49 protein-coding genes (2 of these 49 cut by a window edge) are annotated in these 57325 nt (G+C 67.4%); 29 read left to right on the top strand and 20 right to left on the bottom strand.

The genetic code is table 11. From position 1 onward, the window contains the following. The 12 genes from U4Y88_RS17690 to U4Y88_RS17635 form a co-directional block, all read left to right on the top strand. Positions 1-1505, top strand: the 3' portion of a protein-coding gene (locus U4Y88_RS17690; protein WP_321785397.1) for an AMP-binding protein. Its footprint begins 322 nt before the window's first position; the window shows 1505 of its 1827 coding nt (coding positions 323-1827); its start codon lies off the left edge, out of view; the stop codon is at positions 1503-1505. Positions 1506-1678: 173 nt separating this feature from the next. After that, complete coding sequence (locus tag U4Y88_RS17685; protein ID WP_224009804.1) at positions 1679-2692, top strand: acyl-CoA synthetase; 1014 nt, start codon at positions 1679-1681, stop codon at positions 2690-2692. Further along, entirely contained in the window at positions 2689-3432 is a 744-nt protein-coding gene (locus tag U4Y88_RS17680) for an outer membrane lipoprotein carrier protein LolA (RefSeq protein WP_321785395.1), read from the top strand. The genes U4Y88_RS17685 and U4Y88_RS17680 overlap by 4 nt, the downstream gene beginning before the upstream one ends. A gap of 57 nt (positions 3433-3489) precedes the next feature. Next, entirely contained in the window at positions 3490-6063 is a 2574-nt protein-coding gene (locus U4Y88_RS17675) for an MMPL family transporter (RefSeq protein ID WP_321785393.1), read from the top strand. Further along, entirely contained in the window at positions 6060-7028 is a 969-nt protein-coding gene (locus U4Y88_RS17670; protein ID WP_321785391.1) for a polysaccharide deacetylase family protein, read from the top strand. Before U4Y88_RS17675 ends, U4Y88_RS17670 begins: the two co-directional genes overlap by 4 nt. Before the next feature lie 40 nt (positions 7029-7068). Continuing rightward, on the top strand, positions 7069-8337 hold the full coding sequence (locus U4Y88_RS17665; protein WP_321785389.1) for a beta-ketoacyl-[acyl-carrier-protein] synthase family protein: 1269 nt from the start codon (positions 7069-7071) through the stop codon (positions 8335-8337). Then, entirely contained in the window at positions 8334-9278 is a 945-nt protein-coding gene (locus U4Y88_RS17660; RefSeq protein WP_321785387.1) for a beta-ketoacyl synthase chain length factor, read from the top strand. The genes U4Y88_RS17665 and U4Y88_RS17660 overlap by 4 nt, the downstream gene beginning before the upstream one ends. Further along, entirely contained in the window at positions 9275-9814 is a 540-nt protein-coding gene (locus U4Y88_RS17655) for a hotdog family protein (RefSeq protein ID WP_321785385.1), read from the top strand. The genes U4Y88_RS17660 and U4Y88_RS17655 overlap by 4 nt, the downstream gene beginning before the upstream one ends. A gap of 13 nt (positions 9815-9827) precedes the next feature. Continuing rightward, on the top strand, positions 9828-10142 hold the full coding sequence (locus U4Y88_RS17650; protein WP_224011348.1) for a hypothetical protein: 315 nt from the start codon (positions 9828-9830) through the stop codon (positions 10140-10142). Positions 10143-10577: 435 nt separating this feature from the next. Further along, positions 10578-11189, top strand: coding sequence for a DUF2760 domain-containing protein (locus U4Y88_RS17645; protein WP_321785383.1), 612 nt, complete (start codon positions 10578-10580; stop codon positions 11187-11189). Next, the gene (locus U4Y88_RS17640) at positions 11186-13054 is read left to right on the top strand and encodes an Hsp70 family protein (protein ID WP_321785381.1); all 1869 of its coding nucleotides are present in this window, start codon (positions 11186-11188) and stop codon (positions 13052-13054) included. Before U4Y88_RS17645 ends, U4Y88_RS17640 begins: the two co-directional genes overlap by 4 nt. Positions 13055-13089: 35 nt before the next feature. After that, complete coding sequence (locus U4Y88_RS17635; protein ID WP_321785379.1) at positions 13090-15966, top strand: Hsp70 family protein; 2877 nt, start codon at positions 13090-13092, stop codon at positions 15964-15966. A gap of 109 nt (positions 15967-16075) precedes the next feature. Here the strand turns inward: U4Y88_RS17635 and U4Y88_RS17630 are convergent, their stop codons facing one another. The 6 genes from U4Y88_RS17630 to U4Y88_RS17605 all read right to left on the bottom strand — a co-directional run bounded on the left by U4Y88_RS17630 (position 16076) and on the right by U4Y88_RS17605 (position 23299). Then, on the bottom strand, positions 16076-17470 hold the full coding sequence (locus tag U4Y88_RS17630; protein ID WP_310631739.1) for an MFS transporter: 1395 nt from the start codon (positions 17468-17470) through the stop codon (positions 16076-16078). 24 nt (positions 17471-17494) lie between these two features. Continuing rightward, entirely contained in the window at positions 17495-18271 is a 777-nt protein-coding gene (locus U4Y88_RS17625) for a type IV pili methyl-accepting chemotaxis transducer N-terminal domain-containing protein (RefSeq protein ID WP_321785377.1), read from the bottom strand. A gap of 454 nt (positions 18272-18725) precedes the next feature. Beyond that, positions 18726-19865: a porin gene (locus tag U4Y88_RS17620; protein WP_310631737.1), complete on the bottom strand. Its 1140-nt coding sequence runs from the start codon at positions 19863-19865 to the stop codon at positions 18726-18728. 166 nt (positions 19866-20031) lie between these two features. Beyond that, a complete protein-coding gene (locus U4Y88_RS17615) occupies positions 20032-20862 on the bottom strand; it encodes an ABC transporter ATP-binding protein (protein ID WP_224011354.1) in 831 nt (276 codons plus the stop codon). Then, entirely contained in the window at positions 20859-21983 is a 1125-nt protein-coding gene (locus U4Y88_RS17610) for an iron ABC transporter permease (protein ID WP_321785375.1), read from the bottom strand. Before U4Y88_RS17610 ends, U4Y88_RS17615 begins: the two co-directional genes overlap by 4 nt. After that, positions 21980-23299, bottom strand: coding sequence for an ABC transporter substrate-binding protein (locus U4Y88_RS17605; RefSeq protein WP_321785373.1), 1320 nt, complete (start codon positions 23297-23299; stop codon positions 21980-21982). Before U4Y88_RS17605 ends, U4Y88_RS17610 begins: the two co-directional genes overlap by 4 nt. 124 nt (positions 23300-23423) lie before the next feature. Here U4Y88_RS17605 and U4Y88_RS17600 point away from each other — a divergent pair, with 124 nt between their 5' ends. Both U4Y88_RS17600 and U4Y88_RS17595 read left to right on the top strand, forming a co-directional pair. Next, positions 23424-24170, top strand: coding sequence for a response regulator (locus U4Y88_RS17600; RefSeq protein WP_224011357.1), 747 nt, complete (start codon positions 23424-23426; stop codon positions 24168-24170). 44 nt (positions 24171-24214) lie between these two features. After that, positions 24215-25666: an ATP-binding protein gene (locus tag U4Y88_RS17595; RefSeq protein ID WP_321785371.1), complete on the top strand. Its 1452-nt coding sequence runs from the start codon at positions 24215-24217 to the stop codon at positions 25664-25666. Between the two features lie 19 nt (positions 25667-25685). On the opposite strand, the gene U4Y88_RS17590 is transcribed toward U4Y88_RS17595, so the two are convergent. Continuing rightward, complete coding sequence (locus U4Y88_RS17590) at positions 25686-26480, bottom strand: NAD(P)H-dependent oxidoreductase (protein WP_321785370.1); 795 nt, start codon at positions 26478-26480, stop codon at positions 25686-25688. Positions 26481-26567: 87 nt separating this feature from the next. On the opposite strand from U4Y88_RS17590, the gene U4Y88_RS17585 reads away from it, so the two are divergent. The 7 genes from U4Y88_RS17585 (at position 26568) to U4Y88_RS17555 (ending at position 35130) form a co-directional block, all read left to right on the top strand. Continuing rightward, complete coding sequence (locus U4Y88_RS17585) at positions 26568-27461, top strand: LysR family transcriptional regulator (RefSeq protein ID WP_405045047.1); 894 nt, start codon at positions 26568-26570, stop codon at positions 27459-27461. Positions 27462-27890: 429 nt separating this feature from the next. Then, positions 27891-29525, top strand: a complete 1635-nt coding sequence (locus U4Y88_RS17580) for a peptide ABC transporter substrate-binding protein (protein ID WP_321785368.1) — start codon at positions 27891-27893, stop codon at positions 29523-29525. A gap of 13 nt (positions 29526-29538) precedes the next feature. Beyond that, positions 29539-30477: an ABC transporter permease subunit gene (locus U4Y88_RS17575; RefSeq protein WP_224011362.1), complete on the top strand. Its 939-nt coding sequence runs from the start codon at positions 29539-29541 to the stop codon at positions 30475-30477. A gap of 25 nt (positions 30478-30502) precedes the next feature. Next, on the top strand, positions 30503-31387 hold the full coding sequence (locus tag U4Y88_RS17570; protein ID WP_321785365.1) for an ABC transporter permease: 885 nt from the start codon (positions 30503-30505) through the stop codon (positions 31385-31387). A gap of 1 nt (position 31388) precedes the next feature. After that, on the top strand, positions 31389-32372 hold the full coding sequence (locus tag U4Y88_RS17565; protein ID WP_321785363.1) for an ABC transporter ATP-binding protein: 984 nt from the start codon (positions 31389-31391) through the stop codon (positions 32370-32372). After that, positions 32369-33421 (top strand): oligopeptide/dipeptide ABC transporter ATP-binding protein, encoded by a 1053-nt coding sequence (locus U4Y88_RS17560; RefSeq protein WP_321785361.1) that lies wholly within the window; start codon positions 32369-32371, stop codon positions 33419-33421. Before U4Y88_RS17565 ends, U4Y88_RS17560 begins: the two co-directional genes overlap by 4 nt. A 95-nt stretch (positions 33422-33516) precedes the next feature. Next, positions 33517-35130: an OprD family outer membrane porin gene (locus U4Y88_RS17555; protein ID WP_321785359.1), complete on the top strand. Its 1614-nt coding sequence runs from the start codon at positions 33517-33519 to the stop codon at positions 35128-35130. 40 nt (positions 35131-35170) lie between these two features. Here U4Y88_RS17555 and U4Y88_RS17550 read toward each other — a convergent pair whose 3' ends face one another. The 3 genes from U4Y88_RS17550 to U4Y88_RS17540 all read right to left on the bottom strand — a co-directional run bounded on the left by U4Y88_RS17550 (position 35171) and on the right by U4Y88_RS17540 (position 37038). Beyond that, the gene (locus tag U4Y88_RS17550) at positions 35171-35557 is read right to left on the bottom strand and encodes a carboxymuconolactone decarboxylase family protein (protein ID WP_321785357.1); all 387 of its coding nucleotides are present in this window, start codon (positions 35555-35557) and stop codon (positions 35171-35173) included. Then, positions 35541-36047 (bottom strand): MerR family transcriptional regulator, encoded by a 507-nt coding sequence (locus U4Y88_RS17545; RefSeq protein ID WP_321785355.1) that lies wholly within the window; start codon positions 36045-36047, stop codon positions 35541-35543. The genes U4Y88_RS17550 and U4Y88_RS17545 overlap by 17 nt, the downstream gene beginning before the upstream one ends. A gap of 103 nt (positions 36048-36150) precedes the next feature. Continuing rightward, positions 36151-37038, bottom strand: coding sequence for a LysR family transcriptional regulator (locus U4Y88_RS17540; protein ID WP_321785353.1), 888 nt, complete (start codon positions 37036-37038; stop codon positions 36151-36153). Positions 37039-37142: 104 nt separating this feature from the next. On the opposite strand from U4Y88_RS17540, the gene U4Y88_RS17535 reads away from it, so the two are divergent. Further along, positions 37143-37742, top strand: coding sequence for a short chain dehydrogenase (locus U4Y88_RS17535; RefSeq protein ID WP_224011369.1), 600 nt, complete (start codon positions 37143-37145; stop codon positions 37740-37742). Positions 37743-37906: 164 nt separating this feature from the next. Beyond that, entirely contained in the window at positions 37907-39652 is a 1746-nt protein-coding gene (locus U4Y88_RS17530) for a tetratricopeptide repeat-containing glycosyltransferase family protein (protein ID WP_321785351.1), read from the top strand. 78 nt (positions 39653-39730) lie between these two features. Here U4Y88_RS17530 and U4Y88_RS17525 read toward each other — a convergent pair whose 3' ends face one another. Continuing rightward, entirely contained in the window at positions 39731-41251 is a 1521-nt protein-coding gene (locus U4Y88_RS17525; protein ID WP_321785350.1) for a SulP family inorganic anion transporter, read from the bottom strand. 413 nt (positions 41252-41664) lie between these two features. Here U4Y88_RS17525 and U4Y88_RS17520 point away from each other — a divergent pair, with 413 nt between their 5' ends. Further along, positions 41665-42102 (top strand): carboxymuconolactone decarboxylase family protein, encoded by a 438-nt coding sequence (locus U4Y88_RS17520; RefSeq protein WP_224011372.1) that lies wholly within the window; start codon positions 41665-41667, stop codon positions 42100-42102. A gap of 8 nt (positions 42103-42110) precedes the next feature. Beyond that, the gene (locus U4Y88_RS17515; protein WP_321785348.1) at positions 42111-42530 is read left to right on the top strand and encodes a cupin domain-containing protein; all 420 of its coding nucleotides are present in this window, start codon (positions 42111-42113) and stop codon (positions 42528-42530) included. Between the two features lie 31 nt (positions 42531-42561). Here U4Y88_RS17515 and U4Y88_RS17510 read toward each other — a convergent pair whose 3' ends face one another. Both U4Y88_RS17510 and sfnG read right to left on the bottom strand, forming a co-directional pair. Next, entirely contained in the window at positions 42562-44478 is a 1917-nt protein-coding gene (locus tag U4Y88_RS17510) for a hypothetical protein (RefSeq protein WP_224011373.1), read from the bottom strand. Between the two features lie 710 nt (positions 44479-45188). Then, positions 45189-46292, bottom strand: a complete 1104-nt coding sequence (sfnG, locus tag U4Y88_RS17505; protein WP_310632034.1) for a dimethylsulfone monooxygenase SfnG — start codon at positions 46290-46292, stop codon at positions 45189-45191. A gap of 620 nt (positions 46293-46912) precedes the next feature. Between sfnG and U4Y88_RS17500 the strand changes: the two genes are divergently transcribed. Beyond that, positions 46913-48055 carry a porin gene (locus tag U4Y88_RS17500; protein WP_224011375.1) on the top strand — a complete coding sequence of 381 codons (1143 nt, stop codon included), beginning with the start codon at positions 46913-46915 and terminating at the stop codon, positions 48053-48055. 262 nt (positions 48056-48317) lie between these two features. Here U4Y88_RS17500 and U4Y88_RS17495 read toward each other — a convergent pair whose 3' ends face one another. Further along, entirely contained in the window at positions 48318-48968 is a 651-nt protein-coding gene (locus U4Y88_RS17495; RefSeq protein ID WP_321785346.1) for a histidine phosphatase family protein, read from the bottom strand. A 171-nt stretch (positions 48969-49139) separates the two neighbouring features. On the opposite strand from U4Y88_RS17495, the gene U4Y88_RS17490 reads away from it, so the two are divergent. After that, positions 49140-49469, top strand: a complete 330-nt coding sequence (locus U4Y88_RS17490) for a hypothetical protein (protein WP_321785344.1) — start codon at positions 49140-49142, stop codon at positions 49467-49469. 129 nt (positions 49470-49598) lie between these two features. Here U4Y88_RS17490 and U4Y88_RS17485 read toward each other — a convergent pair whose 3' ends face one another. From U4Y88_RS17485 to U4Y88_RS17465, 5 genes are read right to left on the bottom strand one after another with little or no spacing between them, the layout of a single operon-like run. Beyond that, positions 49599-50456, bottom strand: coding sequence for a sugar phosphate isomerase/epimerase (locus U4Y88_RS17485; RefSeq protein ID WP_321785342.1), 858 nt, complete (start codon positions 50454-50456; stop codon positions 49599-49601). Beyond that, positions 50453-51703 carry an NAD(P)/FAD-dependent oxidoreductase gene (locus U4Y88_RS17480; RefSeq protein ID WP_321785340.1) on the bottom strand — a complete coding sequence of 417 codons (1251 nt, stop codon included), beginning with the start codon at positions 51701-51703 and terminating at the stop codon, positions 50453-50455. Before U4Y88_RS17480 ends, U4Y88_RS17485 begins: the two co-directional genes overlap by 4 nt. A gap of 15 nt (positions 51704-51718) precedes the next feature. Continuing rightward, entirely contained in the window at positions 51719-52768 is a 1050-nt protein-coding gene (locus U4Y88_RS17475; RefSeq protein WP_415774453.1) for a sugar ABC transporter substrate-binding protein, read from the bottom strand. A 58-nt stretch (positions 52769-52826) separates the two neighbouring features. Next, positions 52827-53150, bottom strand: coding sequence for a non-heme iron oxygenase ferredoxin subunit (locus U4Y88_RS17470; protein ID WP_224011380.1), 324 nt, complete (start codon positions 53148-53150; stop codon positions 52827-52829). 47 nt (positions 53151-53197) lie between these two features. After that, positions 53198-54274, bottom strand: a complete 1077-nt coding sequence (locus U4Y88_RS17465) for a fatty acid desaturase (RefSeq protein ID WP_321785338.1) — start codon at positions 54272-54274, stop codon at positions 53198-53200. A gap of 236 nt (positions 54275-54510) precedes the next feature. Here U4Y88_RS17465 and U4Y88_RS17460 point away from each other — a divergent pair, with 236 nt between their 5' ends. Next, positions 54511-55566: a LacI family DNA-binding transcriptional regulator gene (locus U4Y88_RS17460; RefSeq protein ID WP_321785336.1), complete on the top strand. Its 1056-nt coding sequence runs from the start codon at positions 54511-54513 to the stop codon at positions 55564-55566. A gap of 28 nt (positions 55567-55594) precedes the next feature. Here the strand turns inward: U4Y88_RS17460 and U4Y88_RS17455 are convergent, their stop codons facing one another. Beyond that, entirely contained in the window at positions 55595-56509 is a 915-nt protein-coding gene (locus U4Y88_RS17455) for an AraC family transcriptional regulator (RefSeq protein ID WP_321785334.1), read from the bottom strand. 105 nt (positions 56510-56614) lie between these two features. Between U4Y88_RS17455 and U4Y88_RS17450 the strand changes: the two genes are divergently transcribed. After that, positions 56615-57325, top strand: the 5' portion of a protein-coding gene (locus U4Y88_RS17450; RefSeq protein ID WP_321785332.1) for an SDR family NAD(P)-dependent oxidoreductase. It continues 42 nt past the right edge of the window; the window shows 711 of its 753 coding nt (coding positions 1-711); the start codon lies at positions 56615-56617; its stop codon lies off the right edge, out of view.

Raw genomic sequence — 57325 nt, 5'->3', positions numbered from 1 at the left:
GATACCCCGACACGCCCGCCGCAAATCTGACCAAAGATGACTGCGCCGACGCTCAGGACAACGCCGACGACAACGCCGACGACGCCCCTTTCGCCGTCCCGCAGATCGACGCCGCGCGCGTCATGGCCTACGTCTTCACCTCGGGCTCGACCGGCGCGCCGGTGCCGCATCGCAAGACCTGGGGCTGCCTCGTCGAAGGCGTGCGCGCCTCGGCGCAGAGCCTCGGCCTGAGCGGCGACGGCGCGGCGGCGCACACGCTGGTCGGCACCGTGCCCGCGCAGCATATGTACGGCTTCGAATCGACGGTGCTGCTCGCGCTGATCGGCGGCCTCGCGTTCAGCAGCCGCCAGCCGTTCTACCCCGCCGACATCAGCGCGGAACTCGATGCCGTGCCGCAGCCGCGCGTGCTCGTCACCTCGCCGATCCATCTGCGCACGCTGCTCGCGAGCGACGCGCCGCTGCCGCGCGCCGCGCTGGTGCTCAGCGCGACCGCGCCGCTCGCCGAAAAGCTCGCGAGCGAAGCCGAGGCGCGGCTCGGCGCGCCGCTGATCGAGATCTACGGCAGCACGGAAACCGGCCAGATCGCCACGCGCCGCACCGCGCAAGGCGCGACGTGGCGGCTGCTGCCGCGCATCCGCTTCGAGGCGCGCGCGACCGGGGACGAGGACAGCACCACGTTCTGGGCCAGCGGCGGCCATCTCGACGAACCCGTGCCGATGGGCGACGCGCTCGAACTGCTCGACGCGCAGCGTTTCCTGCTGCACGGCCGCAAGCAGGACCTCGTCAACATCGCGGGCAAGCGCACGTCGATCGCGTATCTGAATCATCAGCTCAACGCGATTCCCGGCGTGACCGACGGCGTGTTCTTCATGCCCGCCGACGACGATTCCACGCGCGGCGACGCCGCGATCACGCGCCTCGTCGCGCTGGTGGTCGCGCCCTCGCTGAGCGCCGCCGACCTGCAGCGCGCATTGCGCGAGCGTATCGACGGCGCGTTCATGCCGCGTCCGCTGGTGTTCGTCGACGCCCTGCCGCGCAACGAAACCGGCAAGCTGCCGCGCGACGTGCTCGCGGCGCTGGCCGCGCGGCACGCGCGCGCGACGGCGTCGGAGTCCGCACGAGTGGCGCAAACCGCACAAGTGACACAAGCCGTAAAACCCGCACAACGCAGCGCCGACAACGCAACCGCGCACGCCCTGCGCTTCACGATCGGCGCCGATCATCCCGCGCTGCCGGGCCACTTTCCGGGCCTGCCGATCGTGCCGGGCGTGGTGCTGCTCGACCGCGCCATCGACGCCATCGGCACCGCGCTGGACCAGCCGCTCGACAGCTGGCGTCTCTCGGCGGCCAAGTTCCTGAGCCCGGCCGCGCCTGGCGAAGCGCTCGACCTCGCCTTCGATGCCGCCGCGAGCGGCGCGATCCGCTTCACCGTGCGCGCGGGCGAGCGCGACGTCGCGAGCGGCACGCTGGCCGTGCAACCCGCTCAAGCGGAGGCCGCGCAATGAAGCCGAACCTGCCGCCCGCCGCCGACGGATCGAACGCGCCGAATACATCGACGAACGCATCGACGAACGCGTCAACGAGCACATCGCCGAACGCATCGACCGCATCCGCCAAACCCGCGCGCACCGACTGGGCGCAGCGCGAGGAACGCGGCAGCGCCCTGCTGCTGCGCGTGATGACGTGGCTTTCGCTACGCCTCGGCCGCCCCGCCGGGCGCGCGCTGCTGCATCTGTGCGCCGCCTATTACGTCCTGTTCTCGCCGCGCGCACGCGGCGCGTCGCGCGACTATCTGCGCCGTGCGCTCAAGCGCGCGCCGCAATGGCGCGATCTCTGGCGTCACGTGTTCACGTTCGCGACCACGATCCACGACCGCATCTATCTGATGCACGGGCGCTTCGATCTGTTCGACATCCGCCCGCACGGCCAGACGCTCGTCGACGAAGCGCTCGCGGGCGGACGCGGCGCGTTCCTGATGGGCGCGCATCTGGGCAGTTTCGAAGTGGTCCGCGCGCTCGGCCGCACGCGCCCCGACCTGCGCGTGGTCGTGACGATGTTCGAGGAGAACGCGCGCAAGATCAACGCGACGCTGGCCGCCGTGAATCCCGCCGCGAGCCCGGAAGTGATCAGCCTCGGCCAGATCGATTCGATGCTGAAGGTCAATCAGCGGCTCGACGAAAACTGCATGGTCGGCATGCTGGCCGACCGCACGCTGCTCGCCGACGACTCCGCCTCGCTGCGCCGTATGGCCTTTCTCGGCGAGCCCGCCGCGTTCCCGCTCGGCCCGCTTTACATGGCCGCGATGCTCAAGCGTCCGGTGCTGTTCATGACCGGCCTCTATCGCGGCGGCAACCGTTACGACGTGCACTTCGAAATGGTCGCCGACTTCACCCACACGCCGCGCGAAGCGCGCCGCGCCGCCATCGACGCGGCGCTCGCGCGCTACGTCTCGCTGCTCGACAAGTACGCGCGCGCGGCGCCCTATAACTGGTTCAACTACTTCGATTTCTGGAAAACGGTCAAGCCCGCGGCCGCGCCCTCGGCGCCCGTGGAAAGCGCCGCGCCCGCACGCGATGCCGGCGCGGCCAGCGCACCGCGCCGCAACGAGGCCGCCGCACGCGGCGCGCACGCCACGCGCGCGACCCGCGCCGCCTCGGCCAGCCTGACCGCCCGGGAGACTTCCGACGCATGAGCAAGACCCCACGTTTGCCCTTTCGACTTTCCTCGCGTCGCCTGATGGCGCGCGCATTCGCCGCCGCCGCGCTGCTTGCGGGCGGCGCCACGCTGAGCGTCATCGGCACGCTCGCGCCCGTCACGCCCGCCCAGGCCGCGCCCGCCTGGACGCTCGACCGCCTGATGGCGACGCTCGCACAGCACAAGACCGGCCGCGCGACCTTCACCGAAACGCGCTGGCTGGCGATCGCCGCCGAACCCGTCGAATCGTCGGGCGAGCTGGCGTTCGCCGCGCCCGATCATCTGGAAAAACACACGCTGAGCCCGAAGCCCGAGCAACTGATCGTCGACGGCGACATGCTCACGGTCGACCGCAACGACCGCAAGTACACGCTCGCGCTCGCGCATTACCCGGAAGTGGGCGCGTTCATCGAGAGCATCCGCGCGACGCTCACGGGCAACCGCTACGCGCTCGAAAAGACCTACAAGGTCGCGATCGCCGGACGCGGCGACAACTGGATGCTCACGCTCACGCCGCGCGACTCGCGCATGCAAAAGGTGGTCAACACGATCACGCTCGAAGGCACGCGCGGCGAGCTGCGCAGCGTGGCGATCCAGCAGGCGGGCGGCGATCATTCGCTGATGAAATTGCAGCCGCTCGCGCCTGCGTCGGCTGCATCGCCTGCATCGCCCTCGCCGGGTGCCGCGGCGAAAGCGTCGAAATCGGCGAAGTCGGCCGCCTCGGGCGAGTTGGGCTAAGCGCCCCGCCCGTTCGAGCCCGCTCGACCCCACCCAAACGGAAACAGGGACGCGCCGATGGACGACCGCACCCGCCCCGCCTCCGCATCCACGCCCGCTTCCGCGCCCGCTTCCACGCCCGCACGCAGGCCGGCGTTCAGGCAGCCCGCCGTCCTGCTGTGGCTGCTGTTCCTGCTCGCCTGCGCCGTCACCATCGCGCGCACGCAGTTCGTCACCGACCTCTCCGCGTTCCTGCCGCGCGCGCCCAGCGCGGGCCAGCGCGTGCTCGTCGAGCAGTTGCGCGACGGGCTGGTTTCGCGGCTGATTCTCGTCGGCATCGAAGGCGGCGACGCGTCGTCGCGCGCGCGGCTCTCGCGCGAGATCGGCGCGACGCTGCGGGCCGATCCGCAATTCGCGGCGGTCCATAACGGCGAGGCCGTCAACGACGCGCGCGACCAGCAGTTCGTCTACGCGCACCGCTACGCGCTGAGCCCGTCGGTCACGCCGCAGCGCTTCACGGCGGCGGGCCTGCACGACGCGCTCGGCGACAGTCTCGATCTGCTCAGCTCGTCGGCGGGCCTCGTCGCGAAGGATCTGCTGCCGCACGATCCGACCGGCGAAGTGGCCGCGCTCGTCGATCAGCTCGACAGCGCCGCGCAGCCCGCCACGCGCGACGGCGTCTGGGCCTCGCGCGACGGCGCGCGCGCCGTGCTGGTCGCGCAGACCGCCGCCGCGGGCTCGGACACCGACGCCCAGGCGCGCGCCATCGACGCCGTAAAGCGCGCCTTCGCCTCGGCCGCGCGCACGCTGCCGAATGCCACCGACGCCTCCGCCTATCGCGTGGTGATGACCGGTCCCGGCGTGTTCTCGGTCGAGACGCGCGACGCGATCCGCCACGACGTCGAACGCATTTCGGTGCTGAGCCTCGTGCTGATCGTCGCGCTGCTGCTCACGCTCTATCGCTCGCCGCGCCTGCTCGTGCTCGGCCTGCTGCCGGTGCTCTCGGGCGTGGCGGCGGGCATCGCGGCCGTGAGCCTCGCGTTCGGCGCCGTGCAGGGCCTCACGCTCGGCTTCGGCACCACGCTGATCGGCGAGGCGGTCGATTATTCGATCTATCTGTTCGTGCAGTCGTCGTCGTCTTCGTCGCTTTCATCGTCGATGCAAACGCACCGCGACTCGGCGCTGCGCGCCTGGATCGCCGCCTACTGGCCGACGATCCGCCTCGGCGTGCTGACCTCCGTGTGCGGTTTCGCGTCGATGCTGTTTTCAGGCTTTCCGGGCCTCGTGCAACTGGGCGCGTATTCGATCGCCGGGCTCGTCACGGCCGCGCTCGTCACGCGCTTCGTGCTGCCGCATCTGCAAGGCGGCGCGCACGCGATCCGCGACGTCTCGCGACTCGGCGCGGCGCTCGCGCGCGCGGCCGCGTTCGCGCCGCGTCTGCGCTGGCCGCTCGCCGCGCTGGCCGTGGGCGCGGTCGTGTTCGCCGCCTGGCATCGCGACACGCTCTGGAGCCACGAACTGTCCGCGCTGAGCCCGGTGCCCGCCGCGAGCCAGGCGCTCGACACGCGTCTGCGCGCCGACCTCGGCGCGCCCGACGTGCGCTATCTGGTGGAGATTCCGGCCGCCAGCGCGCAGGCCGCGCTCGAAGGCGCGGAACGCGTCGGCGCGCAGTTGCAGCCGCTGGTCGCGCAAGGCACGCTCGCGGGCTTCGAAAGTCCCGCGCGCTATCTGCCGAGCGACGCCGCGCAGCGCGCGCGGCTCGCGAGCCTGCCCGACGCCGCCACGCTGACGGCGCGTCTGCGCGAAGCGGTCGCCCATCAAAGCATCAGCGTGAAGCCCGAGGCCTTCGCGCCCTTCGTCGCCGATGCGCAGGCCGCGCGCGCCGCGCCGCTCATCACGCGCGCCGACCTGAACGGCACCTCGATGGCGCTCGCCGTCGACGCGCTGCTCACGCAACGCGACGGCCACTGGAACGCGATGCTCGCGCTGCGCGCGCCCGCGAGCGCCTCGAAGGCCGCCAACACATCGAGCCTCGACGCCGACGCGATCCGCGCCGCCGTCGCGCAAGCGGGCGTGCCGGGCGCGCTGTTCATCGACATGAAAGCGGAAGCCGACCGCCTGTACGTGAACTACGTGCGCGAGGATATCCGGCTCTCGCTCGCGGGCTTCGTGGCGATTGCCGTGCTGCTGGCGCTCGCGCTGCGCTCGGTGCGGCTCGCCGCGCGCGCGCTCGCGCCGCTCGTCGCCGCCGTGCTGGTGGTGGTCGCGGGCTTCGCGCTCGCGGGCGTGCCGCTGACGATCCTGCACCTCGTCGGCATGCTGCTGATCGTGGCGGTGGGCTCGAACTACGCGCTGTTTTTCTGCAAGCGCGGCGCGCACGGCACGCAGACCATCGCGCCGCACACGCTGGTCTCGCTGCTGGTCGCCAATCTCGCGACCGTCGCGGGCTTCGGGCTGCTGGCGCTCTCGCACGTGCCGCTGCTCGAAACCTTCGGCCTGACCGTCGGCCCCGGCGCGATGCTCGCGCTCGCGTTCGCCGCGATCCTCGCGCCGCGCGATGCGGCCACGCCCGAGGTGGAAACCGCGCGCCTGGACACGCGCGCAGACACGCACGCCGCGACGCAGCCCCATCGACAAGGAAACCCGGCATGAACGGCCCCACGCCGCTTGAACCGCTCGAACCGCGTGAGCGCCACGGTGCCCACGCGCCGCGCGCACCCCACGCCCCGCGCGCGTTCGCGCTCGCGGGCGGCGCGCGCCGCTGGCTGCCGTCGCCGTTCATCGCCGGCGCGGCGGCATTGCATGCGGGCGCGGCGGCCGCGCTGTTGGCGCAGCCGTCCGCGTGGCCGTGGGCCGTCGGCAGCGTGGCGGCCTCGCATCTCGCGCTGACCGCCGCGGGCCTCTGGCCGAAAAGCGCGCTGCTCGGCCCGAACTGGACGCACCTGCCCGCGTCGTCCGCGCCCGGCGCCGACCGCCGCCTCGCCCTCACCATCGACGACGGCCCCGATCCCGAGATCACGCCGCGCGTGCTCGACCTGCTCGACGAATACGGCGCGCACGCGACCTTCTTCTGCATCGGCGAACGCGCCCGCCAGCATCCCAAATGGATCGAGGCGATCGTCGCGCGCGGCCACGCCGTGGAGAACCACAGCCAGCGGCATCGGCATACGTTTTCGCTGAGCGGGCCCGGCGCGCTGCGGCGCGAAATCGAGGCCGCGCAGCGCACGCTCACGGAGATCAGCGGCACGCGTCCGCGCTTTTTCCGCGCGCCCGCCGGCTTGCGCAATCCGTTTCTCGAACCGGTGCTCTGCGCGCTCGGGCTGCAGCTGGCGAGCTGGACGCGGCGCGGCTTCGACACGCGCGAGCGCGATCCGCGCACCGTGGCGCAGCGTCTGCTGACCGGCCTCGCGCCGCGCGACATCCTGCTGCTGCACGACGCCAACACGGCCCGCGACGCGCTCGGCCAGCCGGTCGTGCTCGCCGTGCTGCCGCAGGTGCTGCGCGCCGCCGCCGACGCGCAATTGCACTGGACCACGCTGCGCGCCGCGCTCGACACCGCGCCGTCTGCGAGCCAAGGCGGACACGGCGGACGCAGCGCCCCGTTTGGTAAAATTTGACCCTTAAATGGCGCGCGCGCCGGCCTCAGGACCGAACTCCGTGAACCCACTTCTCGTCTCGCACTTCACCGCCACCAGCTGCCTCGGCCACGGGCTCGACGCCATGCTCGACGCGCTGCGCGAGCGGCGCAGCGGCCTCGCGCCGTGCGACTTCGAACGCGCGGATCTCGATACGTGGATCGGCGCGGTGCGGGACCTCGACGCCGTCGAAATCCGCGCCGATCTCGCGGCCTACGCGTGCCGCAATCATCGGCTCGCGCAGCTCGGTCTCGAACAGGACGGTTTCGCCGCGCGCGTGCGCGACGCCGTCGCGCGTTACGGCGCGGAGCGCGTGGGCGTGTTCGTCGGCACCAGCACGAGCGGCATCCTCGAAACCGAAAACGCCTATCGCGAGCGCGATCGCGACACCGGCCTGCTGCATCCCGGCTTCGACTACGCGCGCACCCACAATCCCTACGCGCTGGCCGCGTTCGTGCGCGCGTATTTCGGCGCGCGCGGTCCGGCCACGTCGATTTCGTCGGCGTGCTCGTCGAGCGCGAAGGTGTTCGGCTCGGCGCGGCGCATGATCGAAGCGGGCCTGATCGACGCGGCCGTGGTGGGCGGCGTCGATTCGCTGTGCCTCACCACGCTGTACGGCTTCAACTCGCTCGAACTGCTGTCGCGCCAACCGTGCCGTCCGTTCGACGTGGCGCGCGACGGCATTTCGATCGGCGAGGCGGCCGCGTTCGCGCTGCTCGAACGCCTGCCCGCGCAAGCTGACCAGGCCGACGCGTTGCCCGGCGACGCGATCCTGCTGCTCGGCGTGGGCGAATCGAGCGACGCGCATCACATGTCGTCGCCGCATCCCGACGGGCTCGGCGCGCGTGCCGCGATCGAGCAGGCGCTCGCGAGCGCGGGCCTCGCGCCGGGCGACATCGACTACATCAATCTGCACGGCACGGCCACGCCCAGCAACGACGCCTCCGAAAGCCGCGCGGTGGGCGCGCTGTTCGACGCCACGCCGTGCAGCTCCACGAAGGGCGCGACCGGCCACACGCTCGGCGCGGCGGGCGCGCTCGAAGCAATCGCGTCGGCGCTCGCGCTGCGCCACGGCTTCGTGCCCGCGGGCGTCAATACGCAGGTCGTCGATACCGCGCTCGGCGTCGATTACGCGCTCGCGAACCGCGACGCCACCGTGCGCGCCGCGCTCAGCAATTCGTTCGGCTTCGGCGGCACGAATTGCAGCCTCCTGCTCGGGCGCGCGGATTTCGCGATGAATCGCCTGAACAACGGTGCAAAAAACGCCGCCAACAACGAGGTGCAATCGTGAAACTGCATGCGTGGATCGAAGGGATCGGCGTGATCGGTCCGGGTCTCGTGGACTGGCCGCAGGCCGCCGACGTGTTCGCGCAGCGCGCGCCGTACGAGGCCGCCCGCACGGTGCTGCCCGCGCCCGCGAGCCTGCCCGCCGCCGAGCGCCGCCGCACCGGCCCGGTCGTGCGCACGGCGCTGGCCGTGGGCCACGAAGCGGTGGCCGCGAGCGGCCGCGACGCCGCCACGCTCGCCTCCGTGTTCACGGCCTCGGGCGGCGACGGCGTAAACTGCCACGCGATCTGCGAAACGCTCTCCACCGACGACCGCCAGCTATCGCCGACGCGCTTTCACAACTCGGTGCACAACGCGGCGGCGGGCTACTGGAGCATCGCGTCGAAGGCGCGCGCGAGCGCGAACGTGCTCTGCGCGCACGACGCGAGCTTCGCGGCGGGCCTGCTCGAAGCGCTCGCGCAGGTGGCCGTGGACCGCGTGCCGACGCTGCTGGTCGCGTATGACTGCGAGTATCCCGAGCCGCTGCGCACGGTGCGCCCGATCGCGGATGCGTTCGGCGTGGCGCTGGTGCTCACGCCGGTCGCGCATGACGATGCCGATGCCGACGTAAGCGGCAATGAAAGCGGAAACGCAGGCGCGCGCGTCTGCATCGAAGCGAAACTCACCGATGCGCCCGCCACGCAACTCGACGCGCCCGAACTCGAAGCGCTGCGCGTCAACAATCCAGCCGCGCGCGTGCTGCCGCTGCTGCATGCGCTCGCGGCGCGGCAAGCGGCGAGCGTGGTGATCGACTATCTGCCGGAAACGCGCGTGCGGCTCGATCTGTCGTGGCCCGATGCGCGCGCCGATGGCGTGTCGGACGTTGCGTCGGACGTTGCGTCGGACGTTGCGTCGGATGTTGCGGCGGAAATTGCTTCGGGCGCTTCGCGCGAGGCCGCGCCATGACACCCGAAGCGCCGACGCTCGCCGCGCCGCTCGACCGCGCCTGGATCGCCGCGCACATTCCGCACAGCGGCGCGATGTGCCTGCTCGACCGCGTCGAAGCCTGGGACGACACGCAGATCCGCTGCCTCGCGACCAGCCATCTCGACGCGCATAATCCGCTGCGCTCGAACGGCCAGCTCGCCTCGGTCTGCGGCATCGAATACGCGGCGCAGGCGATGGCCGTGCACGGCGCGCTGATCGCCGCGAATGGTGCGAATGGTGCGAATGGCGCGGACGGAACGAACGGAGGCGCGCAGCGTCCGCGCGCGGGCTTTCTCGCGAGCGTGCGCGGCGTCGAAGCGCAGATCGCGCGGCTCGACACGCTGGACGCGCCGCTCATCGTCGAAGCCGAGCGCATCGGCGGCGACGGCACGACAGTGCTTTATCGCTTCACGCTGCGCTGCGAGGCGCGCGTGCTGATGACGGGACGCGCGGCGGTCATGCTCGACGCGTCCGCGGCCGGGGCGCTGCGGCGGCCCGCCATCGACAACACCTGAAGGGAGAACCAAGATGAAAAACACGCGAATCCTGCTGGCCGCGCTGGTGCTCGGCCTCGTCAGTTCGGCCTCGTTCGCCGACGTTCACGAAGTGAAGGAAGACATCAAGCACGACACGAAGTCGGCGGCGAAGGCGACCGGCCACGCCGCGAAGGACTTCGGCCACGCCACGGCGAGCGCGGCAAAGAGCGTCGGCCACGGCATCGCGCACGGCTCGCGCGAAGGCTGGGACGCGACCAAACGCGTGACCCACGAGGGCTGGGACGCCACCAAGCGCACCACCAAGCGCGTGTTCCACAAGGATGACGCGGCGGGCGACGACGCCTGACGCGTTGGGGCACACGCCCGACACGTCCAACTCGTCCGGCCAGGACGATCAGGACGAACCAGACGACGGCATTCCCGTGCGATACGCCGTCAGCATCACCCGAAGCGCGCGCGGGCGGCCGTTCCGGCCATCACGCCCGCGCCTCCCAAGCCTCGCCATAACCGCGCCATAACCTCGCGATACCCTCGCCAGACGCCCGTCACACCGGCCTCGCACGCCGGTTTCCCTCCTCCAAACGGCCAATTTGCCCGCTTTTTGTCCGGTAAGCGCCCGCGACAAGGCAAAATACGGGTTTCGAGCCCGCACGGGCTCATGTTTTTTCCCGCCGGCCGCTCCGCACACGGGGCCAGAACACGGCGAAGCCACGCGAAAGACGCAGCGGCGCCCGGCCCGGCCGGACGCTCGCCCTCGCGTGCGAGACCACTGGAGTTGTTGATGACCGAAGCCAAGATTTCCTTCGCTGGCCGCCTTTCGCTGGCCATCGGATCGTTTTTCGCCATTCTCGGCGACGCCGACCTCGCGGCAGGCGTGCGCCGCCTGCGTAACGGCGAAGCCGTCGCGACCGCGCCGCAAGCGCCCGTGCCTGCCGCCGCGCCCGTGGCTGCGCCTGCGCCTGTCGCACCCGCTCCCGCCCCCGCGCCCGCGCCCGTCGCCGCCATCGAGGAAGCCAGCCCGCAATCGGCGCTGCAACTGCTCGGCCTGCTGCAGCGTAACGCGCGCTTCGTCGACTTCGTCGAGGAAGACATCGCGGGCTACAACGACGCCGACATCGGCGCGGCCGCGCGCCTCGTCCACGAAGGCTGCCGCGCCACGCTGCGCGAGCACTTCACGATCCGCCCGGTGCGCAGCGAGGCCGAAGGCAGCCGCGTGACCCTCGCGGAAGGCTTCGACGCCACCGCCATCCGCCTGACCGGCAATGTGGTCGGCTCCGCGCCGTTCAACGGCACGGTCAGCCATCGCGGCTGGCGCGTCGAAGACGTCAAACTGCCCAAGCTCGTGAAGTCGCACGACGCGAAGGTCATTGCACCGGCCGAGGTGGAACTGTGAGCGATCCGCGTTTTTCGATCGGCGTCGATCTGGGCACGACGCACTGCGCCCTCTCCTACGTCGACCTCGCCGCCAGTGACGGCGAGAAGACCGTGCAGGGCGTGCTGCCCGTCACGCAGCTCACCGCGCCCGGCGCGATCGAGTCGCCCGAGCTGCTGCCCTCGTTTCTCTATCTGCCGAACGCGGGCGAACTCACGCCCGGCGACCTGACGCTGCCGTGGACCGCCTCGCGCGAGTACGCCGTCGGCGAAATGGCGCGCAGCCGTGGCGCGGGCACGCCCATCCGCCTCGTGTCGAGCGCGAAAAGCTGGCTCTGCCATCCGGGCGTCGACCGCCGCGCGGCGATCCTGCCGAACGACGCGCCGCCCGAAGTCGCGCGCGTCTCGCCGCTCGAAAGCTCGATCCGCTATCTGACGCATCTGCGCGAAGCCTGGGATCACGCGCATCCCGACGCGCCGTTCGCGCAGCAGGACGTCACCGTCACGATTCCGGCCTCGTTCGATCCGGCCGCGCGCGAACTGACGGCCGAAGCCGCGCAGGCCGCGGGCTACACCAGCATGACGCTGCTCGAGGAACCGCAGGCCGCGCTCTATAGCTGGATCCAGAAAAGCGGCGGCGCGTGGCGCAAGGACGTGAAGGTCGGCGACATCATCCTCGTCGTGGACGTGGGCGGCGGCACCACCGACCTTTCGCTGATCGCCGTGGTCGAGCGCGAAGGCAATCTCGAACTGCTGCGCGTGGCCGTGGGCGAGCACATCCTGCTCGGCGGCGACAACATGGACCTCGCGCTCGCGCACGTGGTCGCGCGCAAGCTCGCGCAGCAAGGCACGCAGGCCGATCCGTGGCAATTGCGCGCGCTCACCTACGCGTGCCGTTCGGCCAAGGAGCAACTGCTCTCCGACGCCAGCCTCGAAGCCGTCCCGCTGGTCGTGCCGAGCCGCGGCTCGAAGCTGATCGGCGGCTCGATCCGCACCGAACTCACCCGCGCGGAACTCACGGCCACGATTCTCGAAGGCTTCTTCCCGCGCGTGGACGCGGCAGCGCGTCCGGTCGTGCGCACGCGCGCCGGTCTCACGCAACTGGGCCTGCCCTACGCGCAGGACGCGGGCGTCACGCGCCATCTCGCGGCCTTCCTCGGCCGCCAGGTCGCGGCGCTCGCGGAAGTCGAAGGCTTCGGCGCGCCCGCCGAAGGCACGAGCTTCCTGCATCCCACGGCCGTGCTGTTCAACGGCGGCGTGTTCAAGTCGTCGCTGCTGGCCGGGCGCGTGCTCGACATCATCAACGGCTGGCTCGCGGCGGAAAGCGCGGCGAGCGCGCGTCTGCTCGGCGGCGCGGACCTCGACCTCGCGGTCGCGCGCGGCGCGGCCTATTACGGCTATGTGAAGCGCGGCAAGGGCGTGCGCATTCGCGGAGGCACGGCGCGCGCGTACTACGTGGCGATCGAGTCGGCCATGCCCGCGGTGCCGGGCCTGGAGCCGCCCATTTCGGCGCTCTGCGTCGCGCCCTTCGGCATGGAAGAAGGCAGCGACGCCGCCTTGCCGCCGCAGGAATTCGGCCTCGTCGTGGGCGAGCCGGTGCAGTTCCGCTTCTTCGGCTCGTCGGTGCGCCGCCAGGATCAGGTCGGCACGATGCTCGACTTCTGGTCGCCCGACGAACTTCAGGAACTCGAATCGATCCAGGCCACGCTGCCCAGCGCGGGCCGCACCGTGGGCGAAGTCGTCGCGGTCAGGCTGCATGCGCGCGTGACCGAAGCGGGCACGCTCGAACTCGAAGCCGTGCCGTCGGGTAGCGACGAGCGCTGGAAGGTCGAATTCGACGTGCGCGGCGGCGCGAGCGACGGTGCGAACCAGGGCGCTGGCTTCTGAGCGCACGCTTGAAGTCCGATCCGCATGAGCACGCGATGAAGCAATACGTCGTCGGCATCGACCTGGGAACGAGCAACACGGTCGTGGCCTGGGCCGAAGCCGGCGCAAGCGGGGCCGATGCGGGCCAGATCGGCGTGTTCGAAATCGAGCAGCTGACGGGGCTCGGCGAGGTGAGCGCGCAGCCGCTGCTGCCATCCGCGCGCTATCACCCCGCGCCCGGCGAACTCGCGGCCGATGCGCTGCGGCTGCCTTGGCCTGAATCCGCTTCTTCGCCTGCCGCTTCCCCGGCTGACGCGCGCGCGCCCGTCGTCGGCAAGCTCGCGCGCACGCTCGGCGCGCAGGTGCCGGGGCGGCTCGTCGCCAGCGCGAAAAGCTGGCTCTCGCACGCCTCGGTCGACCGCCTCGCGCCGATCCTGCCCTGGGGCGCGCCCGAGGACGTCGCCAAGGTTTCGCCCGTCGATGCGAGCGCGAGCTATCTCGCGCACGTGCGCGCGGCCTGGAACCACCGTTTCCCGCATGCGCCGCTCGAACATCAGGACGTGGTGCTCACCGTGCCCGCCTCGTTCGACGACGGCGCGCGCGCGCTCACGCTCGAAGCCGCGCGGCGCGCGCAATTGCCCACGCTGCGGCTGCTCGAAGAACCGCAGGCCGCGTTCTACGACTGGCTGTTCCATCATCGCGACGCGCTGCAAACCGAGCTGGCGCAGACGCGGCTCGTGCTCGTCTGCGACGTGGGCGGCGGCACGACCGACCTCACGCTCATCAAGGTTCATTTTGAGAACGGCGTCGAGAACGGCGAGCCGCAGCTGACCCGCATCGGCGTGGGCAACCATCTGATGCTCGGCGGCGACAACATGGATCTCGCGCTCGCGCATCTGGCCGAAAGCCGCCTCGCGACCCAGGACGCGCGGCTCTCGGCGGCGAGCCTGTCGCAGCTCGTCGAGCGCTGCCGCGTCGCCAAGGAGCAACTGCTCGGCGACGCCGCGCCCGAGTCGGTCGGCATCACGCTGCTCGGTGCGGGCGCGCGGCTGATCGGCGGCGCGCGCTCGACGCAGCTGGGCCGCGACGAGGCCGAGCGCATCGTCGTCGACGGCTTCTTTCCGTCGATCGGCCCACGCGATCTGCCGCGCCGCTCGCGCGCGGCGATCGTCGAATTCGGTCTGCCCTATGCCGCCGACGCGGGCATCACGCGTCATATCGCGGCCTTCCTGCAACGCTTCGCCGCGCAGTCGCGCGAGGCGCTGGGCGTGTCCGCCGATGATGTCGATGCCGGCAATTCCGCCGATTCGGCCAGCCTGCCGATGCCCGACACGCTGCTGCTCAACGGCGGCGTGTTCCGCGCGCCCGCGCTCGCGGCGCGTCTGCGCGAGACGCTCGGCACCTGGCGGCAAGCGCCGCTCACCGTGCTGCAAAACGATCAGCCCGACGTGGCCGTCGCGCGCGGCGCCGTCGCGTTCGCGCTGGCGCGCGCGGGTCACGCGCCGCGGATCGGCGGCGGCTCGCCGCGCAGCTATTTCCTCGTGCTCGACGATGGCAGCGAGGCGCGGCGCGGCATCTGCCTGCTGCCGCGCGGCACCGAAGAAGGTCACGAAGTGCGGCTCGACGAGCGCGTGTTCGCGCTGCGTCTCGGTCATCCGGTGCAGTTCCATCTGGTCTCGACGGTCGCGGAAACGGCGTGGCAGCCGGGCCAGATCGTCGATCTCGACAACGACGCCGCCGACTTCGTGCGCCTGCCGCCGCTCGCGACGGTGGTCAAGCGCGAGCGCGGCGCGGGCAAGACGCGCGACGAACGGCCCGTGCGGCTCACGGCGCAACTGACCGAAGTCGGCACGCTCGAAGTGCGCTGTATCGCCACCGAAGACGCGTCGCAGCGCTGGCTGCTCGAATTCCAGTTGCGCCGCGACGAAGCCGCTCACGCCGAAGGCGCAGGCGACGACGATCCGCTCGCGGACAACGCGCGCCATCCCTCGCTCGATCACGCCATCGAACTGATCGATCGCGTGTTCGGCGCGAAGTCGTCGAAGGTCGATCCGAAGGAGGTGAAGCGGCTGCGCGCGCAGCTCGAACAGACGCTCGGGCCGCGTCAGAACTGGGACAGCCCGCTGCTGCGCGAACTGTTCGGCGCGCTCTGGGAACGCGCGGCGCGACGCCGCCGCTCGCCCGACCACGAACGCCTCTGGCTCAATCTCGCCGGGTATTGCGTGCGGCCGGGCTTCGGCTATCCGCTCGACGAATGGCGCGTCGAACAACTGTGGACGCTGTTCGACGACGGCATCCAGCACATCAACGACAGCCAGGTCTGGTCCGAGTGGTGGACGCTCTGGCGGCGCGCGGCGGGCGGTCTCGACGAGGCCGCGCAGGAACAGGTGCTCGAAGCGATGCGCTGGCTCGAAGAAGCCGCGAGTTCGAAGCAGCACAAGCTGCCCTTCGATCCCGCGCGCCTCGGCAATGCCGATATGACGCGGCTTTACGCGTCGCTCGAACGCATCGGTGCGGAGCGCAAGATCGAGATCGGCGAGCGGTTGCTGACACGGCTTCAAAAGCCGTCGGAGAATCATCAGAGCTGGTGGGCCGTGGGGCGTATCGGCGCGAGACTTCCCTTCTACGGCAGCGCGCACGGCGTCGTGCCGCCCGAGGTCGCCACGCGCTGGCTCGACGCGATCCTCGCACTCGACTGGAAGAAGGTCGAACCCGCGATGTTCGCGGCCACGCAGATCGCGCGCATGACCGGCGACCGCTCGCGCGATCTCGACCCCGCCGTGCGCGAGACGGTGCTGCGGCGGCTCGAACATGGCAACGCACCGCCTACGTGGATCGAGATGGTGCGCGAAGTCGTCACGCTCGATAACGCCGATACGGGCCGCGTGTTCGGCGAGGCGCTACCGGCGGGCTTGAAGCTGATGGGCGCTTGAGGTCCCTGCACCGCTCGCGCATCAACATCGACATCGCATCGCCCAAACGAAAACGCGCTCCGGCCTGAAACCGGAGCGCGTTTTTTATCGCGTAACGATGCGCGAGAACCTAGTTACCCGCACGCACCTCGACCGTCTGCACAGCCGGTTGCGGCATGACGCTTTCCTGCGGCAGCGCCCATTCGAGCCAGCGTGCACGATGCGCCACGACCAGCATGAAGGCCAGCGCCGCGATCGCACCGAAGGTCGCGAAACCCATCTGATAGCTGCCCGTGCTTTCCTTCGCGATACCCATGATCACCGGCAGATAGAAGCCGCCGATGCCGCCCGCCGCGCCCACGATGCCCGACATCAGACCCGTGCGGCCGGTCCAGCGGCGCGGCACGAGCTGGAAGGTCGCGCCGTTGCCGAGACCGAAGCAGACATACGTGAACAGCAGCAGGCCGATGCCTGCGGCGAACGGCGGCATCCACGCGGCGAATGCGAAGTCGCACAGCGAGATCGCCGCGAGCAGCAGCACGAGCGCACGCACGCCGGAGATGCGGTCGGCGATCAGGCCGCCGAGCGGACGCACCATCGCACCCGTCAGCGCCAGCAGCGACATGATCACGCCCGCTTCGAGCTTCGGCACCTGATAGAGCGAGATCAGCAGCGTCGTCACATACGAGGACATGCCGACGAAACCGCCGAACGTGATGCTGTAGACGAGCATGACGACCCACGTGTCGCCTTCCGCGAGCACGCCGCGATAGTGGCGCGGCAGCACGGCGATCGCGAGCAGCGCGCCGAGCACCGGCAGCAGCAGCACGCCGGTCTTGCCCGCACCGAACACGCCCGCATGCACGGCCAGCACCAGCGCGATCAGGCCGGCGAGCGTGATGAAGAACGCGCGCATCGCCTTCGGTGCGCTGCCCGATTTCACGCCGAGATCGCGCGCCCAGAAGCACACGGCGAGCGCCGCGAGCGCCAGCAGCGGCAGCGCCGCGCCGGTCGCACGCGCCCAGCCGAAGCTGTTGGCGAGGCCCGGGAACAGGAAGCCGTCGAGCACCGCGCCGATGTTGCCGGCCGCCGCGAGGCCGAGCACGAGGCCCTGCACCTTCGGCGGATAGTTGCTGCCGGCCATCGGCAGCGCCACCGCGAAACTCGCGCCGCCCACGCCGAGCAGCACGCCCAGCACCAGCAGCATCGTGTACGACGGCGCGCCCGGCATCAGCAGCAGCACGAGCGCCGGAATCGCCGAAAGCGCGATGCCCATCAGCGCGACCTTGCGGCCGTCGCAGGCCTGATAGAGATTGCCGAGCGTCACGCGCAGGATCGCCGCGCCGAGCACCGGCACCGCGACCAGCAGGCCGAGTTCGCCCGGCGTCATCTTGATGTCCTTCTGGATGAAGGGCGCGAGCGGCCCCAACATCACCCACACCGTGAAGCCGGTGTCGAAGTACAGAAAACACGCGACCAGCGCGCGCCAGTTACCGCTCTTGAGCGAGTTCAGCAGGTCTTTCACGAGGCTCTCCCCAGGTAAAAACGATCAGCACGCCAGCGGCGCGTGAATCCGATGATTTCGTACTCCGATGCTTTGTCCGGCGCTTCTTGCGCCGTTGCGTCCCGCAGACGTATCGAGCCCGCCGCGCGCGCCGACCACGCCTTGAATCAGGCGATCCATTTCGCCGATCACGTTCGCCAGCTCGGCGGTGATCACGGCGAATTCGCGTCCGTACTGCCCCGCGCGCGCCGCCGCCACGCGGGCATTGAGCGCGACGATATTGGCGCGCATCGAAATGGTGGCGAGCTGGTCGGCGACCTCGGCTTCGCGGCGCTGCGTCTGGGCTTCGACGCCGCGCATCGCATCCTGATACGCGAGCGTGAGCGTCTGCAGCAGATCGAGCAGCGGCGTGGCTTCGGCCGTGAGTTTCGCCAGCGCGTCGATGCCGTTGATCTGGCTTGCGCCCGCGCTTTTATCGATGCCGCCGCGTTCGAGCTGCGCGATCGCTTCGCCCGCGAGCTTCATGAACGCGCGGATACGGTCGTCGGCACGGCGCGCACCGAAGTAAAGCTGACGCAGCGCGTCCGAGAACACGCCCGGAAAATGACCGTCGCCTTCCACGAGTTGCGCGTGCGCTTCGGCGAACGCCGCGAGGCAGCCGCGCGCGACACCGAGCGCCTCCTGCCCTTGCGCGCCTTCCTGCGTCGCGAGCAGCACGTACAGCACGATGCGCTGCGAGAGCATGCGCTGACGCCCCGACAGGTTGATCAGTTCGCCCACGACTTCTCCAGATACGGCTTCGGCGGTTTCGTGCTTCATCATCAGGAGTACAGAATGGGTAAAAAGCGTGGGTGGCGAGCGATACGGCTCGAACAATCGTCAGGTGCGAGCGCCAATAAAAAAGCGTCCCGAAGCAACGCCCTCACGCGCCGCGTGTCGGGATATCGCTTCGGGACGCCGTTGCCCCGCTTGCTGCTTGACCTGCCGGATTCACTCCCGCTCGCGCGGGCGTCACATCAATTCGTTGGAGCCGTCATTGGCCCCGAGCCTATTTAGCAATACGTATGCCAACTGCGCATCCGCGTGCGTCGCGCGCGCGAAAACGCCGATGGCGTAAGGCTTTGGCAAGGGGCCCCGTTTCGAGCGGGGAAAAAGCGCGGCGGCCGCGCGCGTGACGCAGCGCCGCATTCGTGTGCCTGTCATGAAAGCTGGTGGTGCACCGCAGCGAGGCGGCGCACCATCGGCGGGCGCGCGTCCGCGTCCGCCAGGGCCGGGTTTAGAACCGGTGCCGGATGCCCACGCCCACGACCGTCTGCTGGTCCGAGCTCGACGCCGACTGGCCGCTCACGTCCGCGCCCAGGCCCGAGCCGTCGGCGGCGATGTGCTGCCAGCTCACCTGCGTATACAGATCGGTGCGCTTCGAGAGGAAGTAATCGGCTTCCACCGACACTTCATGCCAGCGCGGATGATGCTCGCCGCTCGCGCTCGACATCGTCCCCTGCGTGTACGTGTACTCGCCGCCCAGGCTGAACGCGGGCGTGAAGTGATAAACCGCGTTCAGCTCGTAGTTCGAGAAGCTCGCGCCCTCGCCGTTCGCCGAAATGCCGAGGCTGTTCGCGCCGTTGATGGTGTCGAGCCCGTCGAGCTGCGTGCGCGTCCAGACGAAGCCCACGCGCGCATTGCCCGCGAACCAGTTCACGCCCGCGCCGTAAATGCGCTGCTGCGCGGCGATGAAGGTGCGTTCGGTCAGCGTGATCGCGCCGTTCGTGTTGCTGCTGCCGCCGTTGTTCGCCTGCAGATAGCCCGCCGCGAACAGCAGCGCGCCCGTGTCGTACGAGGCGCCGAGGCTGTAGACGCGGTTGTCGTCGAAGCCGCCCGCTTCGTTCGAGAAGCCGTAGAGCGCGCCGAACTTTACGCCGCCGTAGTTCGCGCTCGCGTACTTGACCGCGTTGTTCACGCGGAACGAGTTGTTCAGGTTGTCGTTGTCGTACGGGTGCGCGCTCAGGTTGTTGCCGCCGGGATGCTGGCCCGTGAAGCTCAGCGGCGCGAGGTAATCGACGACCGAGTCGTACTGGCGGCCGAGCGTGAGCGCGCCGTAACGCTCATTTTCAAGCCCGACGTAAGACTGGAAGCCGAACATGCGGCCGCCCTGGCGCAGCGTGCCGTTCATCACCGAAAAGCCGCTTTCGAGCTGGAAGATCGCGGCCGTGCCGCCGCCCAGATCCTCGCGCCCCTTAAAACCCCAATGACTGCCGGTCACGTTGCCGCTGCCCGCCTGGACCACGTGATGGCCGCCCGAATTGCTATTGAACGAAAGACCGGCGTCGATGATGCCGTACAGCGTCACGCTGTCCTGCGCGTGCGCCGCGCAGGTCCATGCCGCCGCGCAGGCGGCGACCAGGAATGCCTTTTTCATAATGCCCTGTTGTGTGTCGTGTTGTTTCGAGTTGTCGTTCGCGGCGTGGCCGCGTGCATATCCGATGCGCGCGCGGGCGCGCGATGGCGCGGCGTCGAAAAACGACGCGCCATCGGCGTAGCGAAACGATCGGATTGGGGCGGGCTGGCTGGGCCGCGCGGCACGCTTAACGCGTGTGGCGACTGGCGATGCCCTGGCGATCGGCGAGACCGTCGATCAGCACTTGATGAAGACCGCGCGAGCAAGGCTCGATACGCGCGCGGACTCCGAAAACCTGCGCAAGACTCTGCGGCGTGACGACTTCGGCGCTCGGACCGAAGTGCGCGATGCGCCCGTCGTGCAGCAGCATCGCGCGATCACAGGTGCGCAATGCCGCGTTGATGTCGTGCAGCACGACCACGGTCGCGATGCCGCGCTCGCGCGTGACGTCGCGCAGCACCGCCATCACCTGGAACTGGTGATTGAGGTCGAGCGCCGAGAGCGGCTCGTCGAGCAGCAACACCTGCGGCTCGCGCACCAGCGCCTGGGCGATGCCGACAAGCTGGCGCTGACCGCCCGAAAGCTCGTCGAGCGAGCGGTTCGCGAGCGCCGCAATGTCGAGCCGTTCGAGCGTCGCGTGCGCCGCCGAAAGATCGCGCTGCGCGGCCGATCCGGTGCGCGAACGCAAGGCCGGATCGCGGCCCGCGCGCGCGGCCACCAGCACCGACTCCAGCACCTGGAGCCGCACGCCCGCCGGCAGCGCCTGCGGCAGATAGACCACGCTGTGCGAGCGCGCGCTCGCCGCCGTCAGCGCGAGCGGCGCGCCGTCGAGCGTCAGCGAACCCGCAACCGGTTTCGCGAGGCCCGCGAGCGTACGCAGCAGCGTGGACTTGCCGCTGCCGTTCGGCCCGAGCAGCGCCGTGATCTCGCCGCGCGGCAGCGGCCCGGCGCTCAGGCCGCGCAGCACGTCGCGGCGGCCGTAGCGCACGCTCAGGTCGTGAATCGCGAGACCGCTCATGCCGTGCCTCCCTGCGAGCGCACGACGATGCCGAGGAACAGCGGAATGCCCACCAGCGCCGTGACGATGCCGACCGGAATCAGCACGCCCGGAATCAGCAGCTTCGAGGCGATCGACGCCATCGACAGCATCAGCGCGCCCAGCAGCAGGCTGCCCGGCAGATAGAAGCGATGGTCCTCGCCGAACAGCGCGCGCGCGACGTGCGGCGCGATCAGCCCGACGAAACCGATGGTGCCGACGAACGACACCGCGAGCGCCGAGAGCACTGCCACGCGCAGCAGCGTGCCCAGACGCAGCCGCTTCACGTCGATGCCGAAGCTCGCCGCGCGGTCTTCGCCGAGGCGCAGCGCGGTCAGCGCCCACGCGTTCTTCATCGAGAGCGGCAAGGCGATCGCGAGCGCCGCCACGAGCACGCCGATCTTCGGCCAGTCCGCGCGCGCGAGCGAGCCGAGCGTCCAGAACACGAGGCCCTGCAAGGCGTCGGCGGACGCGATGAACTGCATCAGTTCGACGAGCGCATGAAACGAGAACACCAGCGCGATGCCCATCAGCACCACGCCCGCCGTGCTCATGCCGCGCCAGCGCGCGACCAGATCGAGCACGAGTGCGGAGGCGAATGCGAACACGAACGCGTTGGCCGAGACGATCCACGTCTGCGACACGCCCGGAATCGCGAGATCGAGCACGATCGCGAGCGAAGCGCCGAACGCCGCCGCCGCCGACACGCCGAGCGTGTACGGACTCGCGAGCGGATTGTTGAGGATGGTCTGCATCTCCGCGCCCGAAAGCCCGAGCGCCGCGCCGACCGCGAGCGCCATCACCGCATAGGGCAAGCGGATCTGCCAGACGATCACGACGTTGGCCGGATCGGCGGTGGCGCGATCGAACAGCGTGCGCAGCAGCGTCGCGAGCGGCAGGCCCGACGGCCCCGAACTCAGATCGACGAGCAGCGAGGCCAGGATCAGCAGCGCGACCGCCACGAGCAGGAGCGCGCGGCGGCGCGTGAGCCGCGTGTAGGCGCGCAACTGGCGCTGCGCCTCGTCGCCGTGCGCGGCGAGTGGCGCATCGGCGTCGGCGTGCGCGCGCCAGCCCGAACCGGCCGGCAGGCGCGCGTCGCTCATCGCGCGGCCTCTTTCTGCGCCGCAGCTTGGGCCGCAGCCTGGGCCGAGGCTTGCGCCAGCGGCGCATCGACCCAATCGGCGCCGCTAACCGGCACGGCGAGGAAGCGTCGATACAGCTCGGCCTGGGTCGCCTTCACGTCGAGCGACTTGAACTGCTGCGGATAGAACCACTTCGCGAACGCCTCGATCGCCAGAATGTTGTACGGCGAGTCGTAGTAGTTGTGCGAGATGCCGTGCACGCGGCCATCGTGAATCGCCTTGATGGTGTCGAAACCCGGACGCGCCACCAGTTGCGCGAGGCTCGCCTGCGCGTCGTACTCGCTCGTTTCCGCGCCCACGCGCAGCGACGCGAGACCCGGCTTGGTGCGGCTGCCCGTGGCGATATAGACATCGGGCTTCGAGGCGATCACCTGTTCCATGCTGATGTCGCCGAGCACGCCCGGCAGCAGATCCGCCGCGATGTTGCGGCCGCCCGCGGCCTGCACGAACTCGCCGAAATTGCCCTTGCCCGCCGTGTGGCAGCAGCCCGCGTCCCACACGCCCGCGAGCATGTCGACGAAGACCTTCGGACGCTGATTCTCGGGAATCTTGTTCACGACGTTCTCGACCGCCGCGAGATGCTGCTGGTAGAACGCGATATACGCATCGGCCTGTTGCTCGCGGTGCAGCACCTCGCCGAGCAGCTTGATGCTCGGCACCGTGTTCTGCAGCGGATGCACGCGGAAGTCGATGAACACCACCGTCGTGCCGGTCGCTTCCAGTTGCTTCACGAGCGCGTTATAGCGGCTCGGGCCGTGACCGGCCACGCTGAAGATCGCCACATCGGGCTTGAGCGCGAGCGCCTTTTCGTCGCTGATGCTGTCCTCGGTCGCCTTGCCGATCAGCGGAATCTGGCGGATCTGCGGAAACTTGCGCGCGTAGGCGTCGAAAGTCTGCGGGTCCATCGCGGGCAGATCGCCCTGCCAGCCGACGATGCGCGCGAGCGGCTGCTGGCCTTCGAGCAGTGCGACCGCCGAAAGCAGACGGCTTTCGCCGAGCAGGATGCGGTGCGGATTGGCGGGAATCTTGACCGTGCGGCCTGCCAGATCGGTGACGGTCTGCGCGGCGGGCGCGGTCGTGGCGGTCGTGGCGGTCGTCGCGGCATTCGTCGTGCCATTGGCGGCGGCGCTCGACGCGGCGGGCGCGGCGGCCCAGGCCTGCGAGGCGCTCAGCCCCATCGCCAGCGTGAGCGCTGCGGCGGCCGTGCGTGCAAGGCGGGCGAAAGGTTCGGCGTGCGACGCAAGCGCGACGCGGGAAACGGGCGTGATATAGTTCATAAATGAGAACGATTGCTATTTGCAGGCCACACTTTAGCGGCGCGATGTAATGGCAATGTGTTGAGAAGCGGCGCTTTTGTAATGGAATGTGTTGGCGCCGCCCGCAGCGGAAAAAAGAACAGCGATGGACCACATACTCGTCGTCGACGACGACCCCAATATCCGCACGCTCCTGCGCGACTATCTGCGCGACATGGGCTACGAGGCGAGCGCGGCCACCAACGGCACGCAGATGAAACAGACGCTGCGCCAGCAGAAGATCGACCTGATCGTGCTCGATCTCATGCTCGACGGCGAGGACGGACTCGATCTCACGCGCGAGCTGCGCCGCGAAAACGCGGTGCCGATCATCATGCTGTCGGCGCGCGGCGGCCTGCTCGACCGCATTCTCGGCCTCGAAATGGGCGCCGACGACTATCTGCCCAAGCCCTTCGATCCGCGCGAACTGGTCGCGAAGATCAAGGTCGTGCTGCGCCGCACGCGCGCCGTGCCCGTCGAGAACGCGCCCCATGCACCGCACGCGCAACACGTCCGGCACGGCGACGCCAGCGCGTTCGTGAGCTTCGCGGGCTGGCGTCTCGACACGCGCATGAAGCAGATGCTCTCGCCCGAGGGCGTGGTGGTCTCGCTCGGCGGCTCCGACTACCGCACGCTGCGCACGCTGCTCGATCATCCGAACCGGCCGCTGTCGCGCGAATTCCTGCTCGAACAGGTCTTCGACAAGGACCACACGCCGCTCGACCGCTCGATCGACGTCTGCGTGAGCCGCCTGCGCCATCACCTCAAGGATTCGGCGCGCAACGCCGCGCTGATCCGCACGGTGCGCAACGAGGGCTACATGCTGGTCGCCGACGTGAGTCACGAAGCGTGACGACGCCGAACGCTACGACGCGCGCTTCACGTACATGGCAGCGCGTGAAGCGCGCCTTCTGGCCCGACACGCTGTTCGGCCGCCTCGTGCTGATTCTCGCGGCGGGCATGTTCGCGGGCCAGTTGCTCACGAGCACGATCTGGTTCGACACGCACGACAATCGCACGCTCGAAATCCCCGCGCGTCTGTTCGCAAGCCGTCTCGCCGACACGGTGCGCCTGCTCCAACGCGCGCCCGACGCCGCCACGCGCGCGAGCGTGCTGAGCGCGCTCGGCGACGACCGTTATCAGTTGCAGTGGGTGCAAGGCACGCCGCCCGCCCCGCCCACGTCCTCGCTTGCGCCGTCGCTCACGTTGCGCGCGACGGGCGGGCTGATCGAAGGCGTGATCCGCAAGCGCCTCGGCACGCCCATCGAAGTGCGTCTGCTCGATGCGCATCTGCGCGACGACGCCGGACGTCATCACGGCATTCTCAGCCTGTTCGACTCCCGCATGCCGACGGGCGACTTCCACGTACTCCTGAATATTCCGCAGCAAGGCTGGCTGGAGATCCGTTCGAAAGAAGGCCAGGCGGGCATGCATTCGGAACGCGGCGAACTCGTGTTCGATTACCTGCTGCGGATTTATCTGCTGCGCTTCGCGGCGGTCTGCGCGATTGCGTTCGTCGCGGTGCGCTTCGCGCTCGCGCCGCTGCGTTCGCTCACGCGCGCGGCGCAGGCGCTCGGCCGCAACATCCATCGCGCGCCGCTGCCCGAAACCGGGCCGCAGGAAGTGCGCAGCGCGGCGCAGTCGTTCAACGCGATGCAGCAGCAATTGATCGACAGCTTCGCGCAGCGCGCGCGTTTTCTCGCGGCCGTTTCGCACGATCTGCGCTCGCCGCTTACGCGTTTGCGTCTGCGCGCGGAAATGCTGCCCGATCCGGCGTGGCGCGAGCGGCTGCGCGGCGATCTCGACGAAATGGAAGCGATGGTGCGCGCGACGCTCGATGTCGTGCAGGGCGTGGAAGTGACAGAAGCGCATCAGAAGATCGATCTCGACTCGATGCTCGAAGGCCTCGCCGCCGACGCGCGCGAAGCGGGACACGCCGTGAGCGTGACGGGCGCGACGCGCGCGCCCGTACGCGGCTTCGCGCGCAATCTCAAGCGCTGTTTGCAGAATCTCGTGGATAACGCGATCCGTTACGGCGGCGCGGCGCAGATCGCCGTGCGCGATGAAGGCGGCAGCGTGCGCGTGACCGTCAGCGACAACGGACCCGGCATCGCCGACGACGCGCTGCGCGAACGCGTGTTCGAGCCGTATTTCCGTATCGCATCGCTGCAACGCGCGGACGATGGTTCGGAAAACATTGAAGACCAACCCGGTGGCACCGGCCTCGGGCTCACGATCGCGCGCAGCGTGGCCGCCGCGCACGGCGGCACGCTCACGCTCATGAACCGCATCGAAAACGGCCGCATCGCCGGGCTGAACGCCGAACTCGTGCTGCCGCGCGACGACTGATCCGCGCGCTCGGGTACGCTCAAGCCACCGCGCCCGCGCCATCCACATGCGCGGCAAACCCCGTTCTCCCCGGCGCGATCTCGTCGCGCAAGGTCAGCGTGGGAATCTCGTAAGCCCCCGTATTCTGCGGACGAAACGCAATCGGCTCGGTCGTCCACAAGCGGTCGAGCCGTTCGCCCAGCGCCTCGCGCGTGGCCGCGAAACGCGCGTCGTCCATGCGGCTCGTGCGATAGACGACGAATGGCGGCAGCACGTCGAAACCGGGGTAATACAGCACGCCGTGCTGGATCGGAAACAGGATATCGTCGATCGGCCCGTTGATGCCGCGCGGCCCGTAATGCGACTCCCAGCCGCCCGTGGTCACGACCAGCATCGCGCGCTTGCCGGCCAGTGTGCCCTCGCCGTAACGGCTGCCCCAGCGCTGATCTGAATGCTCGCCCACGCCGTACGCGAAACCGTAGGCATAGACGCGCTCGACCCAGCCCTTCAGGATCGCGGGCATCGTGAACCACCAGAGCGGAAATTGCAGGATCACGGCGTCGGCCCAGCGCAGCTTGTCCTGCTCGGCGGCGATATCGGCGGGCTGCGTGCCGCCCTCGAACGCGTGGCGCGAATCGGCGGACGGACGGAACGGCTCGGCGAGATCGCGCGCGGGTGCGTCGTCGGCGTCGAGCGTGGCTTTCCAGTTCATCGCGTAGAGATCCGAGACCTGCACCGTGTGGCCCGCGCGTTCGAGACGCTCGACGGCGAAATCCTTGAGCGAACCGTTCAGCGAGCGCGGTTCGGGATGGGCATAGACCAGCAGCACGTTCATGACGACACTCCGTTTGGGTAAGTGAGATCGAGCTTAGCGGCCGCTCTGCTATATTTGAAATGAATAGTGACAATGGCAGGTATCACCGTGAATAATCTCCGCCGTCTCGACCTCAATCTGCTGGTCACGCTCGACGTGCTGCTCGACGAACTCAACGTCACGCGCGCAGCCGAACGGCTCGCGTTTTCGCAGCCCGCCGTGAGCGTGCAGCTGGCCCGCTTGCGCGAGCTGCTCGGCGACCCGCTGCTGCTGCCCGGCCCGCGCGGCATGCGTCCGACTGCGCGCGCCGAGTCCTTGCGCGAGCCGCTGCGCGAAGCGCTCGACGCGCTGGAGCGCGCGGTCGCGCCCGAAGGGCCGTTCGATCCCTCGAAGGCGCAGCAGACCTGGCGCGTCTCCGCCACCGACTACGGCGAATCGACCATCGTGCTGCCCGCGCTCAATGCGCTGCGCGCCGCCGCGCCGCAAACGCGCCTCGCCGTCGTCGAACATCCGCCCGCGAATCTCGCCAAGGCCGCCGAGCAAGGCGAGATCGATCTCGCGTTTCATATCGTCAGCGGCGCGCCCGACACGCTGCGCCAGCGCCTGCTGTTCAAGGAGCGCTACGTGCTGGCCGGGCGCGCGGGGCATCCGCGCCTGAAGCGCCGCCCGAACGCGAAGCAGTTCTGCGAACTCGAACACGTGATCGTCTCGCCCGACGGCGGCGGCTTTCGCGGCGTGACCGACGAAGCACTCGCGCAAGCGGGACTCGCGCGCCGCGTGGTGCTCTCGGTGCCGCATTTTCTGTTCGTGATTGCCGCGATCTCGCAGACCGATCTGGTCGCGATGCTGCCGTGGCGGCTCGTGCGCGGCAATCCGGCGCTGCGTCTCGTCGAGGCGCCGGTCGAGGTGCCCGGTTATGAGATGTGCATGCTGTGGCACGAGCGCGTGCATCGCGATCCGGCGCATCGCTGGCTGCGCGAACAGATCGCCGCGGCCATGTGAGCGCTCACGCGCTTGGCCAAATTGATCAAGCGCAACGCGCCGTCACGGCGCGAAACAACTTTCGGCGCATTCGTGTAGCCCGGCGCGCGGCGCATGTGTCTGATCGCGCCGATTCTCGCGCTCAGCGCGCAAAATAAAACAATCAATATCAACGGCTTACGCGCGCGCCCGCGAAACGCATCCACGATGCGCGCACACGCGACAGACGCGCCACTATCAGATAACTCCGATTCTTTCGGCGCATCCCCCCGGATTGACAAGCCCAGGCGCGATTCCAATAATCGCCCCCGGCTCGCCAGAGCAGGCTAATTCTCGAATCTTTGCGCGGACAATCCGCGCCGCGTGCGCCAAGGCCTGTGCGCGAACTGCACGTGCGCAAATCGCATCGACCGGCACGACCCAGTCAATGACATTTAATCAGGATAACGAATGAGACGATCGACCCGCCCCCTTCTCCGTGCCGCCGCCTTCGCTGCGTTGACCGCGCTCTCGTTCGCGCAAATCGGTCCCTCGTTCGCCGTCACGATTCCGCCTGGCACCGCCCTCGCGCAGAAGCAGGAAATCACGCGCCAACTGCTTGCCGAAATCGAATCGCTCGATCCCGCGCGCATCGAATCGGTCAGCGCGAATCTCGTGGGTCTCGATATCTACGAAGGTCTCACGCGCATCGACGCGGCGGGCAACGTCGTGCCAGGCGTGGCCGAATCGTGGACGCGCCCCGCGCCCGACACCTGGATCTTCAAGCTGCGCCGCGACGCCAAATGGAGCGACGGCCATCCCGTGACCGCCGCCGACTTCGTCTACGCGTGGCAGCGCATGGCCGATCCCAAGACGGCTTCGGCCTATACGGTCGCGATCGAATTCCTCCAGAACGCCAAGGCGGTGATCGCGGGCAAGGCGCCCGTCACGAGTCTCGGCGCGCGCGCGATCGACCCTTACACGCTCGAAGTGAAGACCGAGGCGCCCGTGCCCTTCTTCACCGAATTGGCCGCGAATGCGAGCCTGTCGCCGATCGACCGCAACACCGTCGCGCGCTATGGCACGAGCTGGACGCGTCCCGGCAATCTCGTGAGCAACGGCCCGTATGTGCTCGCCGACTGGCAGCCGAACAACCGCATCGTGCTCGCGAAGAATCCGCATTACTGGAACACCGCGCGCGTGGCGATCACCAAGGTCACGTATCTGCCGATCGAAAGCGACGAGACCGCCATGCGCATGTTCCAGTCCGGCCAGATCGACATGACGTATCAATTGCCGTCGGGCCAGTACGCGCAGATCCAGAAGCAGTTCGGCCCCGAGTTGCGCGCGGGCACGCAGATCGGCACGTATTACTACGCGCTCAACAACACCGATCCCGCGCTGCGCGACGCGCGCGTGCGTCAGGCGCTCTCGATGGTGCTCGACCGCGACCTGCTCACCGCGAAGATCACGCAGAACGGCGAGCGTCCCGCCTATGGCCTGATCGTGAACGGCACGAAAGGCGCGCAGCCGTTCGCGCCCGACTGGGCCGCGTGGCCGATGGCGAAACGTGTCGAGACGGCGCGCGGACTGCTGAAAGCGGCGGGCTATTCCGATGCGAAGCCGCTGAGCTTCACTCTGATCTACAACACCAACGAAATGCACAAGAAGGTCGCGCTGTTCGCGACGAGCGAGTGGCGCACCAAGCTCGGCGTGAACGCGAAGATCGAGAACCTCGAATTCAAGGTGCTGCTCAAGCAGCGTCACGACGCGGCGTTCCAGATCGCGCGCGACGGCTGGTACGTGGACTACAACGACGCGATGTCGTACTTCGGCCTGATTCAATGCGGCAGCCCGCAGAACGATCAGCGCTACTGCAATCAGAAGGTCGATGCCGAAGTCGCGCAAGCCAATCGTCAGACCGACGACGCGAAGCGCCAGGCCCAGCTCACTGCGGCCTTCAATCACGCGATGGCCGACTATCCGCTGGTGCCGCTGTTTCAGTACGCGAACGCGCGTCTCGTGAAGTCCTATGTCGGCGGCTATTCGCTCACGAACTATATCGACGAGCGCGCCACGCAGGACATGTACATCCTCAAGCACTGATCCGCGCCTCGCCATGTTCGCCTATACCCTGCGCCGCCTGCTCTGGGCGGTGCCCACCGTGCTCGCGGTGGTGACCGCCTGTTTCCTGCTGCTGCATTGCACGCCCGGCGGCCCGTTCGACACCGACAAGCCGCTCTCGGCAGCGGCGCTCGCGAATCTCAACGCGCGCTATCACCTCGACGAGCCTCTGTGGCAGCAGTATTTGCGCTATCTGGGCGCGCTGCTGCACGGCGATCTCGGCAGTTCGTTCCGCTATGCCGACTGGTCCGTGAACGAGCTTGTCAGGAAGGCGCTGCCGATCAGTCTCGGCGTCGGCGGCATGTCGATTCCGCTCGCCGTGCTGTTCGGCGTGGCGCTCGGCTCGGTGGCCGCCGTGCGCCGCAACAGCCTGATCGATCACGCGGTGATGCTGCTCGGCAATCTCGGCAACGTCGTGCCGCCGTTCGTGCTCGCCCCCGCGCTCGTGCTGTGCTTCGCTATCCTGATCAAATCGTCGGACGGCGGCGGCTTGCTGCCTGCGGGCGGATGGGGCGACGGCGAGTGGCATTACCGCGTGCTGCCCATTGCGGTGCTGGTGTTCGTCAACATGGCGTCGATCGCGCGCGTGATGCGCGGCAGCCTGATCGAAGTGATGTCGGGCAACTTCATCCGCACCGCGCGCGCCAAGGGCTTGCCCGGCCACACCATCGTGCTGCGCCATGCGCTGCGTCCCGCATTGATGCCGGTGGTTTCGCTGCTCGGTCCCGTGTGCATTTCGTCGATCACGGCCGCCGTGGTCACCGAGTCGGTGTTCGCGCTGCCGGGCCTCGGCCAACTGGTCGTCAACGGTGCGGTCAATCGCGACTACACGCTCGTGCTCGGCCTCGTCGTGCTCACCACGGTCTGCGCCGTGCTGTTCAACCTGCTCGTCGATCTGGCGTATGCGTGGCTCGATCCGCGCATCCGTTACTGATTTCGCCTGCTTTCCCCTACCTCACATGAATGCCCTCACCACTCCCCCCGCGCACGCCGGCAACGCGCGGCGCGCGTTACCGCCCGCGCTCGCGCGCTTCGTGCGCCATCGCGCGGCGCTCGTGAGTTTCGTCTTGCTCGTGCTGATCGCTCTGGCCTGTTTCATCGGCCCCATGCTGCTGACGAATTCGCCCACCGACAGCGACTGGAGCGCCATCAGCCTCGCGCCCACGCTGCACGGCGGCCACTGGTTCGGCACCGACGAACTCGGTCGCGACCTGCTCGCGCGCACGCTCGTGGGCGGCCGCGTCTCGCTCGAAGTCGGGCTGCTCGGCACGCTGGTGTCCACGCTCGCCGGCGTGCTGGTCGGCGCCACGGCCGGGTTTCTGGGCGGGCGCACCGACGCCATCCTCATGCGTCTCGTCGACATGATGTACGCGATTCCGTACATGCTGATCGCGATCCTGATGGTCACGCTGTTCGGCCGCGCGTTCTCGCTCGTGGTGCTCACGATCAGCGCGTTTTCGTGGCTCGACATGGCGCGTGTGGTGCGCGGCCAGACGCTGTCGCTGCGCACGCGCGAGTTCGTCGACGCGGCGCGCGCCATCGGCGTGAAGCCCGCCGCCATCATCGTCCGGCATATCGTGCCGAATCTCGCGGGCATCGTCGCGGTGTACGCCACGGTCACGGTCCCCGCGATCATCCTCACGGAGTCGGTGCTGTCGTTTCTCGGCCTCGGCGTGCAGGAGCCGATGACCAGTTGGGGCGTGCTGATCGAAGACGGCGCGCAGAAACTCGAAGCGATGCCGTGGCTGCTGCTCTGCCCCGCCGCGCTGCTGTGCACGACGCTCTATTGCGTGAATTTTGTCGGCGACGGGCTGCGCGATGCGCTCGACCCGCGGGAGCGTTGACATGGCGCTGCTCGAAGTCGATCAACTCGGCGTGCGCTTCCTGCGCCGCGACGGCCCGCCGCTCACGGTCGTGCACGACGTCTCGTTCGTGCTCGAAGCGGGCGGCACGCTCGGCATCGTCGGCGAGTCGGGCTCGGGCAAGAGCCAGACCGTCATGGCGATGCTCGGCCTGCTCGCCACGAACGGGCGCGCGTATGGCCACGCGCGTTTTCGCGGCGACGATCTGCTCGCGATGAAGCCCGGCGCGCTCAACCGTCTTCGCGGCGACCGCATCGCGATGATCTTCCAGGACCCGATGACCTCGCTCAATCCGTTCCTCACGATCGAGCGGCAGATGACCGAGGCGCTGCAGCTGCACCGCAAGCTCACGCGCCGCGCGGCGCGCATGCGCGCGATCGACGCGCTCGAACGCGTGCGGATTCCCGACGCCGCGCGCCGCATCGGCCTGTATCCGCACGAGTTTTCGGGCGGCATGCGTCAGCGCGTGCTGATCGCCACGGCGCTCATGATGGAGCCCGACGTGCTGATCGCCGACGAACCCACCACGGCGCTCGACGTGACCGTGCAGGCGCAGATCATGGCGCTGCTGCGCGAGATGAACCGCGAGCGCGGCACGGCCATTCTGCTGATCACGCACGACATGGGCGTGGTCGCCGAACTCTGCGACGACGTCATGGTGATGTACGCCGGACGCGCGGTCGAGAAGGCGTCCGCTGCGGCGTTATTCAGCAGTCCCATGCATCCGTACACGACGGGGCTGCTCGGCGCGCTGCCGCGTCTCGACGCGCCCGGCGGTGCGCCGCTGCGCACGATTCCCGGCAATCCGCCGCTGCCCGGCGGCGGCGGCGCGGGATGCGCATTCGCGCCGCGCTGTGCGCAGGCGTTCGAACGCTGCCGCCAGGAAACGCCGCTGCTGCGCGCGTCCGGCACGCGCGAACGCGCCTGCCATCTGCCCGCGCCCGTCGCGCAAGGAGCGTGCGCATGAACGTCGCCTCCCTCCACTCGTCCGCGATGACACCCGATCACGCGTCCGCCGAAACGCTGCTGAGCGTGCGCGATCTCGCCGTGCATTTTCGCGTGAAGCGCGGCCCCTGGCCGTGGCAACAGGCGACGCTGCGCGCCGTCGACGGCATTTCGTTCGACGTGCGGCGCGGCGAAACGCTCGGTCTCGTCGGCGAATCGGGCTGCGGAAAATCGACGCTCGCGCGCGCCGTGATCGGCCTCGCGCCGGTCGCGGCGGGCAGCGTGAAGTGGCGCGGCGAAGAGACCGTGCTCGGTACGCGCCGCCAGCTCGGCACGCTACGCCGCGACGCGCAGATGATCTTTCAGGACCCGCTCGCCTCGCTCGATCCGCGCATGTCGATCGCGCAGATCGTCGCCGAGCCGCTCGTCACGCACGCGCCGCAACTCGGCCGCAAGGAAATCGAGCGGCGTGTGCTCACGATGCTCGAACGCGTGGGCCTGAACGCGCATCACGCGGCGCGGCGCGCGCATGAATTCTCGGGCGGCCAGTGTCAGCGCGTGGGCATCGCGCGCGCGCTGATCGGCGAGCCCGGACTCGTGATCTGCGACGAGCCGGTTTCCGCGCTCGATGTGTCGATCCAGGCGCAGATCGTCAATCTGCTGCGCGACCTGCAACGCGAACTCGCGCTCTCGCTGCTGTTCGTGGCGCACGACCTCGCGGTGGTGAAAACGATCAGCCATCGCGTGATGGTGATGTATCTGGGCCGCGTGATGGAGCTGGGCGAGCGCGACGCGCTTTACGGCGCGGCGCGTCATCCGTACACGCAGGCGCTGCTCGACGCGGTGCCGCTGCCCGATCCGGCGCTCGCCCGCGCACGCAACGTGCCGTTGTTGAGCGGAGAAATTCCCTCGCCGCTCTATCCGCCTTCAGGTTGTGCGTTCCGCACGCGCTGCATGCGCGCGCTCGCGGTGTGCGCGACCCAGACGCCTGCGCTGCGCGCGCACGGCCCAACCGAATCGATTACCGCCTGCTGGCATCCGCGCATGGACGGCGATCCTCCCGCTGCCTGACGCGTCCGCCTGCTTCACGCAGGCGGTCGTCCAATCAGACAGATTGGCAATCCTGAGTAATTTCAAAAACCAAGACAGCACAAACAGGGAATGACATGAAACGAGACCAGCACATCAGGAGAACAACGCTCGCCGCCACGGCCGCATGGGCCACATTGGCCGCGTCGCTTGCGGTATCGCTCGGCGCGCACGCGGCCGAAACGGCGCCTGCGAACGGCACGGCCCCGCAAGCCGCGACATCGGTCGCGCCTGCCGCAAAACCCGCCGCAAAACCCGCCGCGAAATCCACGCCCAAGGCGAAGCGCAAATCGAAACGCAAAGCGTCGCGCCAATCCGCGCAGCAAGCCGCGCCGAAAAGCACGCAGGCGTCGGTGGAGCCGCTGCTCGCGCCCAACGCGGCCGATCAGCTCGCCGCGCCCACGCCCGACCAGAGCACCAACGAAGCCGTGCGCGCCGACAATCCGCGACGCGCGCAATCGGATCAGGCCGCCAGCCAGGGCTTCATCGGCGACAGTCATCTGACGCTCAACCTGCGCAACTACGCCGACGTGCTCGACATGGAAGGCGGCCCGCATCGCCACGCGTGGGTGCAGGGCGCGATGCTCGACTACACCTCGGGCTTCACGCAAGGGCCGATCGGCTTCGGCGTGGATGCGTCGCTGTACGGCGCGCTCAAGCTCGACGGTGGCGCGGGCGCCGGCAACATGGTGCACGTGGGCAAGGACGGCGGCGGCTCGAATCAGCTCGCGTGGGGCTATCCGGGCGTCTACGACGTGAAGGCGCGCGTCTCGGACACGGTCGTCAAATACGGCCTGCACATGGTGGACGACAACCCGTTCTTCGAGCCGCACGACAATCGCGCGCTGCCGCCCACGTTCATGGGCGTGTCGCTTGTGAGCCGCGACGTGGCGAATGCCGTGTTGCAGGCGGGCAGCTTCACGAAAGTGAACGCGCGCGGCCACACCAATCTCACCGACCTCACGACTTCCTATGGCGGCGTGTCGTTCAAGCGCTTCAGCTACGTGGGCGGCACGTGGGATTACAGCCCGAACGGCAGCGTCGCGCTGTTCGCCAATCAGGCCGACGATGTCTGGCGCCAGTACTACGGCTCGGTGCAGCAGAGTTTCGGCGATCCGTCGACGCTCAAATGGACCGGCTTCGCCAACATCTATTCGACGCACAGCGTGGGCGGCGGCAAGGAAGGCCATATCAACAACAACGCCTATAGCGTGTCGCTGGCCGCGCAACACGGCGCGCATTCGCTGCTGTTCGGCTTTCAGCAGATTCTCGGCGACCAGTTCTTCGATTACGTGAACGAGACCAACGGCATCTATCTCGTGAACTCGATGGATGTCGATTACAACGCGCCGCACGAGAAGTCGTTCCAGGTGCGCTATGGCTTCGACGGCAAGTACGCCGGTCTGCCCGGCGCGAAGGCCCTGCTCTGGTACGCGCTGGGCTGGGGCGCGGACGCGTCGGCGGGCGCGGCGGCCAACCCGGATTCCGGCCTCTACTGGAAGAACGGTCAGCCCGTGCACGGCTCGCATCACGAGTTCGGCTTCATCCCGTCGTACACGCTGCAAAGCGGCCGCTTCAAGGACACGAAGATCTCGTTCGTCGCGATGTGGCATCACGGCTCGAAGTACTACTCCGACGCGAGCAACATGGAGTACCGGCTCGTGGTGGGCATGCCGCTGAAGCTGTTCTAAACGGCGCGGCCGCGCACGCCGCCGGGTTCTCGCTGGTGAATCAGGCGGCGTGCGCGGTTTCAACGCCCTCGTCGCGCGCATGCTGCGCTTGCCGCGCCGCGAACACCTCGCGCGCGGCGAACAGGCCGTTCAGCGCGGCGGGAAAGCCCGCGTACACGGCCATCTGCATGATGGTCTCGACGATCTCTTCTTCGCTCAGGCCCACGTTCAGGCCCGCCGCGATATGCACCTTGAGCTGCGGCTGCGCGTGGCCGAGCGCGGTCAGCGCCGCGATGGTCGCGATCTCCCGCGCGCGCAGATCGAGACCGGGCCGCGCGTAGATGTCGCCGAACGGAAACTCCAGCAGATAGGTGGCGAAATCCGGCGCGATATCGGCGAGCGAGGCCACTACCTGCTCGCCCGCGTGGCCGTCAATCGCCGTCAGCATGCGGAGGCCGCGTGACAGGCGGCTTTCCGGCGCGCTGTCCAGCGGCTCGACGTGCGCCGCTTGCGCGTGGGGTTGAAGCGTCGGCTTCGTGGCGTTCATCGGATTCGTGACGGTCTGCATGTGCGTGCCTCTGCGAAGAAATAGGAGCGGTCGAATAGCCTTCGATCTTGGCGTCGAGCGCGAGGAGGCACGTCTGCAATTCGGCGATATGGGCGCGCACGGCGTCGCGATGCTCGACGAGCAAGGCGCAGCGCTCGGCTTCGGTCGCGGCGCCCTCGGCACGCAACTGCGCGTAGCGCAGCATCCCCTGAATCGGCATGCCGGTTTTCTTCAGGCGGCCGAGAAAAGCGAGCCAGTCGAGAATCGAGCGGTCGTACGCGCGCTGCCCCGAGCCGTCGCGCAACGCGAACGGAATCAGGCCGATGCGCTCGTAATAGCGGATCGTATGGACCGAAAGGCCCGTCTGGCTGGCCACATCGCCAATCTTCATGTGCTTCCCCTCAACGACAGGCACGATGGTGAGACTTCGAGCGCACTCGAAGTCAAGCGCGATTTTCTTGCGAATCCACTGACTGTCCGATTCCCCGCATCGATCAGGCGAGCCGCGCCGCCGCGTGCTCCGCGAGGAAATCGACGAAGCTGCGGATCTTCGGCAATGGCTGCCGGTCCTGACGATACAGCGCGTAGACCGGGCGTCCTTCGGGCGCGAACGCGTCGAGCACGCTGACGAGGCGGCCCGACGCCAGATCGTCGGCGACGAGGATGGATGGTTGCAGCAGCAGCCCCGCGCCGTGCAGCGCCGCTTCGCGCAGGCCGTGGCCGTCGTTGCAGACGAAGTTCGTCTGCTCGGGCCAGCGGCTTTCGCCGACCAGCCGCCAGCCGTTGCGGCGGTCCCAGACCGCGTGACTCAGGCAGCGATGCGCGGCGAGATCGGCGAGCGTGCGCGGCGTGCCGTGCCGCGCCAGATAGGCGGGCGCGGCGCAAATCGTCATGCGGTACTGGCCGAGCGGCCGCGCGACCAGATTGAGATCGGGGTCGAGCGCGCCGATGCGCACGGCCACGTCGAAGCCCTCGTCGACGAGATCGACCACGCCGTTGCTCAGATCGAGGTCGATGCGCACCTGCGGATGCGCGTTCTGATACGCGGCCGCCAGCGGCGCGACCACGCAGGCGCCCAGCGTGGTCGCCGCGCTGATGCGCAGCGTGCCGCGCGGCGCGGCGCGCAGGCTTTCCACCGACGCCTCGGCCAGCGCCAGCTGCTCCAGCACCTTGCGGCTTTCCTCGTAGAAGCGGCGGCCCGCGTCGGTGAGGCTCTGCGCGCGCGTGTTGCGCTGGAGCAGTTGCGCGCCCAGATGCGTCTCCAGTTGCCGCACGTGCTTGCCCACCATCACCGGGCTCAGGTCGAGCGCGCGCGCCGCCGCGCTGAAGCTGCCGCGGTCCACGGCGCTCACGAACACTTCGAGGCTGCGTAGCCGGTCCACGATTGCTAACTCCTGGTTTCAAGTGAACGAAATTATCGTCCATTTATTCTTTTGGGTGTCAGGCGGATAGTACGTGCATTCCCCTTTTCGATGGAGAGTCGCACATGAAAATCCTTCTGGTGGGTGCAGGCGGCGACGTGGGCCGCGCAATCGCGCAAACACTCGGCGAGACGCACACGATCCTGGCCGTGGGCCGCACGAGCGGCGAATACCGCGCCGATCTCACCGACGACGCCAGCGTGGCCGCGCTGTTCCGCGAGACCGGGCCGGTCGACGCGATCGTCTCGGCGGCCGGCCATCTGCATTTCGGCCCGCTCGCGGAGATGAGTGCGGCGCAATTCAACGTCGGCTTGCAGGACAAGCTGCTCGGCCAGGTGCGGCTCGCGCTGATCGGCCAGCACTATCTGAACGACGGCGGCTCGATCACGCTGACGAGCGGCATCGTCGCCGAGGAACCCATCGCGCAGGGCGTCAACGCGACCGCCGTGAACAGCGCTATCGAAGGCTTCGTGCGCGCGGCGGCCACGGAGTTGCGCGGCAACCGGCGCATCAACGTGGTGAGCCCGACCGTGCTGACCGAGTCGTTGGAGCGCTTCGCGGGCTTCTTCCCGGGCTTCGAGAGCGTGCCCGCGCGGCGCGCTGCGCTGGCGTACCAGCGCAGCGTGGAAGGCGTGCAGACGGGGCGCGTGTTTCGCGTCTGGTGAGCGGGCTGAGCGGACTGAGCGGATGCGGCCCGCGCGGCGGCGGGCGCGCGGCGCGCCCCGCCGTATCCTGATGCGCTGTCGGAAAATTCGGATTTCGCCGATGGATAGTGAGATGGCGCATGCCTAAGCTGGGGACAGGTCAAACGTCCAGTCCCCGCCCCGCCATGAATACGCCCTCGCCCGACACTTCCGACACGCCCGACACCGCCGCGCCCCTCGATCCCCGCGCGCTCCACGCAGCCGGACGCCATGCCGAAGCGCTCGCGGCGCTCGACGCGCTGCTCCAGCACGATCCGGCCAACCTCGCCGCGCTGCATCTGGCGGCACGCTGCCTGCACGCGGTGGAGTACGCGGAAACCGCAAACGACGCGCGCGCGGCGATCGACGGCACCTCGCCCGAACTGGCCAACGCGCTGCTCCCTCTCGGCAACCGTTTCTACGCGCGCAAGCAGCTTGCGCAGGCAGAGCACGCGTGGCGCGCGGCGCTCGCGATCGAGCCCGACTGGCCTTCGGCGCTCGGCAATCTGGGGCTCGTCCTGCGCGACCTGGGCCGCATGGCCGAAGCCGAAGCCGCGCTGCGCCGCGCGCTCGAAATCGCCCCCAATCACACAGGATCCCGAAGCAATCTCGCGCTGCTGCTCTGGGGCACGCAGCGTCTGGACGAAGCGCACGCCGAATATCGCCGCATCCTCGCGCACGACGCCGACAATCACTACGCGCTCAACAATCTCGGCCTGCTGCTGCTCGATTTGAACCGCCAGCCCGATGCCGAAGCCGCGTTCCGCCACGCGCTCGCGGTCGAGCCGAACGTGCCCGAGGCGCACAACAATCTCGGCAACGCGCTCAATCAGCAGGCGCGCACCGACGAAGCCATCGACGCCTATCGTCAGGCGCTCGCGCTGCGGCCCGATTACACGGTCGCCAAGGGCAATCTCGCGATGCTGCTGCTGCGCAACGGCCAGTACGCCGACGCCTGGCCGCTCTACGAGGCGCGTCACGACGAAGCCGTCGGACCGAGCGCCGTGAAACTGCCGCCCTTGCCCTGGCCGCACTGGAGCGGCGAGCCGCTGGACGGCAAATCGATCATCGTCTGGCCCGAGCAAGGCTATGGCGACGACCTGCAATTCTGCCGCTATGCCACGCTGCTGAAGGCGCGCGGCGCGGCGCGCGTGAGCGTCGCGTGCGGACCCGCGCTCGGGCGGCTGTTCGAAAGCCTGGAGAACGTGGACGCGGTCTACCCGCTCGACGGACAAGGCACGATTGCGCGTCACGATTACTGGTGTTTCATGATGAGCTTGCCGCTGCGCTTCGGCACCACGGTCGAGACGATTCCCGCGCCCATGCCCTATCTGCGCGCGGATGCGGCGCTCGCGCACACGTGGCGCGCGCGGCTGGATGCTGAGTGCCATCATGCTGGCCCGAAAGCGGGCTTCAAGGTCGGACTCGTGTGGGCGGGCGCGCCGCGTCCGCAGGATCTGCGCTCCAACGCGATCGACCAGCGCCGCTCCACGCGCGCGTGCGACTGGCTGCCGATCCTGCGCGTGCCCGGCGTGCGCTTCGTGAGTCTGCAAAAGGGGGAAACGACGCAGCCGCAGATCCTCGATCTGCCGCCTGAACTGCGTCCGCTCGATCCGATGGACGAGGTGCACGATTTCGCCGATACGGCCGCCATCGTCGAGGCGCTCGACCTCGTGATCACCGTCGATACGTCGATGGCGCACCTCGCGGGCGCGCTCGGCAAGCCGGTGTGGATTCTGTCGCGCTACGACGCCTGCTGGCGCTGGCTGCGCGAGCGCGACGACTCGCCGTGGTATCCGCGCGCGCGGCTGTTTCAGCAGCGCGCGCCTGGCGAATGGGGCGAGGTGATCGAGCGCGTCGCGCGCGCGCTCGAAGCGTTACGGAAGGAATAAGTACAACGAACGCGGTGAACGCGCGAGGCGCGGCGCGATGGCCGCGCTGGCGCATTTCAAACCCGCTTCATACGCGCATCAAGACGCGCGTTCCGCCGCCAGCCGCACGTCGGCGTCGGCGCGCGCGAGCAGGCCGCTGCATCGCGGCGAGAGATGCGCAAAGCTCAAATGCTTGCCCGCGCGCTCGTAGCGCGCCTGCACCGCTTCGAGCGCGGCGATCGCCGAGTGATCGGCCACATGCAGATGCGCGCAGTCGAGGCGCACCTGCGCCGGATCGCGCGCCGGATCGAACAGCGTCTGAAACTGCGCCGCCGAGGCGAAGAACAGCGTGCCGCGCAGCGTGTAGACGCGCTCGCCCGACGGCTCGTCGCGCATTTCGCAGCGGAATTCGCGCGCGTGCTGCCACGCGAAGTTCAGCGAGGCGATCACGATCCCGCACATCACGGCCGTCGCCAGATCGGTGCAGACAGTGATCACGGTCACCGCGACGATCACCACGGCGTCGTTGCGCGGCACCTTGTGCAGCACGCGCAGCGAACCCCACGCGAAGGTCTGCCCCGCCACGATGAACATCACGCCCACCAGCGCGGCGAGCGGAATGCGCTCGATCAGCGGCGACAGAAACAGGATAAACAGCAGGATCATCACGCCGCTCGTCACGCCGGAGAGGCGGCGGCGTCCGCCCGAGCCGAGGTTGATCACGGTCTGGCCGATCATCGCGCAGCCGCCCATCGCGCCGAACATCCCGGCCACCACATTGGCCGCGCCCAGCGCCACGCATTCGCGGTTGGGCTGGCCGCGCGAGGCGGTCACGTCGTCGGTGAGATTGAGCGTGAGCAGCGTCTCCAGCAGGCCGACGAGCGACATCAGCACCGCATAGGGCAGCACGATGCGCAGCGTCTCCAGGTTCAGCGGCACGCCGGGAATCGCGAACGCGGGCAGGCCGCCCGCGATGTGCGCCATGTCGCCGAGCGTGCGCGCGGGCAGATGCAGCAGCGCCGCCGCCGCGCCCACGCCAACAATCGCCACCAGCGCGGGCGGCACGGCCTTCGTCAGGCGCGGCATGACGAACACGATCGCCATCGTCAGCGCCACGAGGCCGCACATCAGCCAGAGCGCCTGGCCGTGCATCCATTCCATGCCGTGCGCGCCGGGCGTCTTGAAGTGCTCGAACTGCGCGCGCGCGATGATGATCGCGAGGCCGTTCACGAAACCGAGCATGACCGGATGCGGCACCATGCGGATCAGCTTGCCGAGCTTGAGCGCGCCGAACAGCATCATCAGCAGGCCGCCGAGCACGACCGTCGCGAACAGATACTGCGGGCCGTGCTGCACCACCAGCGCGACGATCACCACGGCCATCGAGCCCGCCGCGCCGCTGATCATGCCGGGGCGGCCGCCGAACAGCGCCGTGATCGTGCAGATGAAGAAGGCGCCATAGAGCCCCATCAGCGGATTCAGGTGCGCGACCAGCGCGAACGCGATGCACTCGGGCACCAGCGCGAACGAGGACGTGATGCCGGCGAGCAATTCGCTGCGCAGCGCGGAGAACGAAAACGGCGCCGAAGCACGGCTCGGAGCGGAACGGGCGGATTCCATGGAGCGGACGATAGAGCGGAAAAAAGCGGGAAAGAGGCTGAAAAACAGGCTGAAAATCGGCCGACAGGCGACAGACAAGCGCACGATGAGGCGCGTGGCAAGCCAATCAGGATGCACTTGAACGGTGCATCGACACGCTGATGCGCGAAGTCGGGAACGGCGCGGCGCGCAGTGAAACAGCCGTGGACCGGCAGGCGCGGTGCTGCCGCCGGACGAAAGGGCGCATGCTATCAGAATCGGCGCTCGCGCGCAGGCGGCCCTGGCGACGAGCGCCGCCTCGCGGCCACCTTGGGATCGCCAAAGTGGTTACTTCAGATAGCCGAAAACTGGCTATTTCGCATAGCCGCCTCGACGCCTACGATGACTTCCATCGCGCCACCCTTCCCGGCGCGGCCCACTTCGAAGGAACGATCATGCAACAGCGTCTCGACTTTTACCGCGCCAACCCGAACGCCATCAAGGCGCTGCTCGGGCTCGAAGAACGCATTGAAAAGAGCGGCATCGAAAAGCCGCTCGCCGAACTCGTGCGCCTGCGCGCCTCGCAGATCAACGGCTGCGCCTACTGCGTCGACATGCACGTGAGCGACGCGCGCAAGGGCGGCGAAACCGAACGCCGCCTGGCGACCGTCGTGGTCTGGCGCGAGACGCCCTTCTTCACCGAACGCGAACGCGCCGCGCTCGAATGGACCGAGGCGCTCACGCTGGTTTCGCACGAGCACGTGCCCGACGCGGTCTGGGAAGCCGTCAAGCCGCATTTCAGCGACGCCGAAATCGTCGACCTGACCTTGCTGATCAACGCGATCAATAGCTGGAACCGTCTCGCGATTGCGTTCCGCAAGCTGCCCGCGTGAGGTCCGCCATGAAGACGATCTTCCGATCCGCGCTTGCAACGATTGCATCGCTGGCCCTGCTCGCGCCGATGAGCGCGGCTCAGGCCCACGACGCCGCGAGCGAAACCATCGCGCCCGTCATGAAGCAGGCGATTCCCGAAGCACCCGGCAAGAACGTGCTGATCGCCACCGTCACGTTCGCGCCGGGGCAGGCATCGGCGCCGCACATGCACAAGGGTTCGGTGTTCGCCTACGTCACGCAGGGCCATATCGAATCGCAGGTCGAAGGCTCGCCCGCGCGCACCTATGGGCCCGGCGAGGCGTGGTACGAGCCGCCCGGCTCGCATCACATCCTCGCGCGCAACGCCAGCGCGACGGAACCGGCGCAGATCCTCGTGTTCGCCGTTGCGGGCGAACACGATCCGATCAAGCAGCCGATTCCGCACTGAGCGCGGTCGGCATCATGCCGGCGTTCGCGCCTCAGTTCGGCACGTAGCCCGTCGGCAGCGTCGAATTGGCCTTGGCGACCGTCGCGTTGTTCGACACCACGTAGACCGGCGACTCCGTGAGGTTCAGCGTGACGGTGCCGTTGCTGTAGGCCACCGTCGACGGATTGCCCATCATGTCGAGCACCGTGACCGTGCCGCTCGTGCCGGGCGCGTCCACCGCGAGGCTGTACGCCGTGCTGTACGTCGAGCTATAGCCCGCGCTGGCGTTCCACACGTCGTTGTTGTGGGTCCAGAGCGCCGTGACCACCGCGCCGTTGTTCAACTGCTGGAACGCGTAGGCATAGACGCCGGACGGCACGCCGTTGACGGGGCCGAGCGTGTTGGTGCCGTCGAGAATGCGCGTCATCGCCGCCACGGCCATCGCCGCCGGTTTCGGGCTGATGTTGGTCGCGCCGTACTGGCCCTGCGCATCGGCGAGATCGAAGAACGTGCCGTAGCCCACGAGGCCCGGGAAGTCCGCGCCGTAGAACACCCACGTCTGGTCCGCGCCCTCGCCGAGCACGATCAGATGCGCGCGCGCGGCCACCGCGCCCTGCGCGTACAGCACATTGGCCGTCGGATAGTTCGCGCCATACGACGAGCCGTTGTCGTAGCTGATACCGACTTCGGTCTGGAACAGCTTCATGCCGGGCTTGTAGTCGGCGGCCATTTCGCTGCGCAGCGCGCGCATCTGGCCGATCAGCGAACTCGACGCCGTCGACGGATCGGTTGCCTGACGCTCGGGCGGATACGACGGCGAGGTGCCGTTGATGTCGTAATAGCCGTGCGTGGTCACGCCGTCGAGATACTGCGCGAAGCCGAGCGAGGCGAGCGTGCGCAACTGGTCGGCGGTGCCCGAGGGCGCGGTGTCGGCCGGGCCCATCAGCACCGCGTGCGGATCGGTCGAATGCAAGCCTTGATAGACGGTCTGATAAAGCTGCACGAACTGCGCGTTCGTGCCCGCCCATTGCGCGTCCGGCTCCCACGTGAGCTGATAGTAGTTCGCCGACTGGTTCGGGAAATACGTAGTCCGAATCAGATTCGACTCGGTGCCGACGCGGCTCATGTAATCCTGGTAGTACGCGAGATCGGTGGGCGGCAGCGTTTCGTCCTCGAAGGCGTTCGTCGGACTGGCCCAGGCCGGAATGCCGTCGAGACGGATCAGCCGCATCACGTTGCCCGAGGTGAAGAACGGATCGAGATTATTGGCGTTCGGATTGAAGGTGTTGCGCGCGGTCGGCTCCATGTTGTACAGCTCGCGATGATCGAGCTGCCACGAGATGCCGAGCGCCGACAAGACCGCGCCGTTGCCGTCCTCGCCCTGCATGCCGAAGCGATGCAGGTCCTGGCGCGCATACGTCACCGCCGGAATCACGCTGCCCAGATTCGGCAGCACGCCGAAGGTCGCATTGCCGGCCGGACGCGTGCCCGCCGAAGGAATCTGGCCGCCCGCGTTGGCGAGCGACGCCGAGATCGCGAAGTAACCCGCGAGCGTCGACGAGCAGTTCACCGTGGTGGTCACCGCGCCCGCCGTGACGGGCGTGCTGCCGCTGGCCGCCACGTTGCCGAGCTGATCGGCGATCGACCAGTTCAGCGTGTCGGGCGACGCCGCGTTGGTCACGATCGCCACCGGGAACGTCGCGCCCGAAGCGAAGATGCGGCCGCTTTGCGCGCTCGGCGTATCGGCGGAAACGAGCGTGCCGCTCGCTGTCGCGCTCGACGTCGACGGTGCGCCGCAAGTCATCGTGCCCTTCGTCACGGCCGCGGCGCTGGTGCCGCCGCCGCTTGCCGCATTGGACGTGTTCGAGCCCGCGTTTTGCGTGCCGCTCGCGGCATCCGAACCGGATCCCCCTCCCCCGCAGGCTGCCAGCAGCAGCGATGAGGAGAGCAAAATAAGCATGTGCTTCATCGTTTGAAAAAGGCAAAGCGACGCCCAACCGGCAGCGGCGCTCGCGCGCCCGGCTGCAGGCCGAAGGTCGGGTATGAGAGGACGGCGGACGCCGCGCATCGGTCGAATGCGCGCGTCGTCCGTCACTACGAGGGCGCGTCGAGCGCGCCCGGTCGAACCGGCGTAACTGTCCTTTTCGCCTGGGCGCGGGCGCACCGTGAGCGCGCCGTTGCGGCGATTGCGTCGTCGGGACTTGCGGCCTTGCGCGGGTTCCCAAGAGGGTCGGGAGACGTGCGCCTTCGGTGAGCCGAAGCGGGCAAAATCACTGCTTAAAATCAGATCATTCGCGGCGGCAGATCTTACTTGGCATTTCTCCTGATATATACCAATTCGACGTAAGAAAGTGTTACAAAAGGCAATGCGAGACTGAATTGCCGATAATTAAATTCATTACCGTCGAGATCGCGTACATATCGGGGAATTTTTTCTCAGGCGCATGCCGCGATGCAGCGCGATAGCTGTGGATGCGGACTACTTGAAGCCAATAACGGCGGACTTGAGGGGAACTTGAGAGGGGCGGGGAAATTATGTTTGATAGATACCGGCCCTGTTTTTATCTGGCTTGTTATTTTAATTACGGGCCGGGTTCATTTTTCGTCGATATTATTTATTCGATTTTCGTCAGATGAATAAATCGTCTGACGAAAATGCCATTAAAATCCCGCTTGCGATCATGCGGGCTGCGATTCGCGCTCCCGTTCGAGTTCACGCACGAGCGGCAGCACCTTCGCGCCGAAATACTCCACCTCCTCGATGAAGTGCAGGAAGCCCGCGAGCACGAGATCGACGCCAATCGCCTTGAGCGCGACGATGCGCTCGGCAATCTGGCGCGGCGTGCCGATCAGGTTGGTGCGGAAGCCGTCGTTGTACTGCACGAGATCCTCGAAAGTCGATTTCGCCCAGTTGCCCTCGCCTTCGGGCGACGCCTTGCCCGCCTCCTTCACCGCGCTGCCGAACGCCTCCACGGCCTCCACGTGCGCGTGACGCACGATATCGTCGAGCACGGCGCGCGCTTCCTCTTCCGTATCGCGCGCAATCACGAACGCGTTCACGCCGATCTTCACGCTGTGATTGTTCTTCGCCGCCTTCGCGCGGATATCGTCGATCTGCGCCTTGAGATTCTCCACCGTGTTGCCGTTCGTGAAGTACCAGTCGGACACACTTGCCGCGTTATCGCGCGCGGCCCGCGAACTGCCGCCCTGAAACACTTCGGGATGCGGCTTCTGCACGGGCTTCGGGCTCAGCGTGTAGTTGTTGAAGCGATAGAAGTCGCCCTTGAACGTGAAGTTGTCCTGCGTCCAGATGCCCTTCACCGCCTGAATGAATTCATTCGAACGCCGGTAACGCTCGTCGTGTTCGAGCCACGGCTCGCCAATCGACGTGAATTCGTCCTTGAACCAGCCGCTCACGACATTGATGGCGATGCGTCCATTCGAAATATGGTCGATGGTCGCGATCTGCTTCGCCACCACGGCCGGATGCCACGGGCCGGGCAGAATCGCCGCGATCACCTTGAGCTTCGTGGTCGCGTGCAGCAGCGCCTGGCTAAACGATACCGATTCGTGCTGATACTGCGCGCCATAGCCGGCCGTGAAGCGAATCTGGCTGAGCGCGTAATCGAAACCCGCCTGTTCAGCGGTTTGCGCGAGTTTCTGGTTGTATTCGAGACTCCAGTCGGTGCGTTGCTCGATCTTGCTCACGACGAGTCCGCCGCTCACATTCGGCACCCAGTAGGCGAATTTGATGGCGTCGTCGGACGCAGTGCGCTGGCTCATGATTGGCTTCCTCAAAGATAAATGGCGTGAGCGGGTTCCGCCATCTTTGGGGATTTGCGCGCGCGATTGAACGAATTTCTCGTGCTATGAAAAGTCGCGTGGCTGCTTTGTGCCGACGACACCGCAAGGGTACGAGTGACGTCACGACGGCGATCTGTCCGGCATGACGGAAAACGCGTGGCGTGCCGCTTCCACCGCCTATTCGCCTTCATTCAACATTGTTAAAAGCTGTGCTATGGCGTCGTAAGTCGCGCTATCAACACGCACGAAGAACCCGCAATCAAAGCGCATTGACCATGCTTTTCCCGCGATATCCAGCATCTCCCAATTAATCGATCAATTGGTTTCAAATCACGCAACAATCGCCCCGCAATTCCGCACCAATAAAGGGCATCTCATCGCGAAATCAAGCCGCCATCTCACAACAGCGGTATTTCAGCGCACAAATTGATTATTTGCGTTATCTCAAAACATGTCGGTATTCGCCCGATTTGTTGGCTGAGTGCAACGGGCTTTGTCCGGTTGCGGGGATATATTTCGTCCGTCCCAACCCGGCAGCTTTATACCGCTCATATTCAACTTGTCTATGAGTGATTGCCTTAGAAACAGGAACGTGCAGAATGAACGTGAAATTCAATAAGAACTTGCTCGTGGCAGCGGCGCTTGGCGCATTCGGCATTGCGGCTCACGCACAAAGCAGCGTCACGCTGTATGGCTCGCTCGACGCGGGCATTGCATATGTCAATAACGCGGGCGGCCATAGCGACTGGCTTCAATCGAGCAGCCTGCTGTCGAATACCTATTTCGGTTTGAAAGGCGCTGAAGACCTGGGCGGCGGCCTGAAGGCAATCTTCAAGTTGGAATCGGGATTCAGCCTGTCGAACGGCGGTTTCAGCAATGGCTCGATGTTTAATCGTCAGGCTTACGTCGGTATTCAAAGCGCCCAATACGGCACGGTCACGCTCGGCAAGCAATACGACTCGGTCGTCGATTATCTCTCGCCGCTGTCGCTGGCCGGCCAGGCAGGCGTGGTCAATCTCGCCGCTCACCCGTATAACAACGACAATATCGGCGCGCAATACTCGATCAACAATTCGATCAAGTATGAAAGCGCCAATTACGCCGGCTTCCACTTCGGCGGTCTGTACGGCTTCAGCAACGATCCGGGCCAGTTCACGAACGGCCGCGCATGGAGCGTCGGCGCCGGCTACTCGGCAGGCCCGTTCACGGTGGCCGCCGCGTATGACCAGACGAACACCGACATCAACGGCACCACCAACTCCAGCGCCGCAGCCACGACGCTGCTCGGCGGCGACGTGAAGCGCACCTACGGCGTGGGTGCGACCTACGCGTTCGGTCCGGGCACGGCAGGCGTGCTCTACACGCATACGCGCATTCAAGGTGCGTCGTTCGGCGTCACTGGCCTGAACGCGCGCTTCGACAATATCGAAGTCAACGGCACGTATAGCCTCACGCCGGCGCTCGCGGTCGTGGGCAACTACACCTTCACCTACGGCAAGACGACGGGCGCGGACACGAGTTCGAGCGATCCGAAGTGGCACTCGGTCACGCTCGCGCTCGACTATTCGCTGAGCAAGCGCACCGACGTGTATGTGGCCGGCGCGTATCAACACGCTTCGGGCAATGTCTACGACAACGGCACGGACGTGATCGGCAATACGGCCAGCATCGCCGGTCTGCTGACGAATTCGTCGACGCAAAACCAGGTCGCTGCAACGGTGGGCATGCGCCACCGCTTCTAAACGCGATTGCGGTATCAGGCCGCTTAATCCCGATTGATCCCGATTGATCCCGATTCATTCCGATTCATTCCGCTTCATCCGGCCTGATCGCAAGGCAATAAAAAAAGGCGCCTCCGCATTCACGGGAGCGCCTTTTTTACGGCCGACGATTCACGCAATACCTGAAAGCCTTGGGAATTTGCTGATTCCCCTCGCATTCATGCTTGCTCACTCCGATTTCATGCCGCCCGTTTCCCGGGCGGCTTTTTTTTCGCCTCGACGCTTAACGGCATCCTTCGGGAATCGCATTCCAGCGGCGCACGGCGCGGCTTTCGCGGTCGAAGCCCAGCACGCTGATCGACGCCGTATCGAGGTAAAAATGCGCGCCCAGCGCCGCCGAGTCGCCGACCCAGCAGCCCGCCAGCGTGCGCAGAAAATGCGCGTGCGAAAACACGGCGATGCGCCCGCCATGCTCGACCATCGCCAGCAAACTCTCGACCACGCCACGTGCGCGCGTTTCGATCTGCGCGAGGCTTTCGCCGTGGGCGATCGTCGAGCGCCACACGCTCCAGTCAGGCTCGGTCTGGCGGATATCGGGCGTCGTGCGGCCCTCGTACACGCCATAGTCCCATTCGAGCAGATCGGCGGACACGATCATGCGCTCACCGAGCCCCGCGAGCTTGCAGGTCTCGATCGCGCGCGACATCGGGCTCGCGAGCACGGCGTCGAACTGCACTTCGGCGAGCGGCTTCGTCAGCGCGCGCGCCTGCTCGCGGCCATGTTCAGTCAGCGCGATATCGGTGCGGCCCGTGTGCTGGCCGGTGCGGCTCCACTCGGTTTCGCCATGGCGGATCAGCCAGACTTCGCGGGGCTTGGCGGGGTGTTTCGCATCGGGGGGCATCGAGGGAGGCTCCAGAATGAAGGGCGTGGTCATTCTATGCCCCGTGGACGATCCGCTTCAACCTGGCGCGCAAGTCGAACCGGATCGCGAGACCGCGGCACCGCTTTTCAGGACAGGCAATTTCGCGACGATGCGACTATATCGGCCCTGTTTTTGGCACCGCCCCTCTCTTTCTATTGCACCGCCGCCGCCATGAGAATCCCGATGCTCCTGAAGTCGCTGTTCGACACCGAACCCGCCGCTGTGCCCACTTCCACGGCCGCTCCAGTCGCCGGGCCTGCGTCCGCCAGCGCGAAACCGCCCGCCCCAGCCGCGCCGGGCGGGCAAAGCGCCCATGAAAGCGCCGACGCCCTCTCGCACGCCGAACCACCCGCGCCGCCGCACACGCCCGTGCCGCTGCTCGACGGCATCGACGCGCTCGGAGAAATCGTGCTGACGCTCGACGCGCAATTGCGCGCGGAACGCGCCACGCACAGCGCGCTCTGCCAACGCCTGCACGGCGAACTCGGCGCGCTGCGCCGCACGCTGCGCTGAGCACGCCCGTCGCTTCGCACCGCGCAAAAAAAGAAAGCGATATGGGCCGAAACCCATATCGCCCACCCGCGCCCACTGGCACGGTGGAAAAGCCGGCGGGTGGAACGCCGGCCGAGCTACCCTTCCGTGTCAGGCCGCACGCGCCGCCTGCTCCGTTTCGATCTCGCGCCAGAGCGCGCGTATCCCGTCGCGCAGCAATAGCGATTCGGCCCAGCGGTCGGTCGTGTCGTTGCCGTCGCGCCCGATGATCGCGTAGGGCTTCGGCCCGAGTTCGCAGGTGAACGACAGCGTGTCGTGCTCACCCGCGCGTTTGCGCCACGACTCGAACCCGTAGCGCCACCAGCCCATGAACAGGTCCACCCACATGCGATGCGGCTCGAACGACAATTCGATCTGCACCTGCTCGCGGCTCGCCACGCGGCCGTGAAACGCCCAGCAATGATCGAGAATGCGCCGCATCAGCGCGTGATTCTCCTCCGACACCGGCCACGCGAATTCGCGACCTACCAGGTAGTGCGAAATATCTCCGAGCAGTTTCAGATCGGGCCGCGCGTCGAGCAGATCGAGCGTGAAAAATAGATCCGTCGTCATGCGGTCGCGATGCGTTTCGATATACACCGGGAACGTCACCTGTTCCGCGAGACGCTGCCAGCCGTCCAGCAAACGCACCGCTTCGGCCACGGTGCGCGGGCGCACGTCGGGCTGCAAGTCGATGTGATGCACGCCGCACTCCACGGCGTTTTCGAGCACAGGCTGCAAGTCGTCGATGGTTTGCGGAAAGCACTGTCCTTCCGCATCGAGACCGTGCGCCGCGCGTAACTCGGCGAGGCGACGCACGGCCGCGCGATCGGTGTAATGCGCGCTCACGCCGTCGAAACCGGCTTCGGCAATCAGCGCGATATTCTCTTCGAGCGAGCGTTCGAAGCCATCGCTGTGACGGCGCTCCATCGCCCACATCGACTGAAATACGAGCAGACGCTGGCTCATTGGACCTCCTCGGACAACAGCGACTTCAGTTTGATCGTGCGATCCGCGAGACGCTCGGGCGCAATGCGCGCGCGGCGCGCGATCAGTTCCTGGGCGATGCGCACCTCGCGCGCGATCTCGCTGTTCGGGCCCACACCGCTCGCGCCAACCAGCACGCCTGCGTCATCGAGCGCGAAAAAGATCGTCGAAGCCGAGCCGGTTTCGCGCCGCGCAGTCGTCGTGCCGAACGCGGGCAAGCCCGCGATCTGGATCGTGCGGTCGAACTGATCGGACCAGAACCACGGCACCGCGCGATGCATCTCCTCACCGCCCAACATATTGAGCGCCGCCGTGCGCGCCTGATCCTCGGCGTTGCGCCAGCATTCGAGCCGGATGCGCCGTCCGTAAAGCGGATGCTCGAACGCACACACGTCACCCGCCGCGTAGATATGCGGATCGCTCGTGCGCAGCGTGGCATCGACGGCAATGCCGCCTTCGGCAAGCTCCAGCCCGGCTTGCTGTGCCAGCTCCACGCGCGGCGTCACGCCCACGCCGACGATCAGCGCATCGCAAGGCACGCGCGTGCCGTCTTCGAGCACGACCGCGCGAATGCGATCCTCGCCTTCCAGACGATTGATTCGGATATCGAAATGAATCTCCACGCCGCGCTCGCGATGCAGATCGACCAGACGTTGCGCGACTTCGGCCGGCACCGCGCGCATCAGCGCACGCGGCGCGGCTTCGAGCACCGCCACGCTGCAGCCGCGCTGCATCGCCGACGCCGCCACTTCCAGGCCGATAAAGCCCGCGCCGATCACCGCGATGCGCCGCCCCGGTTCGAGTTCGGCGGCAATCGCGAGTGCGTCCTCGGCGTTACGCAACACGTGGACGCCCGCCAGCGCGTGGCCGGGCAGGCTCAGGCGACGCGGCGTCGCGCCCGTCGCGATCAGCAAGCGGTGATACGCGAGCGCCTCGCCGTTCGTCAACGTGACGGTGCGCGCCGCGCGATCGATCGACGCCACACCGCACGCACGCCGAAAGTCCACCTCGTGCTCGGGATAAAACGATTCGCCGTGCACAGCGCATTGCGCGGGCGAACGCTCGCCCAACAGCACCGCCTTCGACAGCGGCGGGCGCTCATACGGCGCATGCGCTTCCTCGCCGATCAGAACGATTGCGCCGTCCCAGCCTTCGTCGCGCAACACCTGTACCGCGCGCGCGCCGCACTGCCCCGCGCCGATCACCACCATCGCTTCGCTCGTCTTCATTGTCGTTCTCCTCGTTCAGCGATATTGGCCTGCCAGCGCCGACACCTGCTGGATATTCTGCGGCGTGATAAAGCCCGGACCCGACGCAATATTGCGCGCCTCATAAACCGGTTTCAAGCCGTAGTCCTTGAGCCGCTGCTGAAACTTCGGATTCTTTTCGAGTTCCGCGCGCGCCTGTTCGATATTCGTGTTCCGGTTCTTATGCATGATCGCGAGCATCGCCACCGGAATATAGCCCTGCAAATACGGCTGCTGATCGGTGCAGAATTTCACCGTGCCGTCCTTGATCGCCTTGGCGACATCCGTATCGATATCGAAAGTCGCGAACCAGATCTTGCCCGCGAGGCCGAGGCTTTTCACCGCGCGGATAGTCGGGTCCGCCGAAGTCGGACCGAGTGTCAGCACCGCCTGCGTAGTCGGATGATTGCGCAAATATGCGCTGACTTTCGCTTCGATGCCGGTCGGATCGGTGCCCGCATCGAGCACCGACGTTTTCATATCGGCGCCGATGGCTTCGGCGAAACCGCGGCAGCGTTCGAACGAAAGCGGATTCGTCGCGTAGTGATTCACGCACAGAAACGACTTCACGCCGTCCGCCTTCGCGCGCAATCCGGCTTCTTTTCCCGCGAGATATTCGGGCTGGCCCACGTGCATCAGCGCGCCGAGTTGCGCGCTCTGCTGCTCGGTGCCCGTATTCGCGGTGATAAACGGAATATCCTTCGCCTTCAGTTTGCCGAGCGCGCCTTTCAGCAAATCGTAATCGGCGATAGTCGTCACCACGCCGTCGTAATTGCGCGCGGCGGCCTGATTGACGAGTTGCACCATGTCGGCAATATCGCCGTTCGGCGGATTGCGGTAATCGGTTTGCACGTTGAAATCAACGTCGGCCTGTTTGATGCCGTTTTTCACCGTGTTCCACCACGCATCCGAATCGGGCGCGTGCGAAATGAAATCGAAATGCGCGGCCGGATCCGCCTGCACGGCGGCGTTCATGCCGAATGCGAGCGCGGCCGCCAGCGCACAAACGGGCATGGCGCGCCGCATCGCGCGAAACGCAATCTTCATGGTTGTCTCCTTCATGGCATCGTTATCGTGAGGCGCCTGTATGCACGCGTGGCGCGCTTCAATCGGCCGCGAGTCCGATGAATAGCCTGCCGCCCTCCACCTTCACGGGATGCACGGCGAGATTCACGCACACGGGCGCGCCTTTCGCGGCGCCGGTCGGAATGTGGAATCGCCCCATATGCATCGGACATTCGATGATCTCGCCGAATACCAGCCCTTGCGCGAGGCGCGCGGTTTCGTGCGTGCACACACCCGCCGACGCATAAAAGCCCGTGGGCGTGTGATAGATCGCGTAGAGCGCGCCTTCGTGCTCGAATTCCATCACGTCTTCTTCTTCGAGATCGTCGCTCGCGCCAACCTCGTGCCATTGCAGGATGTTCATGCGTCTCCTCCGTGTATTGCGGGTGTTTTATCTTGCCGATTCATTCTTCAGCGGGATTCAGCAACACTCAGCGCGGCATCTTCACCGGCACTCGAAACGACGCGCGCATCGCCCGCCGTCTTGCCCGGAACCGCCGGCGTAATCATGTAATCGGGATCGCTGCGCTGCATGCGGAACACCTGCACGATCTCGCCCCACGCCGCGAATAATCCCTCGTAGGCAGGCGGCAAATCCTGTTCGATCGCGCGGCGCAGTTTGGGCAGCGCATGAAACGGCACGTTGGGAAACATATGATGTTCGACGTGATAATTCATATTCCAGTAGAGAAACTGCAGCACGGGATTCAAATACAGCGTGCGTGTGGAAAAACGATGATCGAGTTCGTTCTCGCGCAGGCCCGTATGCTGCGTGATCGCGAGCAATTCGTGCAGCCACGCGCCATATGAACGCGGCAGCAGCAGAAACACCACGGGCAGCCAGCTTTGCGCCGCGATCGCCCACGCGCCCACGCCCAGGTAAAGCGCCAGAATCACCCTTGAATTACGGCACATCGCGCGATATTCGACCGGCGGCACCACGGCCTTTGTGCCCATCGAGATAATGCCGAAGCTATGCAGCACAATATTGCCGAGGTGATGAATGCCGTGCGAAACACGCAGAAAATCGGTGGCGAGCTTGAAATAATTGGGCGGACGCTTGACGGCGAGTTCGGCGTCGGCGGGCACGGTGGCCGTGAGATGCGTATAGGTGTGATGCTGCGCATGCGACCAGCGGCTGTAAATCTGTTCGCGCCACGTCATGAAGCAGATAACCCAATGCACCGACGCGTTGAGCCACTCGCTGCGAAACGGCGTGCGATGGCGCAGCTCGTGTTCCATCGCTTCGGCGAAGGCGTAGATCGTGCCGTAGAGCAGCAGCGCGGGCACGATCCAGAGCGTGCCGAGCGCACACCACGCGAGCGCTCCCGTCGCGATCACGAGCGCCATGAGTCCGCCGAAATACGCGAGCGCCACATGGTCGTTGCGGCGCGTGACTTCCTTGAGCGTCTTGCGGTCGAGCGGGCATTTGTACCAGTCGTCCATGGTGATCGGCGGGTTGCCCGGTTGGGCGGCATTGACGGACATGAGGCGTCTCCAGAGCGGAATCCAGGCGGCCGATGCGGCGCGGCGGGGTCATCGTTGAGCTCCATTGAAGTCTCTAAATGAGCATCGGTCAAAACCTAAAATGCCTCATTTAGATCACTCAAGGGTAATCACCAGGCGAAACACCGCTTTCCGCATCGTCAAACGCGTCATATAACGAATCAAATAACTCAGTTTGAGGCAAAATAGCCTCAAACTTGCCTCGATCAGGAACCGCGATGAAAGGCCGTCCCACGCTCAAGCAGCTCATGGAGATCACCCAGCTCAGCCGGGCGACCATCGACCGCGCGCTCAACGACCGGCCCGGCGTGCATCCGCGCACGCGCAGCGCCGTGGAGGCGGCGATCCGGCAGATCGAGTTGGCCGCGGCGAACGGCGAGGCGGCGCTGGCGAACGACGCCTTCGCGCCGTTCACGTCCGGGGCCGCCGCGCCGTTCCGCGCACGCTTCGTCATCCAGGCCGGCGACGCGTTCACCGCCGAACTCGCGCGCACCGCCGAAGCCCTCGCGCCCACGCTCGCGCAACAGGGCGTGACGCTCGACATCGTCGATTGCGTGGGTGCTAGCGAGGAGGCGGTCGCGCAACGCGTGCGCGAAGCAGCGGAGCAAGCGGGTGGCATCGGCATCATCTGCACCAACACGCCGGCCATTACCGCCGCGCTGCGCGAGTGCATGGCGGCGGGCAAGAGCGTCGTGACGATGATCACCGATGTGGATGCCGACGCGCGCCACACCTACGTCGGCGTGAACAATCGCGCGGCGGGCCAGGCGGCCGCGCATCTGATCGGACGGCATCTGGAAACGCGGCCCGCACCGTCTGTCGCGGTCGTCGTTGCTACGTTCTCCTATACGTGCCACGAGGATCGTGAGATCGGCTTTCGCTCGCTGCTGCGCCAGCGTTTTCCCAATGTGAATCTCGTCGAGGTGATCAAGGGCGCGGATTCGGGCGCGGCCACTTACGAGGCCACGCGGCGCTGCATGGAGACGCATGGCGCGCTCGACGGCATCTATAACGTCGCGGGCGGCAACGAAGGGCTCGCGCAGGCGCTGGAGGAACGCGGGCTCGCGGGCAAGACGCTCTACGTGACGCACGAAGTCAACCGCGTGACCGAGCCGCTGCTGCGCGCCGACGTGATCGACTATCTGCTCTCGCAGGATTTGCGTCTGCTGATCGAGACCGCCATCGCGCATCTGCGCGGCGCGGCGAACGGAAAAACCAGCACGCCACAAGCGCTGATTCCGATCGAGACGTGGTCACGTTATTCGCTGTACTGATCAATTTTCCCGCATCACGCGCGACGCCTTACACCACGCCCAGATTCGCCTGTTCCTCGCGCGCGTATTGCGCGGGCGGTCTGCCGACGTGCCGCGTGAACGCCACGCTGAACGTGCTCGCGGAGCTATAGCCCACGCGCTCCGCGATCTCGGCGACACGGCCCGCATTACGGCGCAGCAGATCCTTCGCGAGCGCCATGCGCCAGTTGAGCAGATACTCCATCGGCGCCACGCCCACCGCGCGGCTGAAGCGCTCGAAGAACGTCGAGCGTGACAAGGCCGCCGCTTTCGCGAGTTCGGCGACGGTCCACGCGCGCGTCGGCTGCTCGTGCATGCCGCGAATCGCGGCCGCCAGGCGCGCATCGGCGAGTCCGCGCACGAGACCCGGCGACGCCTGCGTGCCCGCCGCCGATCGCAATGCTTCGATCAGCAGCACTTCCATCAAGCGCGACAGCACGATGTCGCGCGCGGGCCGCTGCTCGCGCGTTTCCTCGCGCACGAGCCCGACCAGCGTAGCGAGGCGCTGCTCGCCGCGCACATGCACGAAGCGCGGCAGCAGCGACACCAGCAAGGCCGCATCGGGCGAGGCGAACGAGCAATGCCCGGCCATCATGCGCGCGTCCACGGGCCGGTCCGGCGGCCCGATCCTGAACTCGTTGTCGCCGAGCGCGACCGGCTCCGGCGACACTTCGCCGGGCGGTGCGCCGAGACTCGTGATCGCCACGCCGTAGACCGCCGGAATCAGCACGAAATCGCCCGCGTGCAGCGCGATCGGCGCATGTCCGTCGATGACCATCTCGCAACCGCCTTCGAGAATCACGCAATAGAACGGCTGGCCCGAATCCGAGCGGCTGATGCGCCACGGACTCGCGCCGTGCACGAGCTTCGAGAAGCGCGCGCCCGGCTGCAACAGCATGACCACCTCGGCCAGCGGATCGATCATCGCCGGACTCCTGCGAAAGAATTTCGGATTTTCGATTGTAGCAAGTACGGTCAGTGCGCTTTATCGTAAGCGCACTGACCGACCACCTCACTCACTGGAGCGCTCATGAAAACCGTGCTGATCACCGGCTGTTCCTCGGGCTTCGGCCTTGAAATCGCCCGCGAATTTCTCGCTCGCGACTGGCGCGTCGTCGCCACGATGCGCACGCCGCGCGCCGATCTGCTGCCGCCGTCCGAGCACCTGCGCGTGCTGCCGCTCGACGTCACCGACGCGCAAAGTATTCAGGCCGCCATCGAGGCCGCAGGCCCGATCGACGTGCTCGTGAACAATGCGGGCGTCGGCATGGCCGCGCCCGCCGAACTCGCGCCGCTCGCCGCCGTGCGCGAGATCTTCGAGACCAATGCGCTCGGCACGATCGCGCTCACGCAGGCGGTGCTGCCGCAGTTTCGCGAACGCAAGTCGGGCGTGGTGGTGAACGTCACGTCGAGCGTGACCTTGAAGGTGCTGCCGCTGTTGAGCGCCTACCGCGCGAGCAAGGCGGCGGTGAACGCGTTCAGCGAATCGGCGGCGCTGGAAATGGCGCCGTTCGGCGTGCGCGTGCATCTCGTGCTGCCGGGCCGCTCGCCCGAAACACGTTTCGCCGATAACGCGCGCGGCCATATTTTCGGCTTCGAGCACGAGGCTTACGCCGATCTCGTGAAGCACGTGCTCGCCGGATTCGCCGATACCGAAGCGCCCGTCACCTACGCGAAGGACGTGGCCGCCGCCGTGTGGCGCGCGGCCACCGATCCCGCCGCGCCGATGCGCATGGCGGCG

The organism is Paraburkholderia sp. J94 (genome assembly GCF_905220285.1).
Taxonomy (GTDB): domain Bacteria; phylum Pseudomonadota; class Gammaproteobacteria; order Burkholderiales; family Burkholderiaceae; genus Paraburkholderia; species Paraburkholderia tropica_A.
Note: the sequence above shows the minus strand (reverse complement) of the source record. Positions and strands in the feature narration are given on the sequence as shown.

What these genes read in the sequence shown, in the direction of transcription:
- U4Y88_RS17685 (WP_224009804.1), top strand. Translation starts at nt 1,679, where the DNA reads ATGACGTGGCTTTCGCTACGCCTCGGCCGCCCCGCCGGGCGCGCGCTG.
- U4Y88_RS17680 (WP_321785395.1), top strand. Translation starts at nt 2,689, where the DNA reads ATGAGCAAGACCCCACGTTTGCCCTTTCGACTTTCCTCGCGTCGCCTG.
- U4Y88_RS17675 (WP_321785393.1), top strand. Translation starts at nt 3,490, where the DNA reads ATGGACGACCGCACCCGCCCCGCCTCCGCATCCACGCCCGCTTCCGCG.
- U4Y88_RS17670 (WP_321785391.1), top strand. Translation starts at nt 6,060, where the DNA reads ATGAACGGCCCCACGCCGCTTGAACCGCTCGAACCGCGTGAGCGCCAC.
- U4Y88_RS17655 (WP_321785385.1), top strand. Translation starts at nt 9,275, where the DNA reads ATGACACCCGAAGCGCCGACGCTCGCCGCGCCGCTCGACCGCGCCTGG.
- U4Y88_RS17650 (WP_224011348.1), top strand. Translation starts at nt 9,828, where the DNA reads ATGAAAAACACGCGAATCCTGCTGGCCGCGCTGGTGCTCGGCCTCGTC.
- U4Y88_RS17645 (WP_321785383.1), top strand. Translation starts at nt 10,578, where the DNA reads ATGACCGAAGCCAAGATTTCCTTCGCTGGCCGCCTTTCGCTGGCCATC.
- U4Y88_RS17635 (WP_321785379.1), top strand. Translation starts at nt 13,090, where the DNA reads ATGAAGCAATACGTCGTCGGCATCGACCTGGGAACGAGCAACACGGTC.
- U4Y88_RS17625 (WP_321785377.1), bottom strand. Translation starts at nt 18,271, where the DNA reads ATGATGAAGCACGAAACCGCCGAAGCCGTATCTGGAGAAGTCGTGGGC.
- U4Y88_RS17620 (WP_310631737.1), bottom strand. Translation starts at nt 19,865, where the DNA reads ATGAAAAAGGCATTCCTGGTCGCCGCCTGCGCGGCGGCATGGACCTGC.
- U4Y88_RS17615 (WP_224011354.1), bottom strand. Translation starts at nt 20,862, where the DNA reads ATGAGCGGTCTCGCGATTCACGACCTGAGCGTGCGCTACGGCCGCCGC.
- U4Y88_RS17610 (WP_321785375.1), bottom strand. Translation starts at nt 21,983, where the DNA reads ATGAGCGACGCGCGCCTGCCGGCCGGTTCGGGCTGGCGCGCGCACGCC.
- U4Y88_RS17605 (WP_321785373.1), bottom strand. Translation starts at nt 23,299, where the DNA reads ATGAACTATATCACGCCCGTTTCCCGCGTCGCGCTTGCGTCGCACGCC.
- U4Y88_RS17600 (WP_224011357.1), top strand. Translation starts at nt 23,424, where the DNA reads ATGGACCACATACTCGTCGTCGACGACGACCCCAATATCCGCACGCTC.
- U4Y88_RS17590 (WP_321785370.1), bottom strand. Translation starts at nt 26,480, where the DNA reads ATGAACGTGCTGCTGGTCTATGCCCATCCCGAACCGCGCTCGCTGAAC.
- U4Y88_RS17580 (WP_321785368.1), top strand. Translation starts at nt 27,891, where the DNA reads ATGAGACGATCGACCCGCCCCCTTCTCCGTGCCGCCGCCTTCGCTGCG.
- U4Y88_RS17575 (WP_224011362.1), top strand. Translation starts at nt 29,539, where the DNA reads ATGTTCGCCTATACCCTGCGCCGCCTGCTCTGGGCGGTGCCCACCGTG.
- U4Y88_RS17570 (WP_321785365.1), top strand. Translation starts at nt 30,503, where the DNA reads ATGAATGCCCTCACCACTCCCCCCGCGCACGCCGGCAACGCGCGGCGC.
- U4Y88_RS17565 (WP_321785363.1), top strand. Translation starts at nt 31,389, where the DNA reads ATGGCGCTGCTCGAAGTCGATCAACTCGGCGTGCGCTTCCTGCGCCGC.
- U4Y88_RS17560 (WP_321785361.1), top strand. Translation starts at nt 32,369, where the DNA reads ATGAACGTCGCCTCCCTCCACTCGTCCGCGATGACACCCGATCACGCG.
- U4Y88_RS17555 (WP_321785359.1), top strand. Translation starts at nt 33,517, where the DNA reads ATGAAACGAGACCAGCACATCAGGAGAACAACGCTCGCCGCCACGGCC.
- U4Y88_RS17550 (WP_321785357.1), bottom strand. Translation starts at nt 35,557, where the DNA reads ATGCTGACGGCGATTGACGGCCACGCGGGCGAGCAGGTAGTGGCCTCG.
- U4Y88_RS17545 (WP_321785355.1), bottom strand. Translation starts at nt 36,047, where the DNA reads ATGAAGATTGGCGATGTGGCCAGCCAGACGGGCCTTTCGGTCCATACG.
- U4Y88_RS17535 (WP_224011369.1), top strand. Translation starts at nt 37,143, where the DNA reads ATGAAAATCCTTCTGGTGGGTGCAGGCGGCGACGTGGGCCGCGCAATC.
- U4Y88_RS17530 (WP_321785351.1), top strand. Translation starts at nt 37,907, where the DNA reads ATGAATACGCCCTCGCCCGACACTTCCGACACGCCCGACACCGCCGCG.
- U4Y88_RS17525 (WP_321785350.1), bottom strand. Translation starts at nt 41,251, where the DNA reads ATGGAATCCGCCCGTTCCGCTCCGAGCCGTGCTTCGGCGCCGTTTTCG.
- U4Y88_RS17520 (WP_224011372.1), top strand. Translation starts at nt 41,665, where the DNA reads ATGCAACAGCGTCTCGACTTTTACCGCGCCAACCCGAACGCCATCAAG.
- U4Y88_RS17515 (WP_321785348.1), top strand. Translation starts at nt 42,111, where the DNA reads ATGAAGACGATCTTCCGATCCGCGCTTGCAACGATTGCATCGCTGGCC.
- U4Y88_RS17510 (WP_224011373.1), bottom strand. Translation starts at nt 44,478, where the DNA reads ATGAAGCACATGCTTATTTTGCTCTCCTCATCGCTGCTGCTGGCAGCC.
- sfnG (WP_310632034.1), bottom strand. Translation starts at nt 46,292, where the DNA reads ATGAGCCAGCGCACTGCGTCCGACGACGCCATCAAATTCGCCTACTGG.
- U4Y88_RS17500 (WP_224011375.1), top strand. Translation starts at nt 46,913, where the DNA reads ATGAACGTGAAATTCAATAAGAACTTGCTCGTGGCAGCGGCGCTTGGC.
- U4Y88_RS17495 (WP_321785346.1), bottom strand. Translation starts at nt 48,968, where the DNA reads ATGACCACGCCCTTCATTCTGGAGCCTCCCTCGATGCCCCCCGATGCG.
- U4Y88_RS17490 (WP_321785344.1), top strand. Translation starts at nt 49,140, where the DNA reads ATGCTCCTGAAGTCGCTGTTCGACACCGAACCCGCCGCTGTGCCCACT.
- U4Y88_RS17485 (WP_321785342.1), bottom strand. Translation starts at nt 50,456, where the DNA reads ATGAGCCAGCGTCTGCTCGTATTTCAGTCGATGTGGGCGATGGAGCGC.
- U4Y88_RS17480 (WP_321785340.1), bottom strand. Translation starts at nt 51,703, where the DNA reads ATGAAGACGAGCGAAGCGATGGTGGTGATCGGCGCGGGGCAGTGCGGC.
- U4Y88_RS17475 (WP_415774453.1), bottom strand. Translation starts at nt 52,768, where the DNA reads ATGAAGATTGCGTTTCGCGCGATGCGGCGCGCCATGCCCGTTTGTGCG.
- U4Y88_RS17470 (WP_224011380.1), bottom strand. Translation starts at nt 53,150, where the DNA reads ATGAACATCCTGCAATGGCACGAGGTTGGCGCGAGCGACGATCTCGAA.
- U4Y88_RS17465 (WP_321785338.1), bottom strand. Translation starts at nt 54,274, where the DNA reads ATGTCCGTCAATGCCGCCCAACCGGGCAACCCGCCGATCACCATGGAC.
- U4Y88_RS17460 (WP_321785336.1), top strand. Translation starts at nt 54,511, where the DNA reads ATGAAAGGCCGTCCCACGCTCAAGCAGCTCATGGAGATCACCCAGCTC.
- U4Y88_RS17455 (WP_321785334.1), bottom strand. Translation starts at nt 56,509, where the DNA reads ATGATCGATCCGCTGGCCGAGGTGGTCATGCTGTTGCAGCCGGGCGCG.